Below are 57,671 nucleotides of genomic sequence, written 5' to 3' on the forward strand. Positions count from 1 at the left end.
GGATGTCACGGCGGCCGGACCCGGCCTGGTCGGCGATGTAGGTACCGGCGGCGACCGCCAGGGCGACCGGCCACTCGATCAGCTCGATCGCGGCCAGGGTTCCCAGCCCCAGGTAGTAGGCGCTACGACGGGCAGTGGGCAGGGCGACGGGGCCGATGCGCAGCGCGCCGGGAGCCGGCGGCGGGCTGACCTCGAAACGAGCGGTCACGAAGGGTAGGCGCAGCGTCGCGGACCGGATGTCCGCGGGGCCGAGGGATCCTGGCCGCGACGAGGCCGCGCGCCGGGCCGGCGTGGATACCGCCCCCGGCGAGGTCGCCGCCCCCGAGGGAGTTCCCGACGTCGAGGAGGAGGCCCGTCTGGACGCGGAGGCCGATGTCGCGGCGCCTGCTCTGGTGGCGCCGGCCCTCGAGGCACCTGTCCTCGACGCGGATGTCCTCGACGCGGATGTCCTCGACGTCGCCGTCCCTCCGGCGCGGGTTGACCCGGTCGTGGTGCGCGTCGCGCCCGCTCCAGCGCTGCCCGTGGCGGCGCGGCTCGTGCTCGCCCGCGTGGCCGGCGATCGCGTCGTCGCCGCGGACGCCGCCGCCGCGCCCGTCGCGGCTCTGGCCGCCTTCGCCGTGCCCGCCTTCGCCGTGCCTGTCCTGCTCGTGCCTGTCCTGCTCGCGGTCGCTTTCACGGCGCCGGCGCTCGTGCCACGGGCCGCGGTGGCCTTGGCGGCGTTCGACTTCACGGCGCCTCGCCCGGCCGCGTCCCCACCCGCGGCGGCCTGCCGTGCCGCACCCGTCACCCGGGCGGTGGCGGCAGTGGATCGCGCCGAGGTGGAACCGCCGGATCCCGCCGAGGCGCCCGACCTGGTGGTGGTGGGGATGGCGCGGGCTGATCCCGCGGTGCCTGCCGTCGAGGACGAACTTGTCGCGCCCGCGGCGTTCGGACTCCCGTCAGCCGGCGCGACAGTGCCGGGTGACGCGGGCGCTCCGCCGATCACCGAGGAGCCGTTGCGGGTGGCGCCGGTCCCGCCGGCGGCCGGCGTCCCCGACGTGCCGTCCCGGCCTGGTCCCCCCGGTGGGGGTGGCGCCGCGGGCGACACGAACGTGGGGCTGACCAAGGCCCCGCCGACGGTCCCGCGCAGGCCGACGCCGTTCGGTCGGGCGCCGTTCGGTCCGGCGCCGTTCCTGGAGCTCGTGCTTGCCATGGAGCGCTTCCTCCCACCAGCCAGCCAGAGACTACTAAAAGTCATCGGTTCGCTTCGATGGGTGCACAGCCTGGCAGCTGGCGGGCCTTCGCGCTACCGCACGCGGCAATCAGTTGGACGCTTGGTCCGCCGCGAGCCGCCGACCGCCATGCCGATCCGCGACGGCGAAACCGACATGAAGCATCCTGATCGCCTCATCCAGGATGGCGACAAGGTCGGCGCCGTCGGCCTTGAGCCACTGCTCGTAGGCGCTCACCGCCACCCCGAGGTGCGCGGCCGCAACCGCCTGCGGCAGCAGCGCGGCCGTGGGCTGCGCCGTCCGGTGCGCGACGAACTCGGCGACGACCGCGCGCCAGCTCGCGAAACGCAGCGTCGAATGCGCCTGCAGGGCCGGCGTGCGCAGGATCAGCGTCATGCGGCGACGCAGCCAGGCGCCTTCGGCGGACGGATAGGTGTTGAAGTCAAGAATCGCCCGGCGCAGCGCGGTCAGCATCGGTTCGTCCGCCGAGGCGGCGGCGAGTGCCGAGCGCATGACCTCGAGGTGCGCGTCGAAGTTTCCCCAGGCGAGATCGTTCTTGGACGCGAAATACCGGAAGACGGTGCGCCGGCCTATGCCCGCCTCGCGGGCGATGTCGTCGACCGTCGTCTCCTCAAAACCTCGCTCGGTGAACATCCGCAACGCCAGGTGCTCGAGTTCTGACGCGCTGGTGGCGGGCCGGCGACCCGAACGCCGACCGTCCACGATCCGGGCCGTGGTGACCACGTGCCCCTCACCTCACCTCCGCCGCACCAGGTCCTACCTGTCTCGGACTCACGGCGACCGCCCACCCCACCGCTGGCACCGCGAGCTCGCGGACCCTTCCACCGTATCGGTCCCAACCGACACCGAGCGCGATCGCCGGCCGGCGGCGGAGCGTCGCCCGCCTACCGATGAGGAGGAAACACCCGCCACCACCACGAGGAGTAGCATGGCACCCGTCCATCATCTGGGAGAAACAGCCCACATGGTGAGACGGGCCGAGCGAGTTCCCGCTGGAACGCCATGTTTGGTCGCCCGCGACGGGCCGCGACACGCGGTGCGGCGTCGGGAGTTGACGTGCCGGAATGCCGCCGAGATCCGGTGGGCGGTCGGCATGCCGGCGGGCCGCCGGATCTCGGCGCACCGTGTGCGGTCCAGGCCGGTTGGCCCGCCATCCCCGCCCCGTCCTGATCCACGCAGACCCGCGGTCCGCCGATCCGTGCCCGACCATGCGTCCGTGCTGGCGGGACCATGAGTCGACCGGGCATCGGTGCATGCCAGGCCGAATTGGAGTTCCCCTAGCCATGTGTTCCGTGGACTCGCGGACCGCCACGCCGTGCGCCCCCGCTCCCGCACTCGCCCGGCGGGCCGCCGGACTGCGCTCCTCACCCGTGCGCGACCTGCTCGCCCTCACCGCCCGCCCCGAGGTCATCTCGTTCGCCGGCGGTCTGCCCGCCCCCGACCTCCTCGACGCGGCCGGCATCCGGCGCGCCTACGACCACGTGCTCGCCGAGCCCTCCGCGCGGTCGCTGCAGTACTCCACCACCGAGGGCGACCCGGACCTGCGCGCGCTGCTCGCTGGCCGCCTCGCGCGCCGGGGCCTGCCGACGAGCCCCGACGGCCTGCTGGTGACCACCGGCTCCCAGCAGGCCCTGGCACTGCTCGGCACAGCGCTGCTGGATCCCGGCGACGTCGTTCTCGTCGAGGACCCGACGTACCTGGCCGCGTTGCAGTGCTTCGGGCTCGCCGGCGCGCGCGTGATCGCGGTCCCGACCGACGACGACGGTGTGCGACCTGACGACCTCGACCAGGCCGTGGCACGGCACCAGCCGCGGCTGCTCTACCTCGTGCCCACCTTCCAGAACCCGACCGGGCGCACCATGCCGGGACACCGGCGGCGCGCCGTCGCCGAGATCGCCGCGCGACGCGGCCTGTGGATCGTCGAGGACGACCCCTACGGCGAGCTGCGTTTCGAGGGCGCCGCCGAGCCGTGGATCGCCGCCGACCCCATCGCCGCCGACCGCACAGTCCTGCTCGGCAGCCTGTCCAAGACGATGGCACCGGGCATGCGGCTGGGCTGGCTACGCGCGCCCGACCCTCTGCGACGCGCGTGTGTGATCGCCAAGCAGGCCACCGACCTGCACTCCTCCACCATCGACCAGGCCGCCGCGGCGCGGTATCTCCGCGACGGCGCCCCGGCCGACCCGAACCCACCGGCGGTGGGCCCCGCCGCCGGCCCCGACGGCCACGTCCGGCGGATGTGCGCCGCGTACCGCGAACGCCGCGACACGATGCTCGCCGCGCTACCGGCCGCGCTGCCCGCGGGCAGCCGGTGGACGACGCCCCGCGGCGGCATGTTTGTCTGGGTGTGGCTCCCGGCGGGGTACGACGCCACCGCGCTGCTGCCGGTGGCCCTCGAGCACGAGGTCGCCTACGTCCCCGGCGCCGCGTTCTTCGCCGGCCGACCGGATCCCTCGACGCTGCGGCTGTCGTTCACCACGCATCCGCCCGAGCGTATCGCCGAGGGAGTCGCCCGCCTTTCCCGCGCCCTTGGTGGTGCCATGGTGTCCGCGTGAGGGCGACCGGCGCCGGCCGCGCCGCGCAGTTCCAGGGTGGCGCACTTGATCCCGCCGCCCGCGTGGCGCAGTTCGCCGACGTCGATGCAGATTGGGTCGAATCCCCGTGCGCGCAGCGCCGCCGCGAACCGGTGCGCGCCCGCCGGCAGCACGACGTGACGTCCGTCGCTGACCGCGTTGAGCGCGAGGAGCAGCGCCTCGTCCTGCGGCACCGTGATCGCGTCAGGGAACAGACGTTCCAGGTGGGCCCGGCTCGGCGCGTCGAACGCCGCCGGCAGGTAGGCGACGAGATCCTCGTCGAGGACACACAGCGCGGTGTCGAGATGGTAGAAGCGCGGGTCGACGAGCCGCAGTGGATGGATCGGGCGTCGCAACAGGGCGGCCACCTCGGCGTGGGCGGCGGACTCCGTGCGAAAGCCCATACCGGCGAGGATCCCCGCGCGGGTGAGCAGGAAGTCGCCCTCGCCCTCGTTGACGTAGCGGGGCCGATGAGCGCCCCGGGGCGCCAGGGCGGCGAGCCTGCGCAGGTAGAGATCCTCCTCCTCGCGGCGATGCGGGAATCGAAACCGCACCCCGACCGCGCGCCCGTCCACGACGACCCCGCCGTTCGCCGCGAACACCATGTCCGGCAGCCGAGGACGCGGCTCGATCAGCTCGACGGTGTGCCCGAGGCCGCGGTAGAGCGCCTGCAGTGCCTCCCACTGCGCGCAGGCCCGCGCCGCGTCGACCGGTCTGTCCGGATCCATCCACCAGTTGATGGCATAGCGGACGTCGAAGTAGGTCGGACGACACATGAGGTAGCGACGAGTGATCGCCCGGCGGCGGACCGCCACTCCTGCCGTCATCGCCGACACATCCTTCCCTGCCTGCGGGCCCTGCCTGCGGGCCCTGCCTGCGGGCAGGCGCTCCGAGAGGACGCCCGCCCAGGGCGCCGACCTGGTGGCCGGTACCAGCCGAGGAACCGGCCCCGCCCGCACGACCAGCATCGCCCCACGACGCTGCCCGTCCGGAAGGGTGGAGAGGACGACCACGATGCCTGTGCGCCCGCCCTTGCCGGGCTCGCCCCGCACACCGCGCCACCTCCGCTCCCCGATGTTCCCGTCCAGCGGGATCGCCACGCGCTCGGCGGGCCTGCGCGGCGCCGCTCGCGACACCGATCACGGCGCCTCCACCCCGCACCGCGTCGTCGCGGCCCGCACCGGCGCGGTCGCCTCGCCCGGGCCCACTGGCGTATCCGCATGACCACGCGACCCGCCTCCACCACCGGACCGGCCACCACGCCCACTCCCCCGTCCGGCGCTGATCCCGTACCGGTTCCGCGGCTCGCGGCCCGGTCGACGACCCCGCGCCCGCCCGTGCTGCGTGCCGACGCCGTGTCCTTGATCCGCGACGGGCGCGAGCTGCTCACCGAGATCGAGCTCACCGTGCGACCGGGGGAGCACTGGGCGCTGCTCGGCCCGAACGGCGCGGGCAAGAGCACCCTGCTGAGTCTGTGCGGCGCCGTGCGTCATCCCACCCGCGGCAGCGTGGAGGTGCTCGGCCACCAGCTTGGCCGTGTCGACGTGCGTGCGCTGCGCGGTTGGATCGGGCATGTCGACCCGCGCCATCCACTGCGCAGTCCGCTGACTGTCGAGGAGGTCGTCCTGACCGGGGCGACCGGCTCCGTCGAGCTCGTCCCCCGTTGGCGCCCGACGGCCCGCCAACGACGACAGGTGGAGGATCTCCTCGCCCTGCTCGGCATCGCCGCGATCCGCGAGGCGCGTTGGCCGGTGCTCTCCCAGGGGGAACGAGGCCGGGCGCTCATCGCGCGGGCGCTGATGCCCGAACCCCGGCTCCTTCTGCTCGACGAGCCCGCGACCGGGCTCGACGTCGCAGCCCGGGAACGCCTGCTGACGAGCATCGAGACGCTGGCCGACGAGCTCGGCGACCTCGCGAGCGTGCTCGTCACCCATCACCTCGAGGACCTGCCGATCAGCACCGGGCACGCGATGCTGCTGCGCGGCGGACGAGTGCTGGCAGCCGGGCCGGTCGACGACGTGCTCACCTCGGAGCTGGTCAGCGCCTGCTTCGATTACCCGATCGAGGTATGCCGCACCGAGGGGCGATGGTCGGCGCGGGCACCACGGCGAGCACGTAACCAGAAGGGCCGACCTTCCTGACTCGGGCCCCACCCGCGTGTTCTTTCGCGAAAGCGGCTGTTTGACAGATATCTCCCCGGGGACATCTCCGCGCGATCATCCGGCGAACAGATGGGCGGCGCACCCCGCACCGCCGCCGGCCACGACACAGACAGCGGAGGTCCCCGTGCTCTGGTTCATCATCAGCATGATTCTGCTCGGACTCGTGGCGGGCGCGGTCGCCAGGCTCCTCGTTCCCGGCCGGGACCCGCTGAGCATTCCAGCGACGATCGTGCTGGGCATTGTCGGCTCGTTCGTCGGAGGATTCCTCGGATTCGCGCTGTTTGGTCACGACTTCGACGAGGGTGCCTTCCAGCCTTCCGGTCTCATCGGCTCGGTCATCGGGGCGATCATCGCGCTGCTCGTCTACCGGGCGGTCCACGGTCGCCGGCCCGTCCACCACTGACCCCGTCCGGGCGGACCCAGGTCACCACTGACCCGGGTCCGTCCGGTGGCTCGGCGCGACGGAGGCCGCCGCCCATGTCAGGCTGTCAGCGCACCCGTGCTTTCACCCTCGGCTATCGCCGCGGGCGAGCGGTGACGGAGGGCAGCAGTCAGTGACGGCGGCCGCGTGCCAGCCGGTGGGGCATGGTCGCGCGGACGGGCGGTGGTCATGGCGGAGCACCAGGACGGTCAGCGGGACGGCACGTCGTCGCCCGGCAAGCGCGACCTGACGCCGCGCTCACCGCGGCACGGCCCGCCCCCCGGCGAGGCAGGCGGCACGCAGCGCTGGTTCGAGCCGACCGAGCCCACCCGGGGCATGTTCACCGGTTCCCCGCGACCCGGCGACGGCGGCAGCGAGGAGCAGGCGATCGCCGCGGGTGCCGTCCCGGCGCCGCGCGCAGTGATCGCACCCCGGGGAGCGCCCCGGGATCCGCTGCGCCTGCCCCGTCGGATCGGGCCAGCGCCCGGCACCACGCCGCCGCTGCTGGACGCCCCCAGTGTCCCCATCGGGCTGCGGGAGTGCGCCGGGTGCGGCGCGCCGGTGGCCCGGCCCGGCCCGTCGGGCGCGGTGGCGCTCGACGGCGTCTGCGAGGGCTGCGGCCACCGCTACTCGTTCACGGTGAAGTTGCGGCCCGGGGAGCGCGTGGGCAGGTACACCGTGCACGGCGTGATCGCTCACGGCGGGCTGGGCTGGGTGTACGCGGCCACCGACGACAACCTCGGCGGAGACGACGTCCAGGCGTGGGTGGTGCTCAAGGGGCTGCTCGACGCGGCGAATCCCGAGGCGCGGCGCATCGCGGAGGGCGAGCGACGGATCCTCACCACCGTGTCGCACCCAGCGATCGTGAAGATCCTGGACTACGTCACGCACGATGGCGAGGACTACATCGTGATGGAGTACGTGTCCGGACTGTCCCTGACGGCACTGGCCGAGGCGGGCCCGCCCAGCGCGGATGGCCGCCCCGTGCCGCCCGTGGTGGCCGACATCCTGCGCTATCTGCTGCGCGTCCTGCCCGCCCTGGGACATCTGCACCGTATGGGACTGGTGTACTGCGACTTCAAGCCGGACAACGTGATGATCACCGCGTCGGGCGTGAAGCTGATCGACCTCGGCGGTGCCCGCCGCCTGGACGATCGTGTCTCCGGCTATCTGTCCACGCCCGGATACCGCGCTCCCGAGATCGACGACGACGGCGAGCGGCCGGCAGGCGTGGACCGGGCCGCGCCCTCGGTGGCGACGGACGTCTTCGCGGTCGCCCGGACCCTCGCGCGGCTTGTCCTGGGCCGCTTTCCCGGCTTCGTCGACGCCTACCGGCACGTGCTGCCCCCGCGGCGCGCCCATCCCCCGCTGCGCGAGTTCGAATCGCTGGATCGGCTGCTGCGCCGCGCCACCGCGACCGATCCGCGGCGGCGCTTCCCGAGCACCACCGAGCTCGCCGACGAGATGGTCGGCGTGCTCTACGAGATCGTCGCGCGCACCGAGGGCCCGGTCCCGCCGCTGGCGAGCCGATGGTTCGATGCCGCCGGGCATCCCACCGGCGAGGCCGGTCCCGCCGGACCGCCCGCTGCCTGGGAGGTGCTGCCCGACCTGCGGATCGACCCGGACGATCCGCGTGCCCCGGCGCTGGCCGCCGGACCCGACGAGGACCCGGCCGCCCTCGCTGCCCGGCTCGCCGCGGTCTCGCCGGTGACCACGGAGGTCCGTCTGTCACTCGCCCGCGCCGCGATCCGGGCCGGGCACCTCGAGCAGGCCGCGCGGACCCTGGATGACGCGGCCACGGCCGCGCCCCAGGAGTGGCGGGTCGACTGGTACCGGGGCCTCGCGGCGCTGGTGGGCAGGTGCCCGGGACTCGCCGCAACGGCCTTCGACCGCGTGTACTCGCAGCTGCCGGGCGAACTCGCACCCCGGCTCGCGCTCGCGACCGCGCTGGCCGACGTGGCCGCTCGGGCGGGTTCGCCGGCCGAGCGGGCGGCCGCCAGGGAACGCGCGGCCGCGCTGTTCGACGTCGTGAGCGTCATCGATCCGGGCGTGACCAGCGCCGCGTTCGGGCTGGCCCGCTGCCGCACCGACGCGACCGGCAAGCTCGACGCCTACCAGCGCGTGCCTCGCTCCTCCTTCGCCTACACCGCCGCCAGGGTGAGGATGATCGGCGTACTGGTCGACCGCGCCGGACGCCCGGACGTACCCGGCGTGAGCCTGGCCGCCCTGCTGCGGGCCGCGGCGATGCTCGCCGATACCCTGCTGGACCTGGGTGAGAGGCGCCGCGCCGAGCTGCGTCGCGACATTCTCGCCACCGGGCTCACGCTGCTCGCCGAGGGCACGCTCACCCCCGACGCCTCCCGTCCCCCGACGCTGCTCGGCTGCCCGCTGGTCGAACGTGACCTGCGCTTCGCCCTCGCCACGACCTACCGGGAGATGGCCCGGCTCACCAGTGACCGCGCCGCCCGGGTCCAGCTCGTCGATCGGGCGAACCACGCCCGCCCCCGCACGCTGTTCTAGGACGTTCTAGGACAGCCGGGGTCCTGCGTTCGGAGCCCGTGGCGAGCAGCCAGCCCGGCCCCTCGGGCGCCCGCGCCACCCGGAGGCACTCAGGACGCGAGGTCGGACAGCGGTGGTCGGCCGGGTACCCGCAGCCCCGGGCGTAGCCACTCGTCGTACAGCCGCGTCCACGTGCCGTCCGACATGATCTGCCGCAGGACCCCGTTCACGAACGCGACGAACTCGTCATCGCCCACCGCGTCCCCGGTGATCGGCATCGCGATGCCGTACGGCTCATCGAGCTGCCCGCCGGCCGCGAACGCCGCGCCGAACGCCGGCGGGCCCAGCACGGTGGTGTAAGGGTCCTGGGCGGCGAGTCCCGCGAGCAGAACATCGTCACCGACGATCGCGTCGACGTCGCCGTACTGGAGGGCCACCAGGCAGTCGGCGATGCGCGGGCGGGTCACCGGCCGCGGCGCGGGCGGGGGCACCCGCGCCAGCTTCTCGCTGGCGGTGCTGCCCGCCGAGGTGCACACCGGGCGGCCGGCGAGGTCGGCCAGGTCGGCGATCCCGGCGTTCTGCCGCACCAGCAGTCGCAGGGTGGACTCGTAGTACACGCTGGAGAAGCGGACCTGGCGCTTGCGCTCACAGGTGATGGTCATGGTGGCGACCAGCATGTCGACCATGTTCGACCGCAGCAGATCCTCGCGTTCGGACGTGGTGACCGCGCGGAACTGGATGTGGTCGTCGACGTCCGCGGGCCCGAAGATGGCCGCGGCCACCGCGCGGGCGATGCCGACGTCGAACCCCTCGAGCCGCAGCGTGCGCCAGTTCATCAGGCCGGCGGGCGGCGCATCGGTGACGATGCCGACGCGCAGGTATCCCCGATCCCGGGCGATCACGCCCATCCGGCTGCCCGGTGGCATGCGCCCGGGCGTGGGCATGGGCCACAGCGGCGGCTCGCTGGCACGCACCGGACGCCCGTCCGCGCGGCAGGTGCCGTCCGGCCGCGCCGCGGCCCCCGGGTCCGACGAGGCCGGGGTCGGTTCGGCGGGCGCCGGAGAGCGCGGCAGCGGGCCGGCCTCGATCGGCAGGGGGCTGCGGGCCGTGCTGCAGCCTGCCATGACCAGGGCCCCGCAGCAGGCGAGCACGATCGCGGCCCGGGCACGCGCCGCCATGCCCTGATCGGCGCGTGGGGCGCCTCGTCGCGCCGCCGCGGCGACGGCGCGGCCGCCCACGCCGCTCACAGATACTCCCGAAGCCGGGGCCACATGCCTGCCACCGCGGCGAGGATCGCGGCGAGGATCAGCGCCGGCGCGCCCAGGCGGAGCCCGCGCAGCGCGCCCGCGGCCTCGTGGACATCCGCCTCGAACCGGCCGCGAGCGCCGTCGATCGCTGTGTCGAGCGTGCCGACAAACCGGGCGAACGCGGCGGTGCCCGGGCCGAGGGTGCGGGTCACCGCCTCGCCGAACGTGTCGGACGTGCGCGGGTCCCCGCCGCTGGAACCGGCGTCGCCGGGACCGTGCGCGGCGGCCACCACGGAGTCCGGCGAGGAGGCTAGCAGGCGGACCACCGAGTCCCGCACCCGCAGCCAGGACCGCAGCTGCGCCTCCAGGCCTGCGGGCAGATCCGCCCCCTGCCGGTTGTCGAGCGCGACGACGAGCGAACCACGCCGGGTGACCGGCTCGGGAGGCAGGCGGTCCCCGGCGGGATCGAATCCCAGTCCCCTCGCCACCCAGGCGAAGTGCTCGTCGAAGCGAACGCCGTTGCCCAGCGCCGCCAGCGACAGGTTCTCGTCGACGCGGGCCTCCAACGCCAGGGTCTTGGAGCGCGCGAGGAGCGTCATCGGGCGGTAGCCGGCGTCGCGGCCGGTGTCGAGCCGGGTCTGCTGGGTGCCGAACGACACCGCCGTCCAGATGATCGCCGTCAGCACCGCCGCGGTCGCGAGAAGCAGACCTGGGTTGATCAGCCGGTTGGTCCTGCGCACCAGCAGCAGTTGCACTCCCAGCAGCGAGCCAAGCGCGAGACCGGCCGTGACGACGACCGCCCATTCCCCGCGCGCCCCGGTGGCTCGCCGGTAGGCGAGGTCCACCGCGTCGGCATACCGCGCGACCAGGACCTCCGTCGCGGGCAGGATCTGTGTGCGCATCATCGTCGAGGCCGCCCGCAGGTTCGCCTCGCCGACGGACAGGCCGGCCCGGTTGTTCGCCCGGGCCCGCTCCACCATCCCGTTGTAGACCGGAATCGCCTCGGCCAGCAGGTCGAGCGGGCAGGCCACCGACGGCGCGCCCGCCGCGGGGCGCGCGGCCGACCGCGTGGGCGGGCCGTGCGCGGCCCAGCGCGCTCCCGGCCGTGCGACCACGCCCGCCGTTTCCCCGGCCGCCGGACCGGGACGCGCGGCCTGTGACGGGATGGCGACCGACGCCTGCGCCGACCAGGGCGGTTCCATACTCCCGGCCTGGTCGGCGTCAGCAGGGCCGTCGCCGTCGGCCCCGCCGGCGGCACCCGGCGCGTCGTCACCAGCGTCGTCCGGATCGGGGACCGCTGGCAGGACAGCCGGACCGCGCCGAGCGCCCCCGTCCGCGGCGCACAGCCCGGGATCGAGACGACGAAGATCCAGGACGTCACGGGCGGACTCGGCGACGCTCGTCTCGAACGGGGCGTCGCTCTTGATCCCGTCATACCGGTGTCGCAACCGCGCGGCCGGCGCGGCGCGGTCCACCAGAAGCTCGACCGAGGTGAAGACCTCCGCGGCGGCTGCCGCATCAGCCTGGGACAGCGCCACACGCAGCTCCTGCGCCGTCGCCAGCGCGCGGCCCTGGTGGGTCACGAGGTCGTCGGTCGCGTCGAGGCGATGGGCGACGACCGCACGCAGGGTGAGACCGAACATTCCGAGCGTCGTCACGAGCACCGCGAGCAGACCGACCAGACGCACCCCGGCGTCGCAGCGCGCCGCGATGCGGCGCGCCATCCACCGCACCCGCCGTCGTGGTCCCGCCCGGGGACGAGAGGGTCCACCCGCCCCTCCCACGCCGCGCCGGCGCAGCAACCGGTCACGAAGGCCGGTTCCTCCGCGCGGTGCCGGGGGGGGCGACAGGACGACCGTCACACTTACCAAGAGTACGCGCCACGACCACTCACGGTAACTCCATATAGGGTTTCGTCCGATTCGGCGGCACGACACCGCGGTGACCGGCGGCGGGCCTGGTGTGAGTGCCGGGAAGCTGATGTGGGTGCCGGGAAGGGAGCGGGCCGCGCCGTGTGCACATCATCGTTCGAGCAGGGTCAGGATGGCTGTGGCCCTGGCCTCCCCACCGGCACGGTTCCTCCGCCGCCGGGAGTGACCGACGCACGTCTGGCGCGCCAGATCGCCTTTCTGCTCGAGATCGACGGCCTGAAGTCCGTCCTGCGCCAGAGCCATCTGATCGACCTGTCCCGGCGGGAGAACGACGCCGAGCACTCCTGGCACCTGGCCATGCTCGCCGTCGTGCTCGGCGAGTACGCGACGGAGGAGGTCGACCAGGCGAAGGTCATCAGAATGCTGCTGATCCACGATCTGGTGGAGGTCTACGCCGGCGACACGTTCCTCTATGACACGCGCGGAGTCGCTGAGCAGGAGGAGCGCGAACGGGCCGCCGCGGACCGGCTGTTCCCCCAACTACCCGATGACCAGGCGGTGGCGCTACGGAGGCTGTGGGACGAGTTCGAGGAACGCCGCACGCCCGATGCCCGCTTCGCGCGCGCGCTGGACCGCGTCCAGCCGTTGCTGCTGAACTTCTACACCCGTGGCGCCAGCTGGCGGGCGCACCGCGTCACGAAGGCGCAGGTGCTGGCCCGCCGACAGCTGATCGAGGACGGCTCGCCAGCGCTGTGGGAGTACATCCAGGTCATGATCGACGAAGCGGTGCGCCGCGGGTACCTGCTCCCCTGATGCGGCAACGCCGGCGCAGCAGGGGAGCAGGAGTCGGGGCGTGCGGTTCAGCAGTCCCGCAGGGACTCCAGGAACAGCACAGTGCGCGCGGCCACGCTGCGCCGACCAGGCCCGGCCAGCAGGTCGTGGCCGCCGGGGGTGACGCCGAGCTCGGCCCGAGGCGCCGTCCGCGTGGTCATGCGTACCAGCGGCAGCGGGCTGACCTCGTCGTCCGCCCCGTGCATCAGCAGGATCGGCAGGTCGGGCAGGGTCCGCGGCGACGGCTCCTCGACCGGCAGACCGGCCACGGGAACGTGGAGCAGCGGCAGGCCGAGCAGAATCAGGCCGTCGGGCCGCACGGCGGGCGAGCCGACCATCGCGAGGGCCGCGAGCGCGCCGGTATCCGAGCCGAGCAGGACGAACGGCACACCCGGCACCCTGGTCTCCACGACCGCCGGTATCCGGTGCGCGCCGTCAGGCACGACGGTGAGCCGGTGACCATCGAGCGCCAGCCGGTCGGCGAGTTCGGTGAAGGCGTCGGCGTTCTCGCCGCGCCCCATCAGCACCGCGACGGTGGAACGGATGTCCACCCGGGAGCCGTCCGCCGGTCCGGATGAACCGCGAACGGGCGAGACGGGCAGGCCCGTCGGCGTGATCGTGGGGGTCGGATCGGTACGCGCGGCCGGAACCCGCGTGGCCTCCGTGGTGCGGAACGCGCCGGTCGACGCCCACACACGCGCGGCGACGGAACCGGCCGCCGTCGCGGGGGCCGCGGCGCGCGCGGGCGGAAGGGTGGTGGGAGGCGTCCTGGTATCGGAATCGGTGGCGAACGGCGGGCGGATCGGCGACATCATCGGCGCCTGGTTCTCCTTCGCGGGAGGACGGATCGCCGCGGCCGTGATCGGCCGGGCGTGCCGCATACGCGGCCATGGGTGTGATGGGCGTCAGGGGATTCGGGGATAAGGACCGTGGCTACGACCGGCGGACCGGGCATGCCTCTCCTACGGGCGGTACCGCGACCGCCCTGTCGGCTCACCGTCGGTTCCGGGGCCCGTGGCGAGCGTGGCGGCGGGGTGGGTCCAGTGCCGTCGAGGCGACACCGCGGCCCGGGTGGCCGGGCGGTCGGACCGTGTCCCACTCTGCCTGTGGTGACGGCTTCGGCAGGACATGGGGACGGCTGCCGTGATCCGCTTCATCCCACGCCGCCGCCCTCCGCCGCTGGGAGGACGAAAGGGCCGGCGACCCGCCGCATCCCGAACCGTGGAACCGCAGCGCCCATGAGCCGCGGACTCACGACCGAAGCTGCCCTCTCACCGAAGGGGGCGCGCCGGAAGGTGCCAACGCGAGTCGGTGACCATCACCGGGTTCCACCGTCAACGGACGGACACGGCGCGGGCGGACGGTCGGCGGACGGCCCCGACGGGATAGCCGCCGAGAGGGGGAGAGCCCCAAACGTCAGCGACAGCGCCAGGCGGTGAGGGAAGGAAAGGACAGCGGGAAGCTCCCGCATCGACGTCGAACGGACTGACGTGCGTCGACAGACATGTCTACTACTCTCGGTAGTGGAACCGTCTCCCGTCAAGGCGCCCATGGTGTAGTTTACATCACATGTGCACTCGCCCGCGGCGAGGTTCTGCATATCCGGTGGACACAGACCCACGGCAAGGGCATCACCGAGGGGATGCCCTTGCCGTGACCATGCGCGATCCGGGCCCGCGTCGAGGGACACGCCCCGGCCTGCGGATCCGGTCCGATCCGAGGACCCACGACGGTGACCTGAACGTGGGCGCCGACGCTGTCAGGCGGCTGGAGCGCCCTTGGCCTTCGCATAGCGCGCGGCGACGTCAGCCCAGTTGACAATGTTCCACAGGGCTGCCGCGTAGTCGGCCTTGACGTTCTTGTACTGCAGGTACCAGGCGTGCTCCCAGGCGTCGAACACCAGCAGCGGCGTGTTGCCCACGCCGACGTTGCTCTGGTGGTCGTACACCTGCTCGACGAGCAGACGCTGGCCGGTCGCGTCGTAGGCCAGCACGCCCCACCCGGACCCCTGCACCGTCGTCGTCGCGGCGTTCAGCTGCGCCTTGAACCCGTCGAAGGAGCCGAAGTCGGCGGCGATCGCCTCACCGAGCACACCGTCCGGCTTGTCGCCGCCGTCCGGCGAGAGGTTCTCCCAGTAGATCGAGTGGAGAATGTGTCCGGAGAGGTTGAAGGCGAGCGTCTTCTCCAGACCGACGATCGCCCCGAAGTCGCCCTTGTCCCGAGCCTCGGCGATCTTGTCCAGCGTGTCGTTGGCGCCCTTGACGTAGGTCGCGTGGTGCTTGTCGTGGTGGAGCTCGACTATCTGCCCGATGATGGACGGTTCCAGCGCGCCATAGTCATACTTCAGATCCGGCAGCGTGTACGTCGCCACTAGCGCACGATCCTTTCCATTCGCAAGGGATTCGCCCGGGGGTGCCCGGTGGGGGCTCCGGTCGATTCAGGTGGAGGCTCGACACGACGGCGACGGCCACCTGGCCCGGCGAGACGCCTGGTGGGAGCTGGCGAGACACAACAGACCCTCCCCTCCAGCCGGCCGCCGAGGCGGAAACCCGTGGACGTCGACGTCAGGTGCCGCGATCCCCGACAGGACACTATCTCCCACGGGATCGGTTCTGCAGAGCGAGGACCGGATGCCGTCGCCGGGAGGAAGTACCCGAGCCCGCCGCGGAACAACAGCACGTGACGATCACAGAACAGTTCGTGAAGGACCATGCGCGCTCGACCCCACACGCCCAGCGGAGAGGGACCACTACGGAGCCATAGCAATCCGTCGGGCTCGACCCACCCAATCCGCCCCCCGCACCCCGCACGCCTCATCCCGACGCCCGTGGCCCCGCCGCCGGCCGCGTCGGGGCCCTCGCCACGACGACGCTCGGGCACCGCCGTCAGTCGTCGTGGATCTGCTGGCTGAGGTAGTGCGCCGCGCCCACCTGCGAGATCAGCTCGAGCTGGGCGTCGAGCCAGTCGATGTGCTCCTCCTCGGAAACGAGGATCTCCTCGAGCAGGACCGCCGAACCCACGTCGCCGCGCTCCCGCGCGAGCGCAATTCCACGGCGCAGGAGGTCCACCGCTTCCAGCTCGCCCGCGTGGTCGATCTCCAGCTGCTCGGGCACGGTCTCCCCGATGCGCAGGGTATGCAGCCGCTGCAGGTTCGGCAGACCACCGAGATAGAGAACCCGCTCGATGAGCTTGTCGGCGTGCTTCATCTCGTCGATCGACTCGTGATAGTAGTGCTCAGCGATTCGACGATAACCCCAGTTTCGCTGCATCCGACTGTGCAGGAAATACTGATTGATGGTCGTCAGCTCATTGGTCAGCACACTGTTGAGCAGTTCTATGATTTCCGTGTCACCACGCGTCGCCATCGATAGCCACCTTTCTGCCGACCGTTTCCCGCCGGGCCTCACGGACCGCCACAGCGGCTCGACACCTACAGAACCAGCCCGCCACCCACCCCGGATGCCCCACGATCTGCGACGACGGCGACACAGGACCGCCGGCCGGGCCGAGCTCACGGACCTCCCGACATCAGCAAATCACACGGATAGGGAATTCGCAGGGAAGCGAGCCGCCGGAGCCGACGTAGTTCCAGGACCGCAATACAGGTAAGGCTGCCTGAAGTTAGGGGAGGCTACCCAGAGGTGGTTGCCGCCCACGGTCCGAGGTTCCCAGCCTCCACACCGCGCGCCGACGATCACCCGCCGCGGGCGCCCGCCCATCAGCCCGGCGGGCCTCACCACCGGGAATCCGGACGCCGGATATAACGCCGATCCGGCGCCATACACGTGCAACGACGCCGCATTCAGCAGACTCCACTCCGAACACAGCGGCCTGCCGGCGGCCGGCCGCGCACCTCCCGCCGCCACCTTCGACTACTGCATGTAGTGTCATCATTGCGTAACGTCGCGATGATGCTGGCTGGCTCTGATCGGCGGACATCGCCGCGCGCTGGTCCCGCCAGCCCGGACGGGTCGGGAGGTGTAGCGTCGATGTCCACAAGCCAGCGCTTCACCGCCACGCTTCTGCTGCTCTGCGCCGTGTGCGGCGCGCTCGGCCTTACCGCGCTGCGCCGATCCCTGGGATATCCCGAGGTGCTCACCGCGTCGTCCGCGGATTCCTTCTCGGCCGTGCGCGAGCACTGGCTCGCGATCTGCGTCGGCCTCGTGCTGTGCGGCGTCGCCGCCGGCCTCCTGGTGCCGATCACCGTAGGACTGGTCCGGCTCCTCCCACCAGGGCCCGAACGGTCCGCGCTGACGGTGGTGGCGGCCGCCACCACCGGCGCCCAGCTGACCGGTCTGCTGTTCTGGCTGGTGTCCGTGCCGGCGCTGGCCCGACGTGCGGCCATCCCCGCCGAGGCCGACCGCGCATCGGCCGTCTTCGACGCCGCGCGATCACTGTTCGGCGTCATGGTCGGCGAGGTCCTCGCCTGCCTGCTCCTCGCCATCTGGTCGGTCGCCCTGATCGCCAGGGCTGCCCGAGCCGGTGTCGTGCGCCGCTGCGCGGGCCGCGCGTCGCTGTCCGTGCCGGCACTCGCCCTGCTCGCCGCCCTGGGAGGGCTCGCCGCGGGTGGTGTCCTCGGCGGGGTGCTGCTTCCCTTCGGAATCGACGCGGCGGTCACCGGTCGCGTGGTCGGCCAGCTGATCTGGTACCTGTGGCTGGTCGGCCTCGCGGTCGTGGTCTGGCATCTCGAGCCAGGCCAGCCGACGCAGACCGGGTCAGACCCATGGGAGCGGACACGCGCCGCGGCTCCCACCGCGCCGACACCACTGCCGCGTGAGGGCAGCGCGCCCAGCTGGGCTGACCCGGCCCGAGAGAGGCATGCCTCGGCAGGTGCCGAGGACGGCCACGGAGGAGGCAGCGGCTCATCCCCCGTGGCAGACCACCGTCCAGACGATCGCTTCTTCGACGCCGCCACAGAGATCAACGGGCCGATCACGAACCGGCGCGCCGCTGACAGGCCTGCGCTGCGGGCCGCACCCCAGCCCGCCGGCCGCTTCCTCGGCGACGACGCGCCCACCGAACCGGGCGTGGACGCGACCTTCCTGTCCCACGGGTCACCCGGCAATCCCGATCAGCCGGCCACGCCGGATACGGCCGGGTGCCCGGGCATCGGCGGGACCGCCCGCCGCGGCACTGACGGGAGCGACCAGCCCGCAGGTGCCGGCGACCCCGCGAAGGATCCCCGGTGACCCGAGAGGGCAGCCCTCAGCGCGGACCGAGCTCCTCGAGGACGGCCTGTGTATGCGCGCCGCTGCTCGGGGCGCGCCGTGGGCGGACCTCGTGTCCCGCGCCGTCCACCCACGGTGCTCGCGGCGGGAGAACGCGCTGGCTGCGGCCCGCCTGCGCCACCATCCAACCGTCCTCGTCCGATCCGGTGACCTGCCAGGGTGGCGGGCGGTGGCCGCGGGGCGCGGATGGCGAGTCGGCGACCCATGCGGACACGTCGCGCAGGGGGACGTCCAGAAGACTTCCGCCGCCGCGGGCAAGCGACGCGACGACCGCGAGCGCGGCGAACAGGCCTGTCAACGGATCGGCGATCGCGTCGCCGCAGAACACGGGCGACGCGGCGGCGCCGGAGCGCTCCCAGGCGACGAGGCCACCACCGACAGCGGCGTCGTCCCCGAAGGACACCGGCTGCGCGCCCCGGCCGGCCACGCCGTCGCCGCGTCCGTATCCGGTGATGCTCAGCCAGACCTTCCCGGGCTGGACGGCGACGGCGCGGGCCGCGTCCAGGCCGAGCTGTTCGAGCGCACGCGGCCGCGACGACTCGATGACGACATCGGCTTCGTCCACCAGCCGGTGCAGCCTCGCCCGGCCGGACTCGCTCTCGAAGTCCAGGGCGACGCTGCGCTGGTCCTCGTGCAGCCAGTCGTAGAAGTCCGGATCGCCCTGTCGGGCACCGTCCGGTCGCCGCGCACTCTCCACCTTGATCACCCGCATTCCCACCTGGCCCAGCAGGCGGGCACACAGCGGGCCGGCCCACATCGCCGAGAGGTCGACGACGAGGGGACCCCCATGACCGGAGCCCACTGGCCCACCGGGACGGGCTCCTGGAACCGCAACGCGCCGGACGGGGCTCGGCCGCCGCCCGGTGCGCAGCACGGAGGCTGGAATCGCGAGCAGGTGGGCCATGTCGGCGACCTCGCCCGCAGGTAGTCGCCGCACAGCCGCATCGAGCACCTGCCACGCCTGATCCGTGACCTGAGCACCCGGTTGCGCCCGCGGGTCCGGACAGGCGGGTGACGTGCCAGCTCCGACGTCCTGGCCAAGCACCCCTACCAGCGCATCGATCGCCTCCACATCCGCTGGACGGGCAAGGTTCACGGCGATCCAGTCGTCCGCGGTGCGCAGCAGCCGGCAGCTTCCGTTCGCCGAGGTCCGCCCGGCGCGCCGCAGTCCCATCAGCGCGGCGCGCCCCCCAAGCAGGCTCGGCACGTCCGGCACGACGGCGTGGCCCATCTGGCCTGCCAGCGACGCGAACAGCCGGGCGGCCGCCACCGCGCGGCCAAGCACCGGGGCCCCAGGGGCGAGTGGGGCACGCCGTGGCTGACCAGTCAGCCACATCAGCCCGCTCTGCGCCCAGGCGAGGGCGGGCGCGTCGTCGAACGGTCCGGCCGGCACCGCACGTGCTGCGACGAGGCCACGAGACGTCTCGAGCAGGCCCTGGGCGGTGAGCACCGCACCCAGCTCGTCCAGCGGATCGGGCGACGGCGCGTCAGCGAGCGGCGCCGGAGCGGCCACGGTGGCGCGCGTATCGTCGGGCGCTGGCGTTGAACCTCGCGACGACATCGGGACTCCCCCACGCGCGGGCGTACCGGCACCGGCCAGGTCCGGGCGCCGGCGATCGGTACTCGTCAGCGCCGGTCAGTGGCGTTCCGAACCGGTCCCTGCGGCCGGGATCTCACCGCACTGGACGACGACGAAGCCACCGCGGCCGGTGTACTCGACCTGGGCGAGTTCACCCGAGCTACGGCCCACCAGATTACCCAGCTTGAAGGTCGACACGACACGCGTGCGCACTCCCGCCGTCCAGGCGACCGCGGCGTCACGGTCGACGCACACCGGCTCGTCCGTCGCCAGCACCAGCGGCGACCCCAGGCACAGGACGGCGACTCCGCCGGTACCGGAGACCTCCGTGTTGAACACACCGCCGGCCACCATCGCGCCGAGACCCCCCGATGTCGTCGTCACCTTGAACCGGAGGCCGGATTCGAGCGCCAGCAGGTTACGCCCGTTGACGGTCAGACTGTCTCGGTCCAGATGAAAGATCGACACATGGCTGCCCGACTCCGCGAACCACACGGTTCCCCGGCCCGACACCTTCATGAGGTCCTGGCCCTCGCCCGTCACCGCCCGGCGCAGGAATCCCCCGACGCCCTGACCCTTGTAGGCGAAGTCGACGCGGCCTCGGTAGGCCACCATCGATCCCTGTTTGGCGTACATCTCGCCGCCGTCGAGGCGGGCGCGCACCATGCGCTCTCCCTCCTCGAGTGCGAACGGCGGTCCCGCGTCCTGACCGCTCGCATGGTGACCCAGCGGAAGTGTCATGAATCCATTGAAGCCCGCAGGCCGGGCACCGAGCGCCCACTCAGGCGTTCCCGCCGCCGCCCGCGGACCAATGGGGATATCCGGTGGTTGTCCTGCTCGCCCTGCTGGTCGCGGTCCCGGTGGCGCGGCTTGTGCCCAGCCGCCAGCACGGGCCGGCCGGACGGGACTGTCCGCGCTGCCGGGGCCGGGGCACTACAGCAGCATCAGCAGCATTCCGGTCGCCATCACCAGGCGGGAGGCGGCAGGCGTGAGCGGAGCCGGAGCACCGCCCCACGCGGACACCGACCTGCGCAGCAACGGACCGGCTACCGCCAGGACCGCGGAGGCGGCGAAGATGACGGCGAACCATCCGGCCAGATCCCCGAGGTCGCCCAGGTCGCCGACCGGCCAACGACCGGCGCGGGCCATGCAGGCCATCGCCAGTGACTCGACGACGAGCATCGAGCAGCACGACCATCGCGCCGGCTCGCAGCATGACGAGCTCGTGAGAATCAGAGTCAGGAAGATCCCGGCGAGCAGCAGATAGCCCACCGCGAAGCCGTCCGAGGTCGCCCAGCCAGCCGGCCCGGCGAACATGACCGCCATGCCCGCGGCGGTCAGCGCGTGCCCCGCCTCGACGGGGACGAACCTCGCACTCGGCGCGAACGCCGCCCTCGCGGGGAACATCGCCCTGCGCGGGAAGGTCGAGCCGCGATCACTCGCCCGCCGCGGCGAGGCCTCCGGCCGCCGCGCGCGCCGGACGCCGCCGCCGATCCGCACCAGGTGGAATGCCGCCACGAGAGCGGCGGCCATCGCGGCGGTGACCGTGACGGCGGCGGGCAGGTGCGTGGTCGGCGACGCGAGGTGGTCGTGCCTCACCGCCGCCCGCGCCGATGCCGGCGCCCTGCACACGTGGGGCCCTCCTCGAGGCGCGGCAGAACGCGTCGGCCCTCATGCCAGGCGCCCACACCCGGTCGCAGGCCATCGACCATCTCAGTGGGCGCCCATCGCGAGCTCCGCGTCGACGAGGTCGGTGATCCTGCCCGACCGGGCCTCCTCCACGATGACCTGCAGCTGTTCGACGCTCATCTGGACCCGCTGGCCGAAGTCGTCGGTCAGCACGATGCGGCGTTCGGCCGGCGCCTCGTGGTCGACGAAGAGCTCCGGGCATCCGCAGCTGCACTTGCCACAGAAGGTCAGGACGTGACGCGTACGCTCGGCTGCCGACATGGGGGACTCCTGGCTCTGGGAGGGCGCGACCACGTCATTTTATGACCCGTAGATCGCGTCGTCTCCTGGTTGCCGTCCTATCTGAACGCTGTTGACTTATTCACGCCGGTCGTCCCGCTGCGACGAGGACGCGGTACCCCCCCGCCCCGACCGGCGCCCGTCCGACGTGGAGGTCCCCGCGTCCGCGTCGCCCCGCGCGGGCCCGACGGGCGCGAAGCCGCCGTGCCCCATGTGCGGATGGTCGTGGGCGACAGGCGGCGCGAGATTCTCCTTGACGACCCTGGGACTGACCCACCGCATCAGGTGGTGCGCGGACCCGGCCTTGTCGTCGGTTCCCGACCTGCGGGCCCCGCCGAACGGCTGGCGCCCGACGACGGCACCTGTCGGCTTGTCGTTGATGTAGAAGTTGCCGGCGGCGTATCGGAGCTGCTGCTCGGCGCGGGTGATCGCGGCCCGATCCGTCGCGACGACCGCGCCCGTCAGCGCGTAGTCGCTGGTGCGGTCGACGAGGTGCAGGACGTCGTCCCAGGCCTGCGGGCTGCTGTCGTCGTAGACATGGACAGACAGGATCGGCCCGAACAGCTCACGGGTGAACCACTCCCGCCCCGGGTCCGTGCCGACCAGGATCGTCGGTCGCACGAACCAGCCCACGCTGTCATCGCACTGCGCACCCGCCAGCACCGTGACGGTGGAGTCGTTGGCCGCGCGGGTGCAGGCCGCCGCCAGCCTCGCGTAGGCGCGGTCGTCGATGACGGCGCCGGAGAAGTGGCCGAAGTCGTTGATGTCACCGATCGACAGCGCCTCGGTCGCCGCGGCGAGTTCGCCGTCCATCCGCCGCCACAGACTCGCCGGCAGGTAGGCACGCGAAGCCGCGGAGCACTTCTGCCCGCTGTACTCGAAGGCACCGCGCACCAGTGCCGTACGCAACACGTCGACGTCGGCCGACGGGTGCGCCACCACGAAGTCCTTGCCGCCGGTCTCCCCCACGATCCGCGGGTAGCCGCGGTAACCGTCGAGGTTGTCCGCGACCGCGCGCCACAGCCGCGCGAAGACCGCGGCGGACCCGGTGAAGTGGACACCGGCGAGATCCGGATCGGAGAACACGACATCGCTCACCGACTCCCCCGAACCGCCGACCAGGTTGATCACTCCCGGCGGCAGGCCGGCCGCCTCCAGCAGCCGCATGAGGAAGTGCGCGGCGAAGGCCTGGGCCGGCGCCGGCTTCCAGACGACGGTGTTCCCCATCAGAGCGGGCGCGGTCGGCAGGTTGCCGGCGATCGCCGTGAAGTTGAACGGCGTCACCGCGTAGACGAACCCTTCCAGCGGGCGCAGGTCGAGGCGATTCCACTCGCCCACTCCGCTGCGAGGCTGCATGCCGTGCAGCTCAGCCGCGAACATGACGTTGTAGCGCCAGTAGTCGATCAGTTCGCAGGCAGCGTCGATCTCCGCCTGCAGGCAGGTCTTCGACTGGCCGAGCATCGTCGCCGCGTTCAGAGTGTCCCGCCACGGACCGGCCAGCGCCTCGGCCGCGCGCAGGAACACCGCCGCACGCTCGACGAAGCCGCACTCACGCCATGGACCGGCGGCCTGCTTCGCCGCGGCGACGGCGGCGGCGGCGTCGGCATGCGTGCTCTCCCGCAGCGAGCCGAGCACCCTGCGGTGCGCGTGCGGCTGGACGACCTCCCGTACAGGACCACTTCCCGGCCGGCTGCGGCCGCCGATCGTGTTGGTCAGTTCGAGATGCTCGCCACCGAGCCGCAGCAGGGCCCGCCGCAGGCCCGCGCGTTCCGACGAGCCAGGCGCGTACGTCAGCGGAACCTCGTTGACGGCGTCCGGCACCGTGAACCCCGTCGCGGTCACGCCGACCACCGCATCGATCGTGCGGACCCCGTGGCGCCCGCGCGACGTTCGCCCATGGCGCGCGCGGCGAGGAGCAGATTGGCGGGACGTTCGACCAGCCGACGCGTCAGATACGGCAGGCTGTCGGGCCCGTAGGGCACGTACACCCGGACGGTCGCGCCCCGCGCGGCGAGCCGCCGCTGCTCGGCCTGGCGCACTCCGTGCAGCAGCTGGAACTCATAGCTGTCCGAGGCACGGCCCACCTGCTCGATCAGGCCGGAGGCCACCGAGATCAGCGCGGGATCGTGGGTGGCGATCATTGGATACCCGGGGCCGGCGACCAGAATCCCCAGGCAACGCGCGTAGGCGGCGGAGACGGCTCCGCGTCCCTGACAGACCACCGCGGCCGGCTCTCGGTAGGCCCCCTTGCACAGACGCACCCGGGAGCCCTCCCGGGCCAGGTCACGGCAGTCCGCCTCGGTGCGCCGCAGTTGCGCCTGCAGGACCGCACCGACGGAGGGAAAGTCGCGGCGGAGCTCGACCACCGTGTCCAGGGTCGCGTCGGTCGTGGTGTGATCCTCCATGTCCAGGGTGACCGTGGCGTTCACAGCCGCCGCCCCGGCAGCGATCTCCGCGGCGTTCTCGTAGGACAGCTTGCGACCGTCGTGGGGCACGGCCTGCCCGATGGCGGAGAGCTTGACCGACACGTCGAGCCCGCAGGCGCAGCCCGCCCGATCCGCCAGATCGAGCAGCCGACGGTAGGCCTCGACGGTGGCCACGGCGTCCTCGGAACGGGTCACCTGCTCGCCCAACAGGTCGACAGTCGCGCGAAGACCGAGATCCGCCAGCCCGGCCACGACCGTGACCGCGTCCGCGTCCGTCTGACCGGCCACGAACCGGTCCACGATGGCCGTGGCGAGGGGTCCGCGCGTGAGCGAGGCGCGCACCGGGGCGAGTCCGATCAACCGGGGTACGAGGCGTCTGATCACGCCGGCCCCCCCATCCATCACCTCTGGCAATGAGAGCGGCACGTCGAGTAGCGTCACGCAGTGGCGACGTCCTGTCCAGCCTGGCACGACGTCAACGGCTGCGGACTCACGGGAGCCAGTCGCGGCTGCGCCGGTCGTCCCCCGCGGCCGCACCCACGCCCAGACGGCCAGGTCATGATCGCACCGTAGGTCATTGATCCCCGACATGACTACCGATACGCGCCGAAAATATTACTCTCGGTGAAGGTTTTGCGTTCCGCCGCCATAGGCCGGCGGCGCCTCGGCCGTCGCGGGCCCACACACGGCGACCTCCAGGCGTCACCGGCACTAACAGAGGCGAACACCGACGCGGACGACAGCAGACAAGGCCCCGGACAGGCTGCTAGCGTCTGCGCCATGCGGCCACTCGCCGGGCATTCATCACCGTTGCTGGCCAGCGGTCGATGTCCGGTGGTACGTCCGCATACCGGCGCGTCGCCTACCCGGTAACACCTCGCCCGTCGCCGTTCAGCGCGGCTCCGCCGCTGACAGCGCGCGTCTCGCTCTACTTCTGGCCACTGGCGACGGCAGGCTTGAGCACCGATCCAGTCGATCGGGACACCGCTCGTCTTTCCGCGCACCCGCAAACGCGCGGACCCCCGGGGACCGGGCGTCGTGAGCACACGGCAGCCGCGGCACGAGTACGTCACGCCCCTGAGCAGGCAGCCGAGGCGGTCGCGTCGAACCGTCCTCCTACAGGTATCCGTACTCCGACACGGGGAGACTCAACCATCATGAGCGCCGACAGCTGGTCCTTCGAAACCCAACAGATTCACGCGGGGGCTCAGCCCGATCCCTCGACGGGCGCCCGAGCCGTCCCGATCTACCAGACGACGAGCTACGTCTTCCGCGACACGGACCACGCGGCCGCGCTGTTCGCGCTCGGCGAGCCGGGCAACATCTACACCCGGATCATGAACCCGACCCAGGAGGTCTTCGAGCAGCGCGTCGCGGCCCTCGAGGGCGGGGTCGGTGCCCTGGCCACGGCGTCCGGCCAGGCCGCGGAGACACTCGCGATCCTGAACCTCGCCGAGGCCGGCGACCATATCGTCTCGTCGGCGAGCCTCTACGGCGGAACCTACAACCTGTTCCACTACACGCTGCCCAAACTCGGCGTCGAGGTCACCTTCATCGCGGATCCCGACAGTCTGGAGGAGTGGCGCGACGCCGTGCGCCCGAACACCAAGGCGTTCTATGGCGAGACGATCGGCAATCCACGCGGCGACGTGCTGGACACCGTGGGCGTGTCCGAAGTCGCCCACGCCCATGGCATTCCGCTGATCGTCGACAACACGCTGGCGACGCCCTACCTGTATCGGCCGCTGGAACACGGTGCGGACATCGTCGTGCATTCCGCGACGAAGTTCATCGGCGGTCACGGGACGGCCATCGGAGGCGTGATCGTCGACGGAGGGCGGTTCGACTTCGGCGCGTCGGGTCGCTTCCCGAACTTCACGACCCCCGATCCGAGCTACCACGGCCTGATCTACTGGGAGGCGCTCGGGCACGGCTCCTACATCGCGAAGGCCAGGGTGCAGCTGCTGCGCGACATCGGTGCCGCGATCTCCCCCTTCAACGCCTTCCTGCTGTTGCAGGGCCTGGAGACGCTGTCACTGCGGATCGAGCGGCATTCCGCGAACGCCCAGCGGGTGGCCGAGTGGCTCGAAGCCCGCGACGAGGTCAGCTGGGTCGCCTATCCGGGACTGCCGTCCTCGCGCTGGTCCGAGCGCGCGCGGAAGGTTCTACCGAAGGGGGTGGGCGCGATCCTCTCCTTCGGCATCGCGGGAGGTGCCGACGCCGGCCGCCGCTTCGTGGACGGCGTCGAGCTGTTCAGCCATCTGGCGAACGTGGGCGACGTCCGCTCGCTGATCATCCATCCGGCGACCACCACGCACTCCCAGTTGACCGAGGCCGAGCAGGCGGCGACGGGGGTCACCCCCGACCTGATCCGCCTGTCGGTCGGCATCGAGGGAATCGACGACATCCTCGCCGACCTCGACGCCGGATTCCGTGCCGCCAAGGGCTGAGCCGGTCGGTGGAGGTCCGTACCCGCCGCGAGAGCCACCGCGGGCTCGCGCGGCCACACGGACCGGCGCGCCGTCTCGCCGGGGCGTCGTGGCGGACCCACCGGATGTCGCACCCGGGGGCGGGAGAGTGTCGGGTGCGTGGCGGCCTGGGATCGACCTCGCTGGTCAACGGCGTTTCGCCCGGCTGCCAGGGCCGCTGCGCCTGGAGCGCGGCGGCGCTCTGCCCGACGTGCAGGTCGCCTATGAGACCTGGGGACGACTCGACGCATCGGCCGGCAACGCGGTACTGGTCCTGCATGCCCTGACAGGCGACAGCCACGCGGCGGGGCCCGCCGGGCCCGGACATCCCAGCACCGGCTGGTGGGATGAGCTGGTCGGACCCGGCCGAGTGCTCGACACCGACCGGCTGTACGTCGTGGCGCCGAACGTCCTGGGCGGCTGCCAGGGCACGACCGGACCCTCCAGTCTCCGGGCGGACGGCATGCCCTGGGGTGGTCGCTGGCCGGACATCACCATCGGAGACCAGGTGGCCGCCGAGGCCGCGCTCGCCGACCTGCTGGGAATCCGCCGTTGGGCGGCCGTGGTCGGCGGGTCGATGGGCGGGATGCGCGCCCTCGAATGGGCCGTCGGCCATCCCGACCGGGTCGCGCGGGCGGTAGTGCTGGCCTGCGGCGCGGTCTCGACCGCGGAGCAGATCGGGTTGTGCGCGGTACAGATCCAGGCCATCACCGAGGATCCCGGCTGGCATCGCGGCGACTACCACGCGCGAGCGCCCGGGGCCGGCCCCGACCGCGGGATGGCGCTCGCCCGGCGGATCGCCCAGATCAGTTATCGCAGCGAGGAGGAGCTCCAGGAACGCTTCGGCGCCCGCACGCGAGCCGACGGCCAGTTCGAGGTGGCCTCATACCTTGACCATCACGCGGTCAAACTGGCCCGCCGCTTCGACGCCGGCTCCTATGTCAGCCTGACCCGGGCCATGATGACGCAGGACGTCGGCCGCGGGCGGGGCGGGTACGCGACGGCGCTGCGCGCCTGTCCGGTTCCCTTCACCCTCGCCGGCGTGGACTCCGACCGCCTCTACCCCATGCGGCTACAGGCGGACATCGCGTCGCTGACCGGCTCACCGCTGCGGCTGATCCACTCCCGGGCTGGTCATGACGGCTTTCTGATCGAGACCGATCAGATCGCCGATCTTCTCCGCGATGTGCTGGGGCCCAGCTGAGCGCTCGGCCCGCAGCGACGGAACCTCCCGCGCGGCGACGGGTCAGATCCGCCCGCCCGGCCTCAGCGGGGTCAACCGGGCGCGCGCCGAAAACAGGTGGTGCCCCTGCCGTGCACTCCACATCATGGACACCATGCCCGTCTCGCCCCCCACATGGGCCACGCCGATCCTGTCCGGACGTCTGACCAGGCTCGAACCCCTGCGCCCCGATCATGTCGACGGGCTGGTGCGCGCCGCCACCGAGGATCGCCGGTCGTACGAGTACACGGGTGTGCCGGCGACCAGGAAGGCGATGGCGGACTACGTCGAGACGGCACTCGCCGAACGTGATCATGGCCTTGTGGTGCCCTTCGTGCTCCATGATCTCCGGCCGGGCAGAGGCGGAATCGTCGGCTGCACCCGGTTTCTCGACCTCGACTTCTGGCGGCCGACCGGCGGCCAGGGCGAGCAGGGGCGAACCTTCCAACACGTGACGATCAGCCACAGTTGGACGGACGCCCACACCAGTCCAGCTGGCGACTCCTCCCTCGCCAGCACTGTGACGGTCCGCACCGTCACAGGTTCCACGACGATCGCCAGCCGCGGGGACACCGAGGACTCGGCGTCGTCCCGGGAGGCGGCCGAGGAACACACCCGCCCATGCCGGACGACTGACGGCGATCCGGCGTGCAGCGCCACGCCCGCAGCGTCACCGTCCAGTTCCGCGTCCGGCGACCTGTCCACGCCACCGTCGGTCGTCGAGGTCGGTGCCACCTGGCTGGCAGCGTCCGCGCAACGCACGGGGATCAACGTGGAAGCAAAGCTGCTGTTGCTCGGCCACGCCTTCGATACCTGGAATGCGCTGCGCGTCTGTCTGAAGACCGATGTCCGCAACCACCGATCCCGGATGGCCATCGAGCGTCTCGGCGGCCGCTTCGAGGGCATCCGGCGGGCACACATGCTCGCCATCGACGGCACCGCGCGTGACAGCGCCTACTACTCGATCCTGGGCGAGGAGTGGCCGCAGGTACGCACCAGCCTCCTCGCGCGACTCACCCGGAACTGATCACCGCCGTGGTCGCGGCGCCACACCGGTGCCTGTGGCGCACTCCGCCTGCGGACCATGCCCGCGCCCAGGTCTCGCGGGCAGCAGGGGCCGCGCGCCGCGGACGCCGCCTACTCGAAGCGGGGCGGCTGGCCGGTGGCCTCGAGGACGGACATCCAGAGGTCGCCGGCGGGATCGACCTGATTGCGCTCGCTGACGGCAAGCCCGATCGGAATGTGGATGAACCGGCGCCGCCAGCGGCCGACGACCATCTCCGTGCGCCCGGACATCGCCGCGTGCACCGCCGCGTGCGCGAGCCGGATGGTGTAGACGCTGTCGTACGGATTCGCCGGAACACTGCGGATGAGATAGCTCGGGTCGATGTACTTCAGGTTCATTTCGACGCCCTCCGCGTCGAAATGATCCTTGATACGCCGCGAGAGCTCCTGGCCTACATCGTGCAGCCGGCGGTTGCCGGAGGCGTCGGCACCCTCCGGCTGATCGGTGATGAGCTCCTGGCCGGCGCCCTCCGCCACGACGACGACCGCGTGGCCTCCTTCGACGATCCGCCGCCGCAGGTAGGCGAGCAGTCCGCCCTCGCCCTCCAGCTTGAACGGAAGCTCCGGTATGAGGACCACATCCGCGTTGCTCTTCGCGAGCGTCGCGTAGCAGGCGATGAATCCCGAGTGCCGCCCCATCAGCCGCACGACACCCAGACCGCCCGGAGCGGACGTCGCCTCCGCGTGGGCGACACGAATCGACTCCGCGGCCTTGCCGAAGGCCGTCTGGAAGCCGAAGCTCTGGTCGATGTAGGGAATATCGTTGTCGATGGTCTTCGGGATCCCGACGACGGCGATCTTCTCGCCTCGCTCGGTCGCGACCCGGGATATCTCCCGCGCGCCGCGCAGCGTGCCATCCCCACCGATGACGAACAGGATGTTGATGTTCATCCGGGACAGGCAGTCGACGATCTCGCCGGGGTCCTGCTGGCCTCGCGAGCTACCCAGGATCGTGCCGCCATCGTCGTCGATGTTCGCGACGCTGTCAGGTGTCAGGTCGATGACGTCATGCCCGTAGCGGGCGATGAAGCCCTGGTAGCCGTTCCGGAAGCCGAAGATCCGCCGGACCCGGTAGTGCGAGGTGAGCTCGAGCACGAGCCCGCGGATCACGTTGTTCAGGCCGGGGCACAGCCCGCCGCAGGTCACGATGCCGACGCGCGTCTTGGACGGATCAAAGTAGATCTTCCTGCGCGGACCGGCCGGCTCGAAGCCCGGCAGCTCGGACAGCTCGACGCGCCGCTCCAGGATCATCGACGCGGTGTCGTCGTAGAGCACCTTGTCGGACTCGTCGATGTAGTGCTGCGTGGTCGGCCGTTCACCCAACAGGGGCAGAAGGGGAGAATCTATCCGGCAAGGACCCAACGTCTTCACCGTCAGATCGGCATTATCCACCAGCAGTGGCGCACCCACCGTTGCCCGGCCCTCACGTCTCAATCGGCGCTTCGTCTCTTCGGCGACCCACTCCATACATACCCCGGGCGAGCCGGCCACGGACACGGCCGATCAACCCAGTTCCGCCAGACTGAGACTACCGGCCCAAACCGGCCCCACGGGGGCATGGCAGCGTCAACCCGGTCACCTGCCCGTGGAAACAATCGCTTCATCACGCGGCAAACCGGCGTAACCGGCCCGCCCGTACGGCGCAACTTGTCCCCGCCGGACACCTCGGTGCCCACCGCCCGAGAACGGTGCCCGGCGGCCGGACTCGCGCCCCACCGCGGCACGATCGCCGCCCAGCCATGTCCGCGCTGGTCAGCAACTGCCGGGCCTGTTTGGCGACCATGCCCCCGGGGGGCTCCACCCGTTCGTTGCATCCGGTTCTCGACGACGGGGGGGCCGCGCCGTGCCCTCGTTCGGGTGCCCGCTTCCTGGCACCTTCCCGTCACGGGGACATGTCGGTGAGATTGCGGTCGCACGCCGCCCGCGTCCCGACACCGCCGTGGCCGTCCGCACGACCCGGAACGGCCTCCTGGCATGGCGCGCCGCTGCACGCGGCCGGGACCACCGCGCACGGCTCCCGGACCGTCTCCGGCTCCGAGGGCCACAGGCCGGTGGACCCGGCTTGCGGGGACGTCCGGACCACGGCGACCACGGCCCTTCGCCGCTCGACGTTGATCCGATCGCCTCTGCCGCGGCGCGCCGCGATCCGGGAGGCTCACGTCCAACGGCCGCGCGGTCGACGAGATCGCGCAGCCGGCTACGACCCGCGGAGGGATCGGGTCGCAGCCAGCCTGGCACGGCACGGCGGCCACCGTCGCGATGGCGAGCGCGACGGCGGACTCAACCCCGTGCCGTGCCAGGTCGCGCCGTCAGGCGGCGGCGGGCGGCCAGGCGCGGCGCGGCTCGATCACGTCGACGAGACCCCAGGCCAGGGCCTGCGCGGCGTCGATGGCCTGGCCGCTGAGTATCAGGTAGGCAGCCCGCTCGGGCCCGGTCCGCCGCGGGATGCTCGCCGTGCCGCCGGCGCCCGGCACCAGTCCCATCGTGATCTCCGGGAGCCGGAAGGTGGCGTCCTCGGCCGCGACCACCCGCCGGCAGAACGCCGGCAGCTCGGCGCCGGCGCCGATACAGAGCCCGTGCACGTAGGCCGTCGCCGGCAGGCCGCTGGCCAGCAGGGTGAGCGGGATGCTCCGGCTGGTCCGGACCGCATGCGCGTCCACCGGGTCGACCAGGGTGCCGAACTCCGTGAGATCACCGCCGCTGGAGAAGGACGGGCCGGCACCGACCAGGGTGATCGCGGTCAGCTCGGGGTCGGCCGCGGCGAACCGGAACGCGCTCACCAGTCCGTCACGCAGGTCGATGTTCACCGCGTTGTGCACCCGGGGTCGGTTGAGGGTCACCGTGAGCACACCCGCGTCCCGGCGCACCAGGACCGCGGGTTCGTCGGCGGCCCGCGATGCGACGGCGGGGGTCGTGGCGAGCCCGGCGGCCCGATCCGGTGCCGCGCGCCGCGCCTCGCGTGCGCTCCTGCGGCGTCGATGCCGGTCCAGCCACCCGGCGAACTCCGGGCCCGCCTGTAGCGCCGAGTAGGCGAACGACTCGGCCACCACCGCGTCCCGGACATCAATGCCCGTGCTGATCCGAAGCAGCTGCACAAGCGCGACGACGGAGAACGGATTCGCCGCGGCCACCGCGGCGAGGACGTCGACCCCCGCGGCGAGTCCGCCCGGTGGGCTGGCCCAGGGCCGGGGCGCGTCGCGCTCGTCGGTGAGCAGGATGTCGAACCCGGCCGTGGCGACCTCGGCGGGTACCCAGCGCAGATCCTCGGCCACGGCGACACAGACACAGGGCAGGCGGCGGGCAACGCGCGCCACCTCCACCGCGGCCGGGGACGCGGCGTCGATGACCAGCAGCGGACTGCCTCCTCGCGGGCTGAAGACCTCCGGATCGGTACTCAGGTCGGCGAGGGCTGACTCGGCGTCGCGCACGCGCCGGTGATCGTGCCCGGCCATGCCCTCCCGGCGGGCATCGTGCGGTGGCTGGCCGCCGGGCCGACCGGTGCCGGTCGAGGTCCAAGACGCGGTCGGGAACGGTCCGGGCACGGATGAGGTCACGGACAGGACGCTAGTGGGCGGACGGCGTCGGGCGCCGGCCCGCCGGGGCGAGGGCCGGGGGTGCCGGGTGCCGGTCCCCGTCGGGCGCGACCGTGGTGACAATCGCCATCGGGTAGGTGACGGCGCTGACCGCTTCATGGAACGTCGTGGGCTCGCTCATCGCGTTCGACGCTCCTCCGTTCGCGCCGCGCGGTCAACGAGACCGAACAGTACGGCGGCGCGTCAGGGGCGCGTCAGCTCACGGTCGCCGACCTGGGCTTCGGCCCGGAGGAACGCATGTTGACCAGCCGGCCGAGCAGCTCGAACCAGAACGGCGCACCCGCGGTGAGGGCGAAGCAGGCGATGGCGAGACCGAGCACCTTCAGAAGCCATCCGGCGACCGAGCTCGGCGCCTCGCGGGGGTCGTCCCGCTGATCGTCCGCGGCGACCCATCCGATCGGCAGGGCGAGGCCGGAGGCGTCCCGCACGGCGCGGATCGCGGCCTCCGTGGTGTCCCCCGGGTCACCGCCAGACGCGTCGGCGTCATCCGCCGGCGTGCTCGCGGGTTCGGACCGTCCCAGCTCTGTGCCGCTGGCGGAGACCGCGGCCGCCCGGACGGTGCCGTCCTGCCACAACGCCCGGGAGATGCCGATCGCGTCGAGGTTGAAGGCGGCGGACAGGACGACGGCATAGCAGAGGAGGAAGATGGCGACACGCCGCTTGTACCATCCGGACAGGCGGTCCATGGCCTGGTCGTACCACTGCGCCAGCTCCGCGACGATCTTCTCCCGGTCGCCGCCGGTGCGGACCACCGCGGCGGTCAGCGCGGACTTCGCGGGCGAGGGCGGCAGCCCGGCCAGGCCCTGTTCGAGGGTGTCAACCGCGCCGGCGCCGACCGCGGACACGAGCGCCGCGGCGATCACCCGGCCGGCGGCGTGTTCCGCGGGCATCGCCGCGTGCAGGGCCCTGGCCGTCGTCTCGTCCAGGGCGCGGGTCGCCGCCTCGTATGCCGCCTGGTAGGTGGCCCGGGCCTCGTCGGACACCTGTGCGGGCAGCCCGTCCGGACGGAGCTGCGAGAGCATGGCTCGTGCCGGCGGATCCACCCGGTCGACCAGTGCCTGGGCGAACGCGGTGGACGGGACGTAGGACGGCAGGCTGAGTCGACGGGCACGTCGCACCGCGGCCCATCCGCCCCGCACCGGCGGATGGTCGGCCATGGCGGCCGACGACCGGCCCTCGCCCGCGGCGCGCATCACCCGCAGGGGTCCGTCGAACAGCTCCGACGTGACGTCGTCGGGACGCTCACCGTCCTGGCCACCGGCGCCGGCGTTCGGCCCGCCGAGCAGGCGGCGCAGTTCGGACTCCAGGCGGCGCCCGCGGTAGTGCAGAAGTCCGAGTACCGCCTCGTTGATCCGGGACACCGCGAGGCTGAACGCCGCGAACAGCAGCGCGAGACCGATCAGGACGTCCAGAGCGGACGAGTCAGGCATCCGGGTCCCCCGATCGGCGACGTACCGCGAAACAGATGCGGGAGACCCCCGAGCGCTTCGGGCGTGTCCGGCACGGACCGCGCATTTCTACACCTTGGCGCCGCGGGGCCACGCAGCGGCGTCCCGCCGTGTCCGCATCCGGCGGGAAGGGCCACGCACGCGGACCTCGGGTACACCACCCGAGGACAGCGGCCGCGGCGCGCGGCGGGAGGGGACGGGCGCGGCCGCGAGTGACATGGACGAACGCGGGTGGGTGTCGTGGATCGGACCGGGAGGGCGCGACGCGTGGAGCCGCGGGACCATTGCGCTCCCGAGCCGATGCCGACGTCGATGGGCACCCATGCTCGCGATGCCGGCCGCCCGGGCGCCGAGCGGCTCCGCCTGGGCCTACGAGGTGAAGTGGGACGGGATGCGGCTCGTGGCGTTCATCGAGAACGGTCGGGCGAGGCTGCGCAGCCGCACGGGCCGGGACGTGACGGATGTCTTCCCCGAACTGGCGGCCCTCGGCCCGGCGTCGGGCTCGACGCGAGTGATCCTCGACGGTGAGGTCGTCGCCTTCGGCCCGTCGGGCGGTCCCGACTTCGAGCTGCTCAGCCACCGCGCGCACACGCGGCTCCCGTCCTCGCCCGCCGCGCGGCCTCGGTGATTCCCGTCCGCTTCCTGGTGTTCGACCTGCTCTTCCTCGACGGGCACTCCACCCTCGCGCTGCCGTATGACGAGCGGCGGGCGCTGCTCGCCGGCCTCGCCGACCGTGCGCGGCTGCGCGTCTCGGAGGAGCTGGCCGGCACCGGGCGGCAGGTCATGGCAGCGACGGCCCGCGCCGGGCCGGAGGGGATCGTGGCGAAGCGGCGCACGTCCGCCTACCAGCCAGGACGTCGGTCGTCGAACTGGGTCAAGGTGCGGCACGTCCGCCGGGCGAGCGTGCTCATCGGCGGCTGGGAACCCGGAGCCGGCCGGCGGGCGAACCGGATCGGCTCACTGCTCGTCGGGACCGCCGCCCCGACCGGCCCGGTCTACGCGGGTCAGATCGGCACGGGGTTCTCGGAGGCCGCCCTCGACCGCCTCGCCCTCCTGCTCGCCCCGCCGCGTCGCGGCAGCGCCCCGTTCCGTAGCGTGCCCGCCGAGGTCGACCGGGCGGCGATCTGGGTGGAGCCGGAGATGATCGCGGACGTCGAGTTCGGGTCGTGGACGGCGGAGGGCAGGCTGCGCCACCCGACCTTCAGGGGACTGCGTGACGACCTCACCCCGAACGACACGACGCGCGACGACGCCCCCTGAGGCGTGAGCAGGACGTGCTGCTGGCCTGTGCTGGCCGATCTGCCCCGGATCGGCCAGCACAGGCCCGCTGTGGACCGGCCGGGCACGGGAGCGCACCTTCCTCCTGGTGGCCACCGTGCCCGGCCGGGCATACCTCGTCCCGTCAGTCCCGTCAGTCCCGTCAGTCCCGCCGGTCCCGCCGGTCAGAGGTCGGGCTGGTCACCGAACGGGCCGTCGGGACCGTACGCGGCGACCTCCGTGTGGATCACCGGTCTGCGGTCGGGATCCTGCAGCGGCCGCAGCGGCGACGTCGTTCCGCGGTGGTTCGCGCCCCGCTCCCACGCGCTGAACGCGGTCATGTCGGACCAGACGCTGACGACGGCGTAGCGGGACGGGTCCGCCACCGATCGCTGCAGGGTGTTGCCCAGCAACCCGGGCGTGCCGACCAGCTTGGAGCTGATCTCGTGGTAGGCACGCTCGACCGCGCCGGGGTCGTCCGACGGGTCGACCGCCCAGAGCATCACCCGGACCCTGGCCTCGGCCGCCATGGTCAGCCCGCCGCCGGCACCGGCTGGGCGGCCGCGCCGGTCAGGTGGACCAGGACACTGCCGGTCACCATGGAGCCGCTGGCCCGCAGGGGGTGCAGGGCCTGGCGGTGCTCCAGGTGCCGCTCGCTGCGCTCGAACTCGCGGAACCGCGGCTCGTCCACCCAGTCGCTGACGATGTAGTAGGTGCTCTGCTCCTCCTCCGAGCGGATGAGCCACTGGCCGAGGTTGGCCGGGTGCGAGGTGACCACGTCACCGATGCGCAGCCAGGTCCGCTCGAACTCGGCCTCGCGACCCGGGTGGATCCGCATGGTGAGCATGATCCGGAAAGGTGGGGTCGATGCCATCAGATGCCTCCGTCGACCGTGAAGGTGGCGCCGTTGACGTAGGACGACACGTCGCTGGCCAGGAACAGGACGACCGCGGCGACCTCCTCGGCCTCGCCGAGCCGACCCAGCGGGATGCGGTTGGTGTAGGCCGCGCGGGCGGCCTCGGGCATCCCCGCGGCCTGGTCGGTCTCGATGACGCCCGGGGAGACGAGGTTGACCCGGATGCCCTTGGCGCCGAGCTCCTTGGACAGCGAGCGGGTCAGTCCGATGAGGCCGGTCTTCGCGGCGGTGTAGTGGGCACGCAGGGGAACCCCGACCACGCCGGCGCCGGAGCCGATGTTGACCACCGAGCCGGAGTCGCCCAGCAGCGGCAGCGCGCCCTGGGTGACGAGGTGGGTGGCGGTGAGGTTGGTCGCCAGCACCTGGGTCCACGCCTCGAGGGGCAGCTGCGCGTAGGGCACGTGGCTGATGGTGCCGACGCTGTTGACCACGATGTCGAGGCCGCCCAGGTGCGTGCCGGTGGCCTCGACGAGCTCACCGATCTGGGCGGGTTCCGCGACGTCCGCCTGGACGAGCAGGTGGTCACCGCCGGTGTCCTTCAGCTCGCGACGCAGGCTCTCGGCTTCCTCGGTCTGGCGCTGGTGGCCGACGACCACCGTCGCGCCGGCCCGGGCGAGGCCGAGCACCACCGCTCGGCCGATTCCGCGGGTGCCACCGGTGACCAGGGCTCGGCGTCCGGCCAGGTCTGGGAACATCGCTGACTCTTCTCCTCGGTCGCTCATGAGGCGGGTGGGTGTGGGGATGACCGGCGCGGGTCAGCGCGGGTCGACCGCGCGCACGACCAGGCTGCTGTTGAAGCCGCCATAGCCGCGTGCGTTGACCAGGGCGACCCGCACCGTGGCCGGTCGTGGTTGCCGGACGAGGTGCAGGTCGTGGTCGGGGTGGGGGGTGTCGAGGTTGCCCACCGCGGGCAGGACGCCGTCGCGGATCGACAGCAGCGCGGAGGCGACCGCCAGCGCAGACCCGCCGGCGCACAACCGGCCGACGAGCCCCTGCGGCGCGGTGACGGGCACCGGCCGTCCCGCGAACACCGCGCGGATCGCGGCGGCCTCCTGCGCGTCGAGGTCCACCGATCCGGCGCCGTCGGCGAAGACGACGTCGATGTCGTCCGGGGTGAGCCCGGCGTCGGCGATCGCCCGGCGCATGGCGGTGGCCAGCCAGCGGGCGTCCGGTGCGGGCCGGCAGGGGTGCGCCGCGTCGTGCGTGGCGGCGTACCCGGCGATCTCGCCGTAGACCCGCGCGCCCCGGGCGGCGGCGGCGGCGGGATCCTCGACGATCAGGGTCGCGCCGCCCTCGCCGGGCACGTAGCCGTTGGCCCGGGCGTCGAACGGCTTGTAGCCGTCAGCGGCCACCGCCGCGGTGCTGACCCGGCCACTGGACAGGTGACAGGTCAGCGCGTACGGCGTCAGGCCCGACTCGGCCCCGCCCGCGAGGACCGTCGCGGTACCGCGCCGGATGACCCGTCTGGCCTGGGCGATGCTGTCCAGGCCACCCGCACCGTCGCTGACGACCACGCCGGACGGGCCCTTCAGGCCGTGCCGGATCGACGTCTGACCGGTGGTCGCCGCGTAGAACCAGGCGATCGACTGGTAGACGCTCACCGCGGTGCGCCCGCGGGTCCACAGCCTGGACAGCTCCCGCTGGCCGAAGCCGTTGCCGCCGGAGCCGCTGCCGAACACCACGGCGGTCGCGTAGGGCTCGTGCGCGGCCGGGTCGTAGGCGGCGTCGGCGAGGGCGAGACGGGAGGCGGCCATGCCGATCCAGGTCCACCGGTCGGTCTGGACGAGGTACCGCTTGTCGACCTGCTCCTCCGGGTCGAAGCCGAGGATCTCGCCGGCGAGCGTGGCGTCGTACCGGGACGGATCGAACCGGGTGATCGGCGCGACCCGCAGGTCGCCGCGAAGGGTGGACGACCAGTGCTCCTCGACCCCGATGCCGCTGGGCGCGACCACGCCGAGTCCCGTGACCACCGGCCGCACCGACGTGAGCGACGGCGCGAGAGCCTGGTCCTGTCGCGCCGCGGCCAGGGCGGCGGCGGAGTTCTCCACGGTGACGCTCACCGGTTCGGCGCGGTCAGGACGATCGCGGACTGGAAACCGCCGAACCCGCTGCCGACCGACAGCGCCACGTCGACGGTGTGGTCCCGTGCGATGTTCGGCACGTAGTCCAGGTCGCAGTCGGGGTCGCGGGTGCTCCAGTTGGCGGTGGGCGGCACGACGTGGTTCTCGATGGCCAGGGCGCAGGCGGCGATCTCCAGCGAGCCGATCGCCCCGAGCGAGTGGCCGATCATCGACTTGATCGAGCTGACCGGGACGTCGTACGCCCGGGCGCCCAGTGAGCGCTTGAAGGCGGCCGTCTCGTGCCGGTCGTTCTGCTTGGTGCCCGACCCGTGCGCGTTGATGTAGTCGATGTCCTGCGCGCCGACCCGGGCGGCGTCCATGGCGACCCGGATCGCCTCGGCCATCTCGACGCCGTCGGGACGCAGCCCGGTCATGTGGAAGGCGTTGGAGCGCGACGCGTAGCCGGCCACCTCGCAGTAGATGCGCGCCCCGCGGGCACGGGCGGCGGCGGCGTCCTCGAGGACGAACACGGCCGACCCCTCCCCCATCACGAACCCGTCGCGGCTGGCATCGAACGGGCGGGAGGCGTGCTCCGGATCATCGTTGCGGGCCGTGGTCGCCCGGATGGCGTCGAAGCAGGCCATCGAGATCGGCGAGATCGGCGCGTCCGACGCGCCGGCGATCACGATGTCGGCCTCGCCGTCGGCGATCAGTTGCGCGCCGTAGCCGACGGCGTCGATGCCGGACGTGCAGCCGGTGGAGACCACCGACGCGGGGCCGTGCGCGCCGAAGCGGCAGGCGAGCTCGGTGGCCAGGCAGCTCGGAACCAGCGCGTGGTACAGGAAGGCGCTCGCGTAGTGCGGGTCGACCTCCCAGTGTCGGCCGGAGTCCGACACGACGACGTACTCGTTCTCCAGCCGTGTCGTCGCGCCGACCGCGCTGCCCATGCTGACGCCGACGACCGGGCCGTCCGCGCCGTCACCCGCGTCCGTCAGTCCACTACTACCCGTCGGGCGCAGGTCCAGGCCGCTGTCCTCGACCGCCTCCAGCGCCGCGGCGAGCGCGAACTGTACGAACCTGTCGTTGCGCGCGATCTCGCGGGCACCGAGTCCGGCGGCCGCCGCGTCGAAGTCGCACTCCGCGGCGACCTGCGACCGGAACTGCGCCGGGTCGAAGAACGACAGCCGACGCGTCGCCGTGCGGCCGTCCGTCAGCAGTGTCCAGAACTCCTTGCGGTTGGACCCGCCCGGGGCGACCACCCCGATGCCGGTGACCGCGACCCCCCGATGACCGGTCACCGACCGGACCCTGCCGAGAGGGCGTCGGCGGCGTGGGGGCCCGACCGGATGATGGGCGCGTGCGGGGCCTGCGGGTCGAGCACGGCCTCGGTGTCCACGTGGCCGAGGTCGGGGCGGGGGGCCAGCGGGCTGAGATGGAACACGAGGAACGCCGTCTCGTCACCGGTGTTCTCGATGCGGTGGCGCATCCCGATCGGGATGCACAGGCCGTGCTCGGCCGGCAGGGCCTGGTGCTGCCCGTCCAGGCGGGCGGTGACCGCACCGCGCACGCAGTAGAGGAACTCCTCCGAGTAGGGGTGCCAGTGCTCGGTCACGAACTCCCCCGGCTCGAGGGTGAGCGTGCCGAGGAAGCCGGACGTCGACCCGACCGTCGCCGGCGAGAGCAGGGTGCGGATGTCGCCGCCGCGGCGTCGGTTGGGCGCGACGTCGTGGATGCAGAGGACCTTCGGGGAGGCCGTCGGGCGCGCAGTCACGGGGGCAGTCATCGGCGTGGTCCTCCTCAGACCTGTTCCGGCACGCCGGCGACCGGCGCGTCGACGATCAGGACGGTCGACCCGACGGCGGCGGCACGCTCCACCTTGTCCCGGATCACCGCCATCTCCCGGGCGGTGTTGGTGTTGATCCGCGCGGTCATCCCCGCGTCGTCGAGCGGCGCCGCGGGACGCATGTGGAAGTCCTGGACCCACCGCATCCGGGTGCCGGTGGCCTCCGCGGCGTAGGTCCAGTGGATGTGCATGTACTCGAAGGGCCCGGTCTCGATGCGGTAGGCCCGCACCTCGTGGGCCACCGGGTCGAGAGTGCGTTCCGACACCCAGCTCCAGGCGGTGCCGTTCTCGTCCGGACGCATCGTCAGGCGGAACTTGAAGGTGTTGCCGGTCGCCTCGAGGATCTCCACCGACGCGTACTCGGTGAACAGGTCCGGCCACGAGGGCAGGTCGTTGGTGATGGACCAGACGGTGTCGATGTCGGCGTCGATGAAGATCGAGTTGTCGGTGTGCCCACTCACGGCTGCTCCGGGTGTTCGACGGTCGCGCAACGGAGGACTCTCGGATGCGTCCGCACGGCCGGTGTGCCGACGGACGGTCGGGTCGGTCAGACCGGCTCGCGCTGGCCGGCGGTGGCGTTGACCGTGTCGAGGATCTCGGCCAGGGTGTAGCCCTCCGGCATCTCCGCCGGGAGATCGACTCCGAAGGTTCCGGCGACCTCGGCGGACAGCTGCAGGTAGGCCAACGAGTCGAGACCGATGTCGACGAACGTCACCCCGAGATCACTCGGCCGGTCCGCCGGCGGCAGCCCGGCCGCCTCGACGAGGAAGTCGAGCAGGGCCTCGGCCGTCCACAACTGGGGCATCGCAGTGCGCTCCTAGGTTCGTGTGCTGATGCGGATGTCGGAAACACAGAACGGGTCCGGTGCGGTACCGGCGTGGGCGGCTGACCAGGCGCGACCCATGGACGGGTACCCACCCGCCTGGCGCGGTCCGCGGGCGACGGATCCTGTGGATCATCGTCGGCGACCGTGCGGGTGGGGATCATCCACGTGGCGTGACGCCCCTGGGACGCGGCGAGCTCAGCCGGCCGTCCAGCGGTAGAAGCTGCGGGCCATCGCGTCGCGCGGGCCACGCCAGGTGGCGGGGTCGTAGGCCCCGATGAACTTCTCCAGCTTCCGGTTCACGTCGACGAACAACGGGTGCTCGCGCACGTTCGCGACCGCCGGCGCGATGTCGGCGGGCGCGTCGACGAGGTGGAAGTACAGGCCGTGGAACGCGAACAGTTCCCGCCGGGTGACACCCACGATGCCGGGAAGCTCGCCCGCGTCGGACTCGGCGAAGGTCTCGGCGACGGCGTCGGCGTCGGCCGGATCCATCCTCGCCACGATCAGGGTGCGATGGGTGGGCTGGCTCGGTGCGGCGGCGGGATGTGGTCCGTCGGCTGGGGGCACGGGCAGGCTCCTCGGGCGGCTCTGACAGAATGGTCCGCATGCCCACTGCGAGCGACGACGACGGCGCGCGTCGCGGCTGCTCGGACGGGGGCACCGCTCGAACGGGAACGTCGCTCCAGCGGGGACGGGTCGTGGGCAGGGGCAGGTCGGCTGACTCGGCGGATACGGCTGGTCGGGCCACCACGTGCCCACCGGTCCACGGCGGATAAGCGGGCACGGCGCAGCGAGGCACAGGACGATCACACGGCCCGGCCAGGCCGGCGCCGCCGTGGGGTGGCATCGACCCGATCCGGTTCGCGGTTGTGGCGCCTGCTTCGCTGCAGGCAGTGATGGGTGAAGCGGCTCGCCGTCGGCCGTTCGCGGCCGACGAGGCGTGTCCGCGACGGTGGACCCGGGCGGGTGTGGAGCGGCGCGCGACCGCCGGCTCCTGCCCGCCGACCCTCCGGCGTGGCTGGTTTTCGGTTCATCGAGAGCATGCGGCCACGCGTGGTCCGTGTCCTGCGATTCGCCTGACACGAAGCTGCCCTGGCAACCATGTGCCAACCGGGTCGCACGTGACACACAACACGCCTACAACCGGACAGATACCGCCCGCGCGACCTGCGCAAACATTGCGATCCCCGACAGGGACCAACAACACGTGCGGACAACATCCGGACAGGCTCTGGATGTTGTCCGCACGAGTGCTGACGGCTGATCGGTGACGGGAGAAGGTACCGGGCCTACCGGACCGGGCCTCTCAGGTCAGATCCAGCCGCGCCGGGTGGCGAGGGTGCCGGCCTGGAAGCGGCTGCGGGCGTCGAGCCGGGCCATCAGGTCGGCGATCATGCGGCGTACCGTCCGGACCGAGACTCCCAGGTGACGGGCGGCGGCCTCGTCCTTGACGCCGAGGCTGAGCAGGCGCAGCAGCAGTCGTTCGGTGTCCGACGGCATGTTGGCCTCGGCGCCCTCGGCGGGTCCGAGCTGGTCGCCGGCCAGCGGCTCGGCGATCTCCCACACCTGCTCGAACAGGGTGAGCAGGACGGCGGTGAGCTCGGGGGCCCGCACGAGCAGTGCCTGGCCGGTGCCGACCGCGGCGCCGGGGCGTCCGGGGCCGACGAGCGCGACGCGGCCGTCGACCGTGGTGGCGTCCAGCCGCGGGTCATCGTGAATCCTGGCGTCCAGGCCGTGCGCGGACACGGTGCGCACATAGCCGGCACCTCGCTCGTCGAGGCGCAGCGTGCGCGGCAACACGGCGCGCATCACGACGCCGCGGCGCAGCGCGCGCAGCTCGGCCGGCAGGACGTCGCTGGACAGCGCCGCCGACCAGCCCTGCCTGGTGTGCAGGGTGAGCACCTCGCGCTCGGCCCGCCCGACGAGGGCGAGCAGCTCCGCGCGGGCCTGGTCGACACTGTCGATGCGCTGGACCTCCACGCCGTCCGACTCGGGCCGGCTGTCCAGGTAGTCCGAGACGAAGGTGCTGATCTGCGCACGGGCACGCACGAGGCGCTCGTGGCGGCGGATGAGCTGTTCGTGCTGGGCCTGCAGCAGATGGTCGAAACCCGCCTCGGGATGCACGGCGACGAAGTGACCTGGACGCTCGCGGGAGGCCAGCACCAGACCGTGTTCGAGCAGACGGTCGCGCACCTGTCCCATGTCCCGCACCGGCTCTCCCAGCAGGCCGGCCACGTCCGCCACGGTCAGCGACTCGTGGCGCAGCCAGAGCCGGTAGGCGGACAGCGCGACGTCGTCGAGTCCGATGAGTTCGAGCACTGCACCCTCCCCCGCACCTGGATCATGGCCGTCTCCGACGGACGGTTCGCGGCTCGTTCCCGCGGCGGGTCCACGCGCCGCGCGGCGGGCGCGCGGCGCGGCGATCGTCCGGGCCGCGGCCGCCGTGATCGTTCCCGCCGTCCGGGCCGCGCGGTCGTCCGCCGCGCTCACCCGGACCGCTGCGGCAGCACCGGCCGCCCCGCCTGCTCGGCGGAGACGACGTCGAGCGCATGGCGGACCAGGGACACCAACGCCTGCCGAACGGACTCGCGCTGGCGGGCGTCGCAGAACACCATCGGCCGCCGCGGATCAAGGTCCAGCGCCGCGCGGACGTCCTCGACCCGGTACTCGCGCGCGCCGTCGAACCGGTTCAGCGCGACGAGGAACGGGATGTCCCGTTCCTCGAAGTAGTCGATGGCGGGAAAGGAGTCGGCCAGCCGGCGGGTGTCGACCAGGACCACCGCGCCGATCGCGCCGAGCACCAGTTCGTCCCACATGAACCAGAACCGGTCCTGGCCGGGCGTGCCGAACAGGTAGAGGATGACGCTGTCGACCAGGGTGATCCGGCCGAAGTCCATCGCGACAGTGGTCGTGGTCTTGGAGGTGACCGAGCTGGTGTCGTCGATGCCGATGCTGGCGGCCGTCATCGCGGCCTCAGTGGTCAACGGCGGGATCTCGCTGACCGCCCCGACGAAGGTCGTCTTTCCGACGCCGAATCCACCGGCGATGATGATTTTGACCGGGTGCAGTGCCGTCGTCTCCGGCGACCGCGTTCTAGAGGGCCTGTAGTCCATCGAGCACCTTTTCGATGAGGGCTGCGGAAGGGCGGTCCGAGGAACGGGCCGGTCGGGTCACGTTGACCAGACCGGCGTCGAGCAGGTCGCCGACGAGAACACGCACCACACCGACGGGTAGATCCAGCCGGGCGGAGATCTCGACGATCGACTGCACCCGGTGACACAGCAGGGCGATCGCGCGCTGCTCGGCCTCGAGCGTCGCGGACATCAGTCGCCCGTTGGGCGTGGTGGTCACGAGAGCGACCAGTTCCAGCGCGCGATTGGTCGGCCGGGTCCGTCCCCCGGTGACGGCGTAGGGGCGGACGACCGGACCCGCCTCCTCGTCGAACCATTCCTCGTCGTGCGACATGCCGGTCCTCCTGCCTCGAGAGTTCCTAGCGGCCCGGTCCGTGCGGGCAGGGGGCGACCGGGAGACCAGGTTCACGGCCGCGCCCCCCGGCGGCCGCCGATGCCTCGGCTACAGCGGGAGCGCCGACTGCATCTGCGCGCGCAGTTCCGGTGTGAGGAACTCCCCGACCCTGGTCACCAGCAAGGCCATCTCGTAGGCGATGAGGCCGATGTCCGCCCCCGGGCTGGACAGGATCGCGAGGCAGGAGCCGTCACCGACCGCGGTGACGAACAGGAAGCCCTGATCCATCTCGACGATGGTCTGCCGCACGTTTCCGCCGCCGAAGAACCGGCCCGCACCGCGGGCCAGGCTGTTGAAACCGGAGGCGACCGCCGCGAGCTGGTCGGCGGTCGCCCGGTCCATCCCGTAGGACGTGGCGAGAAGCAGGCCGTCCGAGGACAGAGCAATCACGTAGGTGACTTCCGGCACCTTCTTGACGAGATTGTTGAGCAGCCAGCTCATGTTCTCCGACGGTCCCAGCGGACGCATCTCAGGTCACCTTTCCCACATCGTCGCCGTCGTTGGAATCCTGACCGTCCGCCAGGCCGCGACCGAAGTTGCTCTGGAAGGACGACATCATGCTGCGGATCTCGTCCGGGCTGCGCTGCGCGGCCAGGGGCACGGGGCGCTCCTCGGCCGCCTCGCGGCGCAGCTGCGGCGCGAGGTTCGCCCGCCGGGTCCGCTTGGGCAGCCCGTCCGCGTCGGTGGTGGCGGAGCGGCCGCCGCGGTCCGGGTGCTCCGGCCCGCCGGCGCCGCGCGAGCGCGTCGGCGGCTGACCACGATGCAGCGGGACGATCGACTGGTCGGCGCCGGTGTCGCCGCGGCGAGGCCCGGTGCCGCGGCGCAGCGGCGAGGTGAGGGGGTCCATCCGAGCCACCTCGCCGCCCCGGACGGATCCCCCGCCGGTGTGCGCCGACACGTCCCGCCCGGCGGGCGGATACCCGAAGGGCGCCGCCGGCTGGCCCGGGCCGCCCTGCGGGTAGCCACCGGTGTCGAAGGCGGTGCGTTCCACCGGCGCCGCACCGAATCCGTTCACGGCACGGGGGTCGGCCCCGGGTGGTCCGCCGAGCGGATCCACCGGCCCGGTCCCGTCGGCGGGGCCTGACGGGATGTCCACTGCGGGAGGCGGAGCCGAGCGGCCCCTGCGGCCTCGCCGGGAGGGCAGTTCGGGAAGAGCCCCGCCGGCCGCCTCGCCCGCGGGACCACTGGTGGGCTCGGCGTCGTCGGTACGCGCGGGCGCGTCGGAGCGGCGCCCGCCCGCCCGCCGGCGGGGCCGGTCGGCGACGAACCAGCTCGACCGCACGGTGGCGAACACCGGCAGGTCGTCGATGAGCGTCTCGTCCTGGCCGCGTTGCGGGTCCGGGAAGAGTTCGCGCTGGTCGTCCCGCGCCGCGTCGCCGCCGGCCGCACCGAGGGGGAGGGGGCCGGTACGTGCCGGCATCCCGTCGTCCGGCGAGAACTCGTCGCCGTACTCGCCGGTGTCCGCGTACGGGTCGGAGAAGCCGTCCTCGTCAAGGACCGGGCCGTCGAGCGCGGGGACGGCGGGGGCCGGCAGCGCACGTACCGTGGCGCCGCCCGAGGTGCCGCTGTCCTGCCCCTCCTCTTCGGGCTGGCGCAGCAGGGTGGCGGGGACGAGGACGATCGCCATCGTGCCGCCGTAGGGGGACGGGCGCAGGCGTACCGACACCGCGTGACGCTCGGCGAGGCGGCCGACGACGAACAGACCGAGGCGCTCGCTGGTCGACAGATCGAACGGCGGCGGGTTCGCGAGCCGCTCGTTGAGACCGTGGAACTCCTCGGGGCTCATGCCAAGCCCCCGGTCCTCGACCTCGATAACGAAGCCGTTGGACACCTCGTGCCCGCTGACCTGGACCGGTGTGTGCGGGGGCGAGAAGGACGTGGCGTTCTCGATGAGCTCGGCGAGCATGTGGATGACGTCACCGACGGCGTGGCCGCTGATCGCGCCGCCGTCGATCGGCATGACCTTCACCCGGGTGTAGTCCTCGACCTCGGCGACGGCACCGCGCACCACGTCCTTGATCGCGACGGGCCGGCGCCAGCCACGGGCGGGCTTGGAGCCCGACAGGACGATGAGGTCCTCCGCGTGGCGCCGCATGCGGGTGGCGAGGTGGTCGAGGCGGAACAGCTCCTCGAGCTCGTCGGGGTCGGTCTCCTTGCGCTCCAGACCGTCGATGATCTTCAGCTGGCGATGGATGAGCGCCTGGCTGCGCCGAGCGAGGTTGAGGAACGTGTCACCGATGCTCTTGCGCATCGCCGCCTGCTCGACCGCCGTGCGCACGGCCACCGCGTGCACGGTGGAGAACGCCTCGGCGAGCTGGCCGATCTCGTCTGTGCTCTGCACGTCGACGGGGAATGTCTCCGCCGACATGTCGACCTGTTCGCCCCGGTGAAGGCGTTCCACAACCCCGGGAAGGCTCTCGTTGGCCACTTCGAGCGCGCCCTGGCGCAGGCGGCGCAGGTGCCGGATCATCGGGCTCGCCACCAGCAGCGAAATCACCAGGGAGACGACGAGAACCAACGCGACCCCGATACTACCGAACAGCGCGTCGCGGGACGCCGAACTGGAGATGTCCTCGCTGGTCGTGCCCAAATCGGTCGCGATCCGGTGTTCGACCTGTCGCATCGCCGTGATCTTCGCGTCCACGGTCCGCAGCCAGTCCTGCTGGGTGATCGTCAGTGGCTGGCCGTTCGCGACAGCATTCACTGTGTCGTCGCGCATTGCCGTCGCCGCCGAGATCGTGCGCCCGACCGTCACGTTGTAGAACGACTGCTCGTCCGGGGTGGCGGTGGTGCGGAACTGCTGCAGCCACGCGTCCTCGGCACCGGCCGCGCTCTGGATCTGGCGCAGCGTCACCGTATCCGTCTGCCGGAGAATGATCACTCGGGCGACGGCGCCGCGCTGTTGGGCGGCCTGTTCCTTCGCCTGGGAGATACCGACCAGCGTGGTGGCTCCGTTGACGAGAGCCGCGTTATGGCTGCCGGCCGCCACACTCCCGTTGAGCGAAAGGAGATCGCTAACCAGGTCATTGAAGTACGAATTGTTGTCGTCCACCTGCGCCTGGTGCACGTCGAGCGCCTTGCGCTGCGCGGGCAGCCGGTCCAGCCGGTTCGCGATGGCCGCCAGCGTCGTCGCGAGGGTGTCGCGCGCGCCGGAGGGCAGCGCGGCCTCGCCGGCACGGTAGGTGGCCAGGGCCTGGTCGACGGGCCCCCGCGCGGCGACGGCCACCTGCCCCTGCGCGACGGCCATGTAGTTGGAGCCCGCGTAGGAGTTCGTGGCGTACCGCTCGGCCTGCAGTGCGGCGACCAGGTCATTCGCCTTGATCGAGAAGTTTGCCAGCGCCTTGATGCGGTTCGCGGCCCGTACGTTGTCGACGTTCCCTCGCACCTGTATCGCGCTCAGCACCGCCAAGGCGGCCAGGGGGACGACGAGAATCACCACGAGCTTCGAGCGGATGGGCCAATTCTGGAGCATCCGGTCCTCTCGTCCGGCACCCGGAGCTGGGCGCCTCGTGTGCGGGGTTGCTGTTCGTGTTCAAGCGGGACAAGGCCCCCGCGGACCAGACACGACAACGCACGGGCCGGCACATTGGCAGCGCGGTCCGACCATCTGACGATTGTTCCGGGGGGTGCGGACAACTCTAGCGGTCGATACCGGGCGCGGTGTTAGGGGCAGGGCGCGCCAAACAAATGGCTACGAGGGCGTCGCAGGGGGTGACGGGCATTCGGCGCCACCCGCGGCGCGGTATCACCGGCCGCGGAATTAATTCGGGGTATCCGGTCCCGGGTAGCGTCCAGCGACCAAAACGAGCACGAATCAGCGGTAGCCAGCGGGAACGCGCACGGATCACCGGGGCCGCTCGGCGTCCGCCCGGTAACCGGTTTCGCGACAGCGACAACGCGCACACTCCGGCCTTGCCGGAGACACATCAAGGCACCCCCGGACGCACAGCCGCACCCGAAACGCCGGACAGCGCCGGCATCCCATGCCTTTACCAACTCTTGTCGACCCGCTAAGAGGGCGGTGCGCACCGCCGGCCAATCGCCGACATGCCGCGCAAAGCCCCGTGCCGCCCTCGGTGGACCGGAGGTACCCCAGGTGAGACCGTTTCAATCCAGGTCCGCAGCGGAACCGCCATGCCCACCAGTCAACTCGGACAAAAAGCGCATTCCTTCGCAGGTTTTCCGCGGCAAGGACGGACGTGGGCAGTCCATGGACGGGGACAGACCAGGGCGGAGACAGACCGGGGCGGGGACAGACCAGGGCGGGGGCAGGCCGTCGGTGACGGCGTACCGGCCGCTCCGCCCGCGGCGCACCCGGCGGCGGACGGAAGGGCGAGCGCGGCGTCAGCCCGACAGGCGGGACCGGGCGGCGCGGTCGACCCCGCCGCGCTCCGGCGGGCGGACCCGGTGGACGAGAACCGACTGGCCGGTCACGGCGATCAGCGTCCCGTCACCGGCGTACATCCGGCCGCCCAGATGCGCGACGTTGCGGACGATCCCCTCGACCCGCACGTCCAGCAGGATCCACTCACCGGCCGGCAGCACCGCCGGACCACAGGCGGGTGCGACGAGGCGAAGGTGGTTGTCCAGGCTCGTCCCGAACGCCATGTCGCCGATCGCCTCGATGAGCGCGGCCGGCGCGAGGTCACCGAGCACCGCGAGTGCCGCGCCGGCGGGCGCCAGCGGGGGACGCAGGCGCAGCCACAGGGCGCTGCGCCCGGTGCCCGGCGTCCCGTCGAGATCGACGCGGGCCGGGCGTGCCCAGCGCTGGTCGAGCAGGGACACGAGGCCGTCGTCGCGGTAGTCGAGCCAGGTCGGGTACTCCCGCGGCGGGCAGTCCTCGGGGGCGGGCGCCCAGTGCGCAGGTGGCGCGAACCGGGTGACGTCGCCGCCGCCCCGGCCGAACGTGCCGCTCGTGACGAACACGGGCCGGCCCTCGACCGTGGCGCGCACGACGGCCTGCGACAGGCCGCGGCCGGCGGGGTCGATCTCGAGATCCACCGTCCGACCGGCCTCGACCGGGGCGAGGAACTGGGTCTGTGCCCACACGCCGTCACGGCCGCCGCAGACGCGGACGAACTCCATCGCGGCGGCGAGCCCGCAGCCGCCCCACAGCGTCCCGCGGGTGTTGAGCAGATGGTCCGCCGCGACGAAGCGTCCCCGCCTGCGCACCGGATCGACGGTGAGCCCGAGCAGCTGTGTGATCGACGCGGCCTCGGACGGTGAGGGCCCCCCGCAAACCCTGCCAGCGCCCACCGGCGACTCCCGGCGGGGATGTGGCGCCGCGCCGCCGGATGGCGCGGCGGGCGCGGCGGCGGGCTCGCCGGCCACCGTCCGGACCGCCTTGCCCCCGCCGGTCCGGGTCGCCGCGTCATGGACGATCCCTGCCGCGGTGCCGGCTTCGCTCGACCCAGTCACCCTGCCATCCTGGCAGTCCGGCTCCCCCGCACCCACCGGGGCTGTGACCGGAGCCTCGGCGGCCGGCCCGTCGAGAGCTTTCGCCCGCCCCGGCTCAGTGACAGAGTGGGTGCGCTCGGCAGGGACCGAGGAGGCCGCATGAGCGACGAGATCCACAGCGACGTCCACGGGGGCGTGCAGACGGTGCGCATCGTGCGCCCCGACAAGCGCGGCGCCCTGACACAGGGCATGTACAGCGCGCTCACCGAGGCGTTCACAGCGGCCGAGGCCGACGCCGGTGTCCGGATCATCCGGCTGTGCGGCGACGCCGGGTCGTTCACCGCGGGCAACGACCTGGACGATTTCCTGGCCGGTGGGGCACTGCGGCCGGACGGGCCGACGATGGGGTTCCTGCGGGTCGTCGCGCGCGGCACCAAGCTGCTCGTCGCCGAGGTCGACGGGCCCGCGGTGGGGATCGGCACGACGGTGCTGCTGCACTGTGACCTGGTGTACGCCACCGAGCGCAGCAGGCTGGGCCTGCCGTTCGTCAGTCTCGGGGTGGTGCCGGAGTTCGGGTCGAGCCTGCTGCTGCCCCGACGGGTAGGGCCGGCGGCCGCGGCGCGACTGGTCTACTTCGGCGAGCCGTTCGGTGCCGCCGAGGCGGCCCGGCTGGGAATCGTCACCGAGGTGCTGGCGGACGCGCAGGCGCTGCGGGCGCGGGTCGACGACCGCGTCGCCGCGCTGCTCGCCCAGCCCGCCGAGGCCCTCGCCGCCACCCGGGCGCTGCTCCACGACGCCGGCGACGCCGAGATCCTCGACCGTATTGAGCTCGAGGGCAGGATCTTCGCCGAGCGCCTCGCCTCGGCGCAGACCCAGGCCGCGATCGCGGCGCGGATGCCCGGCCGGAACCGGGGTTCCTGACGGGTGGCCATCGGATCGCCGCACCACACCCCCGACGCCCGCTGACCTCGCCCCCCGCACGGCCGGTTCGGCGGACGTGCCCCGGGCATACCGGTGACCGTGACCGGTTCCCTGCCGCGCCAGCGTGAGCGGGGGGACGTCGTCCCACGCCGACGCTGGTGGCGCGTGTCGTCGCCCGTTTCGGGCGGTTTTCCGCCGGCCCGCAGTGCCCTCGGCCTGCGTGTTGTGCTCGCCACCTTCGGGTTGATCTTCTGCGGGGTGTGCGCGGGGCTGTTCGCCGTGCGCGGGCAGGCCGGCGCCGCGGCGGTGCTGGCGGTGCTCGCCCTGGTGGCGATCGTGGATCTCCTCGTCCTCGGGTGGCGCCTGCGCCAGCGCGCCCGCGGCGCCCCGCCACCCGTCTGATCGCCGCCGGCGACCGCGGACCGCGAGGGCGGACCGGTGCGCGCGCACCGCACGGGTTCTCGGAGCAGGACCGCGCAATCCCGAGCCGGCCTACCGCCACAACGCCCCACCCTGGCCGCATAGGGTGTTCGTAGCGCGGGTCAGCCGGCGGTGATGGCGGGCTGCTCCCGCCCGCGGTGACGGCCACGGTTCACGTCTGCGGGCAGGCGGCGGTCAGGAAGAGGACGGCGGTCGATGAGCGACCCGGCGGGCTACCGGGAAGGCGCGGAGCTCCCCCGGGGGACGGCGGACGAGCCGGAACTGCGGCAGGGACTGCGGCGGATGCGGATCATCGCCACCGGCCTGCTCGCCGCCGTCGTGACGGTCTACCTGGTCACGCAGGGCTGGCACAGCCACGGCGGCCCCGCCTGGGCCGGGTATGTGGCCGCGGCCGCCGAGGCCGGTGTCGTGGGCGCGCTGGCCGACTGGTTCGCCGTGACGGCGCTGTTCCGCCACCCGCTGGGCCTCCCGATCCCGCACACGGCGATCATCCCGCACCGCAAGGACGCCCTCGGCCGCGGCCTGGAGACGTTCGTCAGCACGCACTTCCTCGCCGAGGACGTGATCCGCGAGAAGGTGGACGGTGTCGGCGTCTCGGCGCGGGTCGGCGCCTGGCTGCGCCAGCCGGCGCACGCCGAGCGGGTGACGACCGAGGTCGCCGAGCGGCTCACCTCCGTCATCGCCGGGATGAACGACGATCTCGTCCGGGAGATCGTCGAGAAGGCGGTGCTGCCGCGGGTGGTCGAGCGTCCCTGGGCGGGGGTGCTCGGCATGGCACTGCAACGGGTGCTCGACGACTCGTTGCACCACCGGCTGGTGGACGTGCTCGTGGCCGAGATCCAGGACTGGCTCGTGCACAATCCGGACACGTTCGTCCGCCTCGTGCTCGACCAGGCACCCTCCTGGACGCCGCAGTGGCTCGACGAGGCGGTCGCCGCCAAGGCGTACGACAAGGCTCTCGAGGCGGTCGCGCAGCTGCGGGCCGATCCCGAGCACCGGATCCGCCAGGCGATCGACCGGTTCCTCGGCGACTTCGCCGCCCGGCTTCGCACCGACCCCGAGCTGGGCGAGCAGGTGGAGCAGCTCAAGGGACGGCTGCTCGGGCACCCAGAGGTGGGCCGGGCCGTGAGTGCCATCTGGGCGACGACGCGGACCATCCTGCTCGACCTCGCCGGGGATCCGCGCGGCACCGCCCGGGTCCGCGCGACCGACGAGCTGGCCGCGTTCGGCGCCCGCCTGGCCACCGACCCGCAGCTCGGCCGCACCGTCGACCGCGGCGCCGCGGACCTCGCGACCCGGGCGGTGGCCCGGTACAAACGGGACATCGCGGCGATCATCGGCGACACGGTCGCGAGCTGGGAGCCGGCGGAGACCTCGCGGCGCATCGAGCTGCACGTCGGCCGCGACCTGCAGTTCATCCGGATCAACGGAACGGTCGTCGGCGCGCTGGTCGGGCTGGTCATCCACGCGCTGACCGACCTCGTCTTCTGACAGGACGCCCCATGCAGGCCACACCGAGTGCCCGCGACCCACGTGACCCACACGACGCCGGCGGCACAGCCGGTGCCGCGGACCGGCGCGATCCGCGGCCCGACCCTCCGGCCGTGGTCACCGGATCGGGCGGGGACGGCTGGGCGGCCCTGCCCGAGCGTGTCGTCGGCCCCGTCACACCGAGCGGCCCGGGACCGGCCCGCCGCCGGCGCCGCTGGCCCGAACGGCGGGCGCCGATCGGGCCGCCCGGCCGGTCCCTGGCGGCGGCCGTGGGCCTCACCGGGCTGGTCGCCCTCGCCTGGTTCGGGATGATCAGCCGCATCGGCCACTTCGACGTGGACGTGTTCCTGCGCGCCGGCGCGGCGGTGCGGGCGGGCCAGGACCCCTACCCGACACCGGGTACGGCCGCCGTGCACTCGGGCTTCGCGTTCGTCTACCCGTACCTGACCGCCCTGCCGTTCGCGCCGCTGTCGGGCCTGCGGCACGCCGACGACGTGTTCGTCGCGCTGTCGGTGCTCGCGGTGCTCGCCGGCGCACGCCTCGCCGGCGCGCGGGACTGGCGGGTGTTCGCGCTGGTCATCGCCGCGTCCACGACGATCATCGGGCTGCAGATGGGCACCCTCAACGCGTTGCTGTTCGCCGGGCTCACCCTCGCCTGGCGACGACGGGACCGGCCAGCCACCTGTGGGACGGTCCTCGCGCTGCTGGTCTACAGCAAGGTGTTCCTCCTTCCCCTGCTGCTGTGGCCGGTGCTGGCCCGACGGTGGCGGGCGGCGGCGGTGGCCGGCGTGGTCCTGGCCGTCCTGCTCGGCGCCGGCGAGCTGCTCAGTCCGCTCGGGACCCGGGGCTACCTGGACCTGCTGGGTCAGCTCGGCCGGGCCGAATCGGTCGCCGGGGTGAGTCTGACGGGACTGCTGGCCAACGTCGGGCTGCCGATGGGTGTCGCCGCGGGGCTGGCACGGGCGGCCGCGGTGGCGGTGCTGGCCGGATGCGGGTGGGCACTGCGCCGCCGGGGCCACGACGAACGGCTGGCGTACACCGGCGGGGTCGTCGCCGCCGTGCTCGCCTCCCCGATCGTCTGGTGCCACTACCTGCTTCTGCTCGTTGCTCCCCTGCTCGCGCTGAGTAGACCGTCCGGACCAGGGCGCCCTGTCGGGGTGGCTGACGCGGACGCGGTGGCCGACCCGGACGGGGTGCGTGGGCCGCGCCGGCGACGGCGTGGGCGGCCCGTGGGGGCGAATCGGCCCGAAGGTCCTGTCTCCCCCGTGCCGATCGCCACGTTCGCGGCCGCCTCCTGGTTTCTCGTGACCCCGCACCGCAGCAGCGGCGCCGCTCTGGCCGTGACCGCCCTCATCCTGGCGCCCCTGGTGGTGTCCTGCCTGGTGAGCGGGGGTGCGCCGGGGCCGTTCGGCGATCGGCGCAGGCCGATGGTCCCGCGGGTGACCCTGGTCGCGTCCACGACAGCCGGGATCGGGCTCGTCGTCGCTGTGGGTGATGGCCTGGCGGAGCTCGCCGCCGTGCACACGCCGGGTGCACACGTCGTCGGCGCGTACGCCGCGGTCGTCGGCATCCTCGCACTGCTTGCCTGGGCAGTACGGACCACCGCCGTATCCTGGTCGCCTGTGGGCGTTGTGGCCCTCGACGGCCCGATCACACCGGCGACCGGTCGCGAGGCCGACGGCGGTCCGGCCAACACGGAGGACTCCGGCGCCGCGCGCCGGGGTACGGGCGGATCGTGACCGGGCAAAGTGCCTCAGACGGGCATGCACCTGGCCGTTGCACCCTGCCGGCGGGTCCCGGTCCGCGGATCGTCGAGGTACCGTGAACAGGACGACGGCCCGAGCGGCTGTCCGCGCCCGACCGAATGGTCGGGTGTGCGAGGTCGGTGCGAGCGCCAAAGCGGGACATTCCCGCCGTGGGTCCGGTCGCGGAGCCGGCCGTACCCCGGCCGCCGGACGATGCGCGGGCTTGTGCGGATCTTCGCACTCGTCCAACTGATCTCATGGTGGCCCTGACCTGATCGGCGGATACCTCTGTCTCAGCACGGAAACTCCCAGTCCCTTGCTGCCCACCGCCAGCCGCGCCCGGCCCGGGGCCGCGGCGGTCCGAGCGGTGCGGGCCGCGGCGCCGGCCGCGGTTCCCGGTACGGCGGCTCCCGCGTCGGCGGACCGGCGCGGCCGGCCGCTCCCCTCATCACGACCCGTGACCCCCGGCCCCCGGCGGAGTCCTTCGAGGACGCCGGCCTGCCCCGCCGGCTGATCAAGGCGCTGGCCGAGCGGGACATCGCCGCCCCGTTCCCGGTGCAGGCCTCGACCCTGCCCGACGTGCTGGCCGGCGAGAACGTCCTCGGCCGGGCACGCACCGGCTCGGGCAAGACACTCGCGTTCGGGCTGCCCATGCTCGCGCGGCTGTCGGCTGGCGGCCCCGCGCAGCCACGCCGTCCCCGCGGGCTCGTCCTGGTGCCGACCCGCGAGCTCGCCCAGCAGGTCAACGACGCCCTCGAGCCGCTGACCCGGTCGCTGAACCTGCGCATGGTGCCCGTCTACGGCGGAACGTCGATCAGCCGGCAGATCTCGGCGCTGCGCCGCGGCGTGCATCTCGTCGTGGCCACCCCGGGCCGGCTGACGGACCTCGTCGAGCGCGGCGCCTGTGAGCTCGGCGGCATCGAGATGACGGTGCTGGACGAGGCCGACTTCATGTGTGACCTCGGCTTCCTGCCCGCGGTGCGGGCTCTGCTCGACGCCACCCCGTCCGACGGGCAGCGGCTGCTGTTCAGCGCGACGCTTGACCGGGAGGTGGAGGTGCTCGTGCGCGACTACCTGCCCGACCCGGTCCTCGTCGCGATCGACTCGGAGACCTCCCAGGTCACGACGCTGGCTCGGCACGCCCTCGAGGCCCCCGACCGCAACGCGCAGGTCGCGCTGGTGACGGCGCTGGCCGGCGGGTCGGGGCGCACGCTGGTGTTCGTGCGCACCCAGCGCGACGCCGACCGGATCGCCGAGTCGCTGAGCCGCGCCGGAGTGCCGGCCGAGCCGCTGCACGGCGGGATGCCGCAGGGTGCCCGCACCCGGGCGCTCGCCGGCTTCACCGACGGCTTCTACCGGGTACTCGTCGCCACCGACGTCGCCGCGCGCGGCATCCACGTCGACGGCATCCGGCTCGTCGTGCACCTCGGCCCGCCCGAGGACGCCAAGACCTACCAGCATCGTGGTGGGCGCACCGCGCGCGCCGGCGCCGACGGTGCCGACGTGCTCGTCACCCTGCCCGCGGAGCGCGGCAAGGTGCGCGGGCTGCTGCGGGCGGTCGGCATCGAGGCGCGGCCGGCCACGACCACGCCCGATGACCCGATCGTCCTGGAGCTCGCCGGTCCGCCGGCCCCCCGGGTCAGCCGGAACGAGATCCCGCAGGCCCGCTCCGGCGGCACCGCGGGCGGCCGGGGCCCGCGCTTCGCCGGCGCGGGCAGCGGAGGCTCCCGCTCGGGCGGCGGCCCGCGCCACGGCGGCGGACCCGGCGCGGCTCCCCGTGACGGCGACTCCCGCCACGCCCGCCGCGACGGACACCGCCTCGGCCGCCCGGCCTCCGGCGGTCGGGCACCGCGGCACGGCAGCGCCGCCGTGCCCGACCAGACGCCGGCGTCCTCCGCGCCGAGCGCCTGACCCGCCTGTCGCCCGCCAGCCGGGCGACCGGCCGCGCCCCGTGTCCGACCAGGACTCAGGGCGCGGCCGACCAGGCGGTCTGGTCACCATCCGTATCCACCTCCGCCCGTGTTCTCGGCCGGCCCGGTCGGACCGACCCGTTCGGGCCGGCCGGGTTCGCGACGCTGTGACCTGGCACGCGGGACTGCCCGTCAGCGCACCGTTCGGTTCCGTGGTGTGAGCAGGGCCACCCGAGGCCTTTGCGCACCCCGTCCCCTGGATACCGTTTTAGGGACAGGTGTCGACATCACTGGAAGGAGCGTGCGCATGGAGCAGAACCAGCCCGGCCCTCTGACCTCCGGCCTTTCCGGATCGGGGCCGCGGGAGGCGATCCCCGGTGCCGCCGATGGCGTGAGCGGCGCGGACCCCGCCGCCGAGAAGATCGCCTTCGGTTCGGTCGCGAACCCGAAGCGGCTGCGTCTGGGCGTACCCCGGTCCGCGTGACCCGCGGGCGGTCAGGGTCGAGGAGGGTCGGCCGCCGCCGGGCGGCCGGCCTCACGCCTCCCTGCCCACCCTTCATCACCATCCGTCGCATCGTCATGCCCGCCCTTCCCCTCTCCCGCCCTCTCGCGCGTGCCACCAGCGCGGCCTCGCCGTTCACTGCGGGCCGCGGGCGCCCTACCGTCGAGGGATGACCAACCTCGAGGAGACGTCGCGCACCGACGGTGATACGCCCGGCGTGCCGGTGCTCCCCCACCCGCCGGTGGTGCCCGGGGCACCCGTGTCGGCGGTCAGCGGGCAGACGGCCGAGGGCCATCGGTCCTACTGGGCGCAGCTCGGTGGGCCCGTGCACTTCGTCGACTTCGGGGGCCCGGCCACCGCGCCGCTGTTGCTGTGCGTGCACGGCCTCGGCGGCTCGCACCTCAACTGGCTGCCGCTCGCCCCTCTTCTCACCGCGTCCCACCGGGTGCTGGCCGTGGACCTCGCCGGGCACGGCCGCACCCCGGCCGCCGGGCGGCGCACCGACGTCGCCGCCAACCAGCGCCTGCTCGACCGGTTCCTCGCGGAGGTCCTCGCCGTCGCGCCGGTCCTCGTCGGCAACTCGATGGGCGGCATGATCAGCCTCCTGCAGGCCGGTCACCGACCGGACTCCGTGGCCGGCATGATCCTCGTCGACCCGGCGCTGCCCCGCCCCCGCGGCGTGCGCCCGGATCCGGAGATCGCCCGCCTGTTCGCCGGCCTGTTCGTCCCCTGGGTCGGCACGGCCGTGCTGGCCCACCGGCGGACCCGCTACACGCCGGGCGAGCTCGTCGAGCAGAGCCTGCGCCGGATCTGCGCCGACCCGGCCCGCGTTCCCGCCTCCGCCCGGGTCGCGATGGAACGCGCCCAGCGGGAACGGGACGGCCTGCCCGACGCCGACCAGGCGTTCGTCGCCGCCGCCCGGTCGGTGGTGTGGTCGCTGCTGCGGGCGGCGCCGCTGTCGCGACTGGTCCGCACCGTCCCGCATCCGACGCTGCTGCTGCACG

51 protein-coding genes and 1 pseudogene (1 of these 52 running past the window's edge) are annotated in these 57,671 nt (G+C 72.8%); 19 read left to right on the plus strand and 33 right to left on the minus strand.

Features of this window, described 5'->3' with window-relative positions; all coding sequences use genetic code 11:
* Both C1A33_RS03305 and mftR read right to left on the minus strand, forming a co-directional pair.
* Positions 1-208: hypothetical protein (locus tag C1A33_RS03305; RefSeq protein WP_243407123.1), on the minus strand; the 208-nt coding region annotated here is incomplete at its 3' end.
* A 1,093-nt stretch (positions 209-1,301) separates the two neighbouring features.
* The gene (mftR, locus tag C1A33_RS03310) at positions 1,302-1,955 is read right to left on the minus strand and encodes a mycofactocin system transcriptional regulator (protein WP_243407124.1); all 654 of its coding nucleotides are present in this window, start codon (positions 1,953-1,955) and stop codon (positions 1,302-1,304) included.
* A 569-nt stretch (positions 1,956-2,524) separates the two neighbouring features.
* Here mftR and C1A33_RS03315 point away from each other — a divergent pair.
* On the plus strand, positions 2,525-3,787 hold the full coding sequence (locus C1A33_RS03315) for an aminotransferase-like domain-containing protein (protein ID WP_243407125.1): 1,263 nt from the start codon (positions 2,525-2,527) through the stop codon (positions 3,785-3,787).
* A 38-nt stretch (positions 3,788-3,825) separates the two neighbouring features.
* Here C1A33_RS03315 and ddaH read toward each other — a convergent pair.
* A pseudogene (gene ddaH / locus C1A33_RS03320) lies at positions 3,826-4,773 on the minus strand (dimethylargininase); the annotation flags it as partial.
* A gap of 252 nt (positions 4,774-5,025) precedes the next feature.
* Here ddaH and C1A33_RS03325 point away from each other — a divergent pair.
* From C1A33_RS03325 to C1A33_RS03335, 3 genes are all read left to right on the plus strand, one after another.
* Positions 5,026-5,946, plus strand: coding sequence for an ABC transporter ATP-binding protein (locus tag C1A33_RS03325; RefSeq protein ID WP_101830052.1), 921 nt, complete (start codon positions 5,026-5,028; stop codon positions 5,944-5,946).
* 145 nt (positions 5,947-6,091) lie between these two features.
* A complete protein-coding gene (locus C1A33_RS03330) occupies positions 6,092-6,370 on the plus strand; it encodes a GlsB/YeaQ/YmgE family stress response membrane protein (RefSeq protein WP_207770135.1) in 279 nt (92 codons plus the stop codon).
* A gap of 207 nt (positions 6,371-6,577) precedes the next feature.
* Positions 6,578-8,908, plus strand: a complete 2,331-nt coding sequence (locus tag C1A33_RS03335) for a serine/threonine-protein kinase (RefSeq protein ID WP_243407126.1) — start codon at positions 6,578-6,580, stop codon at positions 8,906-8,908.
* Positions 8,909-8,997: 89 nt separating this feature from the next.
* On the opposite strand, the gene C1A33_RS03340 is transcribed toward C1A33_RS03335, so the two are convergent.
* Both C1A33_RS03340 and C1A33_RS03345 read right to left on the minus strand, forming a co-directional pair.
* Complete coding sequence (locus C1A33_RS03340; protein ID WP_243407127.1) at positions 8,998-10,134, minus strand: glutamate ABC transporter substrate-binding protein; 1,137 nt, start codon at positions 10,132-10,134, stop codon at positions 8,998-9,000.
* Positions 10,131-11,858 (minus strand): hypothetical protein, encoded by a 1,728-nt coding sequence (locus tag C1A33_RS03345; RefSeq protein WP_101830053.1) that lies wholly within the window; start codon positions 11,856-11,858, stop codon positions 10,131-10,133. Before C1A33_RS03345 ends, C1A33_RS03340 begins: the two co-directional genes overlap by 4 nt.
* A gap of 369 nt (positions 11,859-12,227) precedes the next feature.
* On the opposite strand from C1A33_RS03345, the gene C1A33_RS03350 reads away from it, so the two are divergent.
* The gene (locus tag C1A33_RS03350; protein ID WP_101830054.1) at positions 12,228-12,818 is read left to right on the plus strand and encodes an HD domain-containing protein; all 591 of its coding nucleotides are present in this window, start codon (positions 12,228-12,230) and stop codon (positions 12,816-12,818) included.
* Between the two features lie 47 nt (positions 12,819-12,865).
* On the opposite strand, the gene C1A33_RS03355 is transcribed toward C1A33_RS03350, so the two are convergent.
* The gene (locus tag C1A33_RS03355; protein ID WP_341477179.1) at positions 12,866-13,387 is read right to left on the minus strand and encodes an alpha/beta hydrolase; all 522 of its coding nucleotides are present in this window, start codon (positions 13,385-13,387) and stop codon (positions 12,866-12,868) included.
* On the opposite strand from C1A33_RS03355, the gene C1A33_RS34545 reads away from it, so the two are divergent.
* Entirely contained in the window at positions 13,380-13,760 is a 381-nt protein-coding gene (locus C1A33_RS34545) for a hypothetical protein (RefSeq protein WP_165818210.1), read from the plus strand. The two genes, C1A33_RS03355 and C1A33_RS34545, sit on opposite strands and share 8 nt — an antisense overlap.
* Before the next feature lie 835 nt (positions 13,761-14,595).
* Here the strand turns inward: C1A33_RS34545 and C1A33_RS03360 are convergent.
* Positions 14,596-15,207: a superoxide dismutase gene (locus C1A33_RS03360; RefSeq protein WP_101830055.1), complete on the minus strand. Its 612-nt coding sequence runs from the start codon at positions 15,205-15,207 to the stop codon at positions 14,596-14,598.
* Positions 15,208-15,721: 514 nt separating this feature from the next.
* Positions 15,722-16,201, minus strand: coding sequence for a bacterioferritin (gene bfr, locus C1A33_RS03365; protein WP_101830056.1), 480 nt, complete (start codon positions 16,199-16,201; stop codon positions 15,722-15,724).
* A gap of 624 nt (positions 16,202-16,825) precedes the next feature.
* Between bfr and C1A33_RS03370 the strand changes: the two genes are divergently transcribed.
* Complete coding sequence (locus tag C1A33_RS03370; RefSeq protein ID WP_101830057.1) at positions 16,826-18,025, plus strand: hypothetical protein; 1,200 nt, start codon at positions 16,826-16,828, stop codon at positions 18,023-18,025.
* Between the two features lie 16 nt (positions 18,026-18,041).
* Here the strand turns inward: C1A33_RS03370 and C1A33_RS03375 are convergent, their stop codons facing one another.
* The 6 genes from C1A33_RS03375 to C1A33_RS03400 form a co-directional block, all read right to left on the minus strand.
* A complete protein-coding gene (locus C1A33_RS03375; protein ID WP_243407128.1) occupies positions 18,042-19,577 on the minus strand; it encodes a CoA transferase in 1,536 nt (511 codons plus the stop codon).
* 123 nt (positions 19,578-19,700) lie between these two features.
* Positions 19,701-20,384, minus strand: coding sequence for an AIM24 family protein (locus C1A33_RS03380; RefSeq protein WP_101830058.1), 684 nt, complete (start codon positions 20,382-20,384; stop codon positions 19,701-19,703).
* 192 nt (positions 20,385-20,576) lie between these two features.
* Positions 20,577-21,275 (minus strand): DUF5134 domain-containing protein, encoded by a 699-nt coding sequence (locus C1A33_RS03385; RefSeq protein ID WP_243407129.1) that lies wholly within the window; start codon positions 21,273-21,275, stop codon positions 20,577-20,579.
* Between the two features lie 81 nt (positions 21,276-21,356).
* A complete protein-coding gene (locus tag C1A33_RS03390) occupies positions 21,357-21,593 on the minus strand; it encodes a hypothetical protein (protein WP_101830059.1) in 237 nt (78 codons plus the stop codon).
* A gap of 96 nt (positions 21,594-21,689) precedes the next feature.
* Positions 21,690-23,453, minus strand: a complete 1,764-nt coding sequence (pruA, locus tag C1A33_RS03395; protein WP_207770137.1) for an L-glutamate gamma-semialdehyde dehydrogenase — start codon at positions 23,451-23,453, stop codon at positions 21,690-21,692.
* Positions 23,450-24,421: a proline dehydrogenase family protein gene (locus C1A33_RS03400; protein WP_101830060.1), complete on the minus strand. Its 972-nt coding sequence runs from the start codon at positions 24,419-24,421 to the stop codon at positions 23,450-23,452. The genes pruA and C1A33_RS03400 overlap by 4 nt, the downstream gene beginning before the upstream one ends.
* Before the next feature lie 773 nt (positions 24,422-25,194).
* Between C1A33_RS03400 and C1A33_RS03405 the strand changes: the two genes are divergently transcribed.
* From C1A33_RS03405 to C1A33_RS38290, 3 genes are all read left to right on the plus strand, one after another.
* Entirely contained in the window at positions 25,195-26,487 is a 1,293-nt protein-coding gene (locus C1A33_RS03405; protein ID WP_101830061.1) for a bifunctional o-acetylhomoserine/o-acetylserine sulfhydrylase, read from the plus strand.
* 127 nt (positions 26,488-26,614) lie between these two features.
* A complete protein-coding gene (gene metX / locus C1A33_RS03410; RefSeq protein ID WP_101830062.1) occupies positions 26,615-27,709 on the plus strand; it encodes a homoserine O-acetyltransferase MetX in 1,095 nt (364 codons plus the stop codon).
* 133 nt (positions 27,710-27,842) lie between these two features.
* A complete protein-coding gene (locus C1A33_RS38290; protein ID WP_243407130.1) occupies positions 27,843-28,754 on the plus strand; it encodes a GNAT family N-acetyltransferase in 912 nt (303 codons plus the stop codon).
* 110 nt (positions 28,755-28,864) lie between these two features.
* Here C1A33_RS38290 and C1A33_RS03420 read toward each other — a convergent pair whose 3' ends face one another.
* From C1A33_RS03420 to C1A33_RS03440, 4 genes are all read right to left on the minus strand, one after another.
* The gene (locus tag C1A33_RS03420) at positions 28,865-30,202 is read right to left on the minus strand and encodes an ATP-dependent 6-phosphofructokinase (protein ID WP_101830063.1); all 1,338 of its coding nucleotides are present in this window, start codon (positions 30,200-30,202) and stop codon (positions 28,865-28,867) included.
* A gap of 899 nt (positions 30,203-31,101) precedes the next feature.
* Positions 31,102-32,220, minus strand: coding sequence for an enoyl-CoA hydratase/isomerase family protein (locus C1A33_RS03430; RefSeq protein WP_243407131.1), 1,119 nt, complete (start codon positions 32,218-32,220; stop codon positions 31,102-31,104).
* 136 nt (positions 32,221-32,356) lie between these two features.
* Positions 32,357-32,506, minus strand: a complete 150-nt coding sequence (locus C1A33_RS36175) for a hypothetical protein (RefSeq protein WP_243407132.1) — start codon at positions 32,504-32,506, stop codon at positions 32,357-32,359.
* A 73-nt stretch (positions 32,507-32,579) separates the two neighbouring features.
* On the minus strand, positions 32,580-33,815 hold the full coding sequence (locus C1A33_RS03440) for a hypothetical protein (RefSeq protein ID WP_101830066.1): 1,236 nt from the start codon (positions 33,813-33,815) through the stop codon (positions 32,580-32,582).
* 340 nt (positions 33,816-34,155) lie between these two features.
* Here C1A33_RS03440 and C1A33_RS37315 point away from each other — a divergent pair, with 340 nt between their 5' ends.
* Positions 34,156-34,461: an ATP-dependent DNA ligase gene (locus C1A33_RS37315; RefSeq protein ID WP_279354586.1), complete on the plus strand. Its 306-nt coding sequence runs from the start codon at positions 34,156-34,158 to the stop codon at positions 34,459-34,461.
* Positions 34,458-35,093, plus strand: a complete 636-nt coding sequence (locus tag C1A33_RS37320; protein ID WP_279354587.1) for an ATP dependent DNA ligase — start codon at positions 34,458-34,460, stop codon at positions 35,091-35,093. The genes C1A33_RS37315 and C1A33_RS37320 overlap by 4 nt, the downstream gene beginning before the upstream one ends.
* A 182-nt stretch (positions 35,094-35,275) precedes the next feature.
* Here C1A33_RS37320 and C1A33_RS03450 read toward each other — a convergent pair whose 3' ends face one another.
* The 15 genes from C1A33_RS03450 to C1A33_RS03520 form a co-directional block, all read right to left on the minus strand.
* The gene (locus tag C1A33_RS03450; RefSeq protein ID WP_243407133.1) at positions 35,276-35,593 is read right to left on the minus strand and encodes an antibiotic biosynthesis monooxygenase family protein; all 318 of its coding nucleotides are present in this window, start codon (positions 35,591-35,593) and stop codon (positions 35,276-35,278) included.
* A gap of 29 nt (positions 35,594-35,622) precedes the next feature.
* The gene (locus C1A33_RS03455; protein ID WP_101830068.1) at positions 35,623-35,964 is read right to left on the minus strand and encodes an antibiotic biosynthesis monooxygenase family protein; all 342 of its coding nucleotides are present in this window, start codon (positions 35,962-35,964) and stop codon (positions 35,623-35,625) included.
* Positions 35,964-36,701 carry an SDR family NAD(P)-dependent oxidoreductase gene (locus C1A33_RS03460; protein ID WP_101830069.1) on the minus strand — a complete coding sequence of 246 codons (738 nt, stop codon included), beginning with the start codon at positions 36,699-36,701 and terminating at the stop codon, positions 35,964-35,966. The genes C1A33_RS03455 and C1A33_RS03460 overlap by 1 nt, the downstream gene beginning before the upstream one ends.
* Positions 36,702-36,761: 60 nt before the next feature.
* The gene (locus C1A33_RS03465) at positions 36,762-38,033 is read right to left on the minus strand and encodes a beta-ketoacyl synthase N-terminal-like domain-containing protein (RefSeq protein WP_165818212.1); all 1,272 of its coding nucleotides are present in this window, start codon (positions 38,031-38,033) and stop codon (positions 36,762-36,764) included.
* A gap of 29 nt (positions 38,034-38,062) precedes the next feature.
* Positions 38,063-39,364 carry a beta-ketoacyl-[acyl-carrier-protein] synthase family protein gene (locus tag C1A33_RS03470; RefSeq protein WP_101830070.1) on the minus strand — a complete coding sequence of 434 codons (1,302 nt, stop codon included), beginning with the start codon at positions 39,362-39,364 and terminating at the stop codon, positions 38,063-38,065.
* A complete protein-coding gene (locus C1A33_RS03475; protein WP_101830071.1) occupies positions 39,361-39,849 on the minus strand; it encodes a cupin domain-containing protein in 489 nt (162 codons plus the stop codon). The genes C1A33_RS03470 and C1A33_RS03475 overlap by 4 nt, the downstream gene beginning before the upstream one ends.
* Before the next feature lie 14 nt (positions 39,850-39,863).
* Positions 39,864-40,370 (minus strand): SRPBCC family protein, encoded by a 507-nt coding sequence (locus C1A33_RS03480; protein WP_101830072.1) that lies wholly within the window; start codon positions 40,368-40,370, stop codon positions 39,864-39,866.
* Positions 40,371-40,456: 86 nt separating this feature from the next.
* Positions 40,457-40,714: an acyl carrier protein gene (locus tag C1A33_RS03485; protein ID WP_101830073.1), complete on the minus strand. Its 258-nt coding sequence runs from the start codon at positions 40,712-40,714 to the stop codon at positions 40,457-40,459.
* Positions 40,715-40,930: 216 nt separating this feature from the next.
* Positions 40,931-41,302, minus strand: coding sequence for a TcmI family type II polyketide cyclase (locus tag C1A33_RS03490; RefSeq protein WP_279354588.1), 372 nt, complete (start codon positions 41,300-41,302; stop codon positions 40,931-40,933).
* 744 nt (positions 41,303-42,046) lie between these two features.
* Positions 42,047-43,054 (minus strand): LuxR C-terminal-related transcriptional regulator, encoded by a 1,008-nt coding sequence (locus C1A33_RS03495; RefSeq protein ID WP_101830094.1) that lies wholly within the window; start codon positions 43,052-43,054, stop codon positions 42,047-42,049.
* Positions 43,055-43,221: 167 nt separating this feature from the next.
* Positions 43,222-43,848: a GTP-binding protein gene (locus C1A33_RS03500; protein WP_101830074.1), complete on the minus strand. Its 627-nt coding sequence runs from the start codon at positions 43,846-43,848 to the stop codon at positions 43,222-43,224.
* Positions 43,829-44,200: a DUF742 domain-containing protein gene (locus C1A33_RS03505; RefSeq protein ID WP_101830075.1), complete on the minus strand. Its 372-nt coding sequence runs from the start codon at positions 44,198-44,200 to the stop codon at positions 43,829-43,831. The genes C1A33_RS03500 and C1A33_RS03505 overlap by 20 nt, the downstream gene beginning before the upstream one ends.
* A 108-nt stretch (positions 44,201-44,308) precedes the next feature.
* Positions 44,309-44,728, minus strand: coding sequence for a roadblock/LC7 domain-containing protein (locus C1A33_RS03510; protein WP_101830076.1), 420 nt, complete (start codon positions 44,726-44,728; stop codon positions 44,309-44,311).
* Position 44,729: 1 nt separating this feature from the next.
* Entirely contained in the window at positions 44,730-47,732 is a 3,003-nt protein-coding gene (locus tag C1A33_RS03515) for a sensor histidine kinase (protein WP_101830077.1), read from the minus strand.
* 872 nt (positions 47,733-48,604) lie between these two features.
* A complete protein-coding gene (locus tag C1A33_RS03520; protein WP_243407134.1) occupies positions 48,605-49,678 on the minus strand; it encodes a thioesterase family protein in 1,074 nt (357 codons plus the stop codon).
* Between the two features lie 138 nt (positions 49,679-49,816).
* Here C1A33_RS03520 and C1A33_RS03525 point away from each other — a divergent pair, with 138 nt between their 5' ends.
* The 7 genes from C1A33_RS03525 to C1A33_RS03550 all read left to right on the plus strand — a co-directional run.
* On the plus strand, positions 49,817-50,578 hold the full coding sequence (locus C1A33_RS03525) for an enoyl-CoA hydratase-related protein (protein ID WP_101830078.1): 762 nt from the start codon (positions 49,817-49,819) through the stop codon (positions 50,576-50,578).
* Positions 50,579-50,743: 165 nt separating this feature from the next.
* Positions 50,744-50,980, plus strand: a complete 237-nt coding sequence (locus tag C1A33_RS03530; protein ID WP_243407135.1) for a DUF6343 family protein — start codon at positions 50,744-50,746, stop codon at positions 50,978-50,980.
* A gap of 234 nt (positions 50,981-51,214) precedes the next feature.
* On the plus strand, positions 51,215-52,510 hold the full coding sequence (locus C1A33_RS03535) for a DUF445 domain-containing protein (RefSeq protein ID WP_101830079.1): 1,296 nt from the start codon (positions 51,215-51,217) through the stop codon (positions 52,508-52,510).
* Positions 52,511-52,521: 11 nt separating this feature from the next.
* Entirely contained in the window at positions 52,522-54,249 is a 1,728-nt protein-coding gene (locus C1A33_RS35550; protein WP_243407136.1) for a glycosyltransferase 87 family protein, read from the plus strand.
* A gap of 561 nt (positions 54,250-54,810) precedes the next feature.
* Positions 54,811-56,166 carry a DEAD/DEAH box helicase gene (locus C1A33_RS03545; RefSeq protein WP_101830080.1) on the plus strand — a complete coding sequence of 452 codons (1,356 nt, stop codon included), beginning with the start codon at positions 54,811-54,813 and terminating at the stop codon, positions 56,164-56,166.
* 306 nt (positions 56,167-56,472) lie between these two features.
* Positions 56,473-56,649, plus strand: coding sequence for a hypothetical protein (locus tag C1A33_RS34550; protein WP_165818211.1), 177 nt, complete (start codon positions 56,473-56,475; stop codon positions 56,647-56,649).
* Positions 56,650-56,836: 187 nt separating this feature from the next.
* On the plus strand, positions 56,837-57,671 hold the 5' portion of the coding sequence (locus tag C1A33_RS03550) for an alpha/beta fold hydrolase (protein WP_101830081.1). Its footprint extends 254 nt past the window's final position; only the first 835 of its 1,089 coding nucleotides appear in the window; its start codon is at positions 56,837-56,839; the stop codon falls past the right edge of the window.

Source organism: Frankia canadensis (genome assembly GCF_900197875.1).
Lineage (GTDB): Bacteria > Actinomycetota > Actinomycetes > Frankiales > Frankiaceae > Frankia > Frankia canadensis.

What these genes read in the sequence shown, in the direction of transcription:
- C1A33_RS03475 (WP_101830071.1), bottom strand. Translation starts at nt 39,849, where the DNA reads ATGACTGCCCCCGTGACTGCGCGCCCGACGGCCTCCCCGAAGGTCCTC.
- C1A33_RS03510 (WP_101830076.1), bottom strand. Translation starts at nt 44,728, where the DNA reads ATGCGTCCGCTGGGACCGTCGGAGAACATGAGCTGGCTGCTCAACAAT.
- C1A33_RS37315 (WP_279354586.1), top strand. Translation starts at nt 34,156, where the DNA reads ATGCTCGCGATGCCGGCCGCCCGGGCGCCGAGCGGCTCCGCCTGGGCC.
- C1A33_RS03335 (WP_243407126.1), top strand. Translation starts at nt 6,578, where the DNA reads ATGGCGGAGCACCAGGACGGTCAGCGGGACGGCACGTCGTCGCCCGGC.
- C1A33_RS38290 (WP_243407130.1), top strand. Translation starts at nt 27,843, where the DNA reads ATGCCCGTCTCGCCCCCCACATGGGCCACGCCGATCCTGTCCGGACGT.
- C1A33_RS03370 (WP_101830057.1), top strand. Translation starts at nt 16,826, where the DNA reads ATGTCCACAAGCCAGCGCTTCACCGCCACGCTTCTGCTGCTCTGCGCC.
- bfr (WP_101830056.1), bottom strand. Translation starts at nt 16,201, where the DNA reads ATGGCGACGCGTGGTGACACGGAAATCATAGAACTGCTCAACAGTGTG.
- C1A33_RS36175 (WP_243407132.1), bottom strand. Translation starts at nt 32,506, where the DNA reads ATGAGCGAGCCCACGACGTTCCATGAAGCGGTCAGCGCCGTCACCTAC.
- C1A33_RS03380 (WP_101830058.1), bottom strand. Translation starts at nt 20,384, where the DNA reads ATGACACTTCCGCTGGGTCACCATGCGAGCGGTCAGGACGCGGGACCG.
- C1A33_RS03515 (WP_101830077.1), bottom strand. Translation starts at nt 47,732, where the DNA reads ATGCTCCAGAATTGGCCCATCCGCTCGAAGCTCGTGGTGATTCTCGTC.
- C1A33_RS03460 (WP_101830069.1), bottom strand. Translation starts at nt 36,701, where the DNA reads ATGTTCCCAGACCTGGCCGGACGCCGAGCCCTGGTCACCGGTGGCACC.
- C1A33_RS03485 (WP_101830073.1), bottom strand. Translation starts at nt 40,714, where the DNA reads ATGCCCCAGTTGTGGACGGCCGAGGCCCTGCTCGACTTCCTCGTCGAG.
- C1A33_RS03455 (WP_101830068.1), bottom strand. Translation starts at nt 35,964, where the DNA reads ATGGCATCGACCCCACCTTTCCGGATCATGCTCACCATGCGGATCCAC.
- C1A33_RS35550 (WP_243407136.1), top strand. Translation starts at nt 52,522, where the DNA reads ATGCAGGCCACACCGAGTGCCCGCGACCCACGTGACCCACACGACGCC.
- C1A33_RS03535 (WP_101830079.1), top strand. Translation starts at nt 51,215, where the DNA reads ATGAGCGACCCGGCGGGCTACCGGGAAGGCGCGGAGCTCCCCCGGGGG.
- C1A33_RS03500 (WP_101830074.1), bottom strand. Translation starts at nt 43,848, where the DNA reads ATGGACTACAGGCCCTCTAGAACGCGGTCGCCGGAGACGACGGCACTG.
- C1A33_RS34545 (WP_165818210.1), top strand. Translation starts at nt 13,380, where the DNA reads ATGTCCACCCGGGAGCCGTCCGCCGGTCCGGATGAACCGCGAACGGGC.
- C1A33_RS03450 (WP_243407133.1), bottom strand. Translation starts at nt 35,593, where the DNA reads ATGCTCTGGGCGGTCGACCCGTCGGACGACCCCGGCGCGGTCGAGCGT.
- C1A33_RS03325 (WP_101830052.1), top strand. Translation starts at nt 5,026, where the DNA reads ATGACCACGCGACCCGCCTCCACCACCGGACCGGCCACCACGCCCACT.
- C1A33_RS03440 (WP_101830066.1), bottom strand. Translation starts at nt 33,815, where the DNA reads ATGCCTGACTCGTCCGCTCTGGACGTCCTGATCGGTCTCGCGCTGCTG.
- C1A33_RS03405 (WP_101830061.1), top strand. Translation starts at nt 25,195, where the DNA reads ATGAGCGCCGACAGCTGGTCCTTCGAAACCCAACAGATTCACGCGGGG.
- C1A33_RS03390 (WP_101830059.1), bottom strand. Translation starts at nt 21,593, where the DNA reads ATGTCGGCAGCCGAGCGTACGCGTCACGTCCTGACCTTCTGTGGCAAG.
- C1A33_RS03345 (WP_101830053.1), bottom strand. Translation starts at nt 11,858, where the DNA reads ATGGCGCGCCGCATCGCGGCGCGCTGCGACGCCGGGGTGCGTCTGGTC.
- C1A33_RS03525 (WP_101830078.1), top strand. Translation starts at nt 49,817, where the DNA reads ATGAGCGACGAGATCCACAGCGACGTCCACGGGGGCGTGCAGACGGTG.
- C1A33_RS34550 (WP_165818211.1), top strand. Translation starts at nt 56,473, where the DNA reads ATGGAGCAGAACCAGCCCGGCCCTCTGACCTCCGGCCTTTCCGGATCG.
- C1A33_RS03505 (WP_101830075.1), bottom strand. Translation starts at nt 44,200, where the DNA reads ATGTCGCACGACGAGGAATGGTTCGACGAGGAGGCGGGTCCGGTCGTC.